This is a genomic window from Enterococcus sp. DIV1067f (assembly GCF_050543505.1).
In the GTDB taxonomy this organism is placed as follows: domain Bacteria; phylum Bacillota; class Bacilli; order Lactobacillales; family Enterococcaceae; genus Enterococcus_D; species Enterococcus_D entomosocium.
Genome location: NZ_CP172940.1, coordinates 940,858 through 998,528, shown reverse-complemented (window position 1 = coordinate 998,528; position 57,671 = coordinate 940,858). Strand labels below are relative to the sequence as shown.

Sequence of the window (57,671 nt, the reverse complement as noted above, 5' to 3'; positions counted from 1 at the left end):
TGATCATCAACCACCATGGGAACTACGATTTCAGACATCGCTGCTGAGTCACAAGAAATATAATTTTCATGTTCTTTGACATTGGGTACGATCAATGTGGTTTTTTTCTCTGCTGATTCCCCACAAACCCCTTTGCCTAATGTGATTCTGGTGCAAGAGACTCTTCCTTGGAATGGACCTAAAATCAGCTCGCCTTCTTCAAACAAATAATAGCCGGCAAACACTGTATCTTCCAATGTTTCATTCAGTAAAGCAGAAGAGTTGGCTAGGTTGGCGATCCAATTACTCTCCGCTTCTAGCAACCCTTTTAATTGCAGAAGCATCAATTCATACGCTTCGATTTTTTTATTCATTTTATCACCTCTGTCCTTGATTATAAGCAAAGACAGAGGATTTGTCTTGTCTAAATTATTGGGTATTGGAAACAAAAATTGTGAAAAAAGAAGTTGCCTGAAACAGTCTACTTGCCAACCTATGCAGCTATCGATTCTGATCGATTGGGTCAATCATTTGTTGAACCTACTCTGCATCAATCACAGTAAAACGAGTATTTTCATGTTGCACTGTTTCAATTTCATCAAGAATTGCTTTGGCTAACGTACCGCTGGAAGTTACTGATTTCTTTTGGTCGTTGAAAAGCAAGTGATCTTTGCCTAAAATCGCTGGTTTAGCTGGTCCCTCTTGAAATAGATTTCCTGGAGAAATCCCGACCCAATGAACATTTTTGACGGTTTCTAAAAAGAGATATTCATCTAACTGATTTTCTGGGATCGCGATCCAGCTTTCACTTCCTGGGGCTTTTTTCAATTCGGTAAGATTGCGTTCACCCGCTTCATTGAACAAGCTGCCAGCTCCTAAAATGAAGAACAAGCGCGTGTTCTTTTCTCGAAACAAATGAACCAATTTTGCTGCCAGATCCACATGCAAGTACGCTTGGTCAGGACTTGTCGCAAACGCATCGACCAACACATCAAATCCGTCGAGGTCTTCTTCTGTTAACGAAAAAGCATCTTTTGTAAGTGTTTTGACTGTATCACCAAATTGTTCTTTGGCTTTAACTTCATTTCTAACAATAGCAGTCACTTCATGTCCTCGCTGTACTGCTTCTTGATAAATAGCTGAACCTGCATTTCCTGTTGCGCCAATAACACCGATTTTCATGATAATCATCCTTCCTCATCTTTTGTTTGACTAAAACAGTTGTTACTAATCGAGTTACAACTAGAGTATAAAAGAAACTTTCTTTCCTGTCAAGAAATTGCTTAGCAGGTGAAAGTTCTTTTTACTGTGTTGTGTCCGTTCAATCTACTTGATCGGCCTCCCCTTGAATGCCTTCAATGATTGATTGCAGCGAGATGGCGCTCATCTCTTGCTCGATTTTCTTTTGCAGCACATCATAGGTTTCTTCTAATACCCCTTGGATATTCCCCCCAATCAAGCAGTTGGGATTGGTTTTTTTGTCTGCATGTAAAAGATGGTGGTCTTTTTCAACACTCGCATAAATGTCCAACAAAGAAATCTCGTTTGGTTCCTTCGTTAGTTTAGGGTTTGGTTTTCCTCTTTGGCTTTCGATCAACCCAGCAACCCGTAGATCACTCATAATCCGACGAACATAAGCCGGATTCGTTTCAACACTCTGGGCGATCCGATCACTTGATAAATCAGTTCCTTTAAAGAGGTGGATATAAGCGAGGATGTGAATGGCGTCGCTGTATTTGGTTGAGTATTTCACTTCGTCTCCACTCCTTTTTCTTGTATCATACCTCTTTTTTAGCATTTAGACAAAGGGGACTGACCAATCTTACAAAACTCGAGGATCCCGTCAAGAAAAAGCAGCCCTCAAAAAGTTAGTACAAAAGCCTAACTTCTTGAGGGAACTGCATCCTGAACCACTTTTTTACTTTTTATTTAAACAATCACTTTGCTAATAGCCATTCATCCATGCTGATTCAAGCTGATTGCCGTCGGGATCAACGATTTCATAGCCGACCATCATATCCTCTGGAATCCCCATATCAACTTGGAACGATTGGCCACCATTTGCTTCTGCAATCTTTGCAAAATTCTTCGCTTCTTCTGGCGTATCAAAGCTAAACGCGATCAATGCACTACTCGTGTTCTTCGTATCCCCAATACGTCTGCCATTCAGAAACTGTTGATAAAACTCATGTTCTAACAACATCACCCAAATCGATTCACTCCAAACCATTCCGCTGCTAGTCTCGTTTGAGAACTCTTCATTTTTGACAAATCCCAACGCTTCATAAAAGGAGGTTGCACGTTTGATATCAGTGACAGGCAAATTTATAAACACCATTTTATTCGCCATTTTCTTGCCTCTTTTCTTTGATAAGTTGTATTGATGAATCCGCTCTCATTATAGCATCTATCGTTGGATTCACAAAAACATCAGACCTTATCCTACGCCGTTGGTTTCTATCAGCTCATTCAAAACTCGTTTTTCCAAGCAAAAAAACCTTTTCATGAAAGGCCTTTTGCTTTTATCATCTATGGAAAAGTAACCAGATACGCATCACATAGAAGTCATTTTTTCGCTAATCAATTCAACTGCAAGCTGATCTGTTTTTTTCAATACTTAAAGCTCAAGTCTTGAATCGATCACGGTAGCTTTCCCACGATAAATTTTCCGATACTCTTTTGGCGTATAAGTAGTTGCTTTTTTTAATTTCTTACTAAAATAATTTGGATCATTGAATCCTGCTCTGACAGAGATTTCACTGATTGATCGATCACTTGTTGATAGTTCTTTTTTGGCAACTTCAATACGATAAATCATCAAGTACAATGAAAAGGTCATTCCTAATGTATTCTTGATCAAACGACTGGTGTGATACCGGCTTAAATGCAGGTGATCTGCTAAAGTATCTAACGTAATATGTTCTCTATAATTTTCATGAATATAGCGCAATATCTTATGTCTTAAAGAAAGCGAAGGAGAAGCCTCATTATTTTTCTCGATGTGTAGCAAGGAAATCTGATTGATGGATTGAATTCCCCGATCCAATGCATAAACAAAATCATTTGTGATCGGTTCGACCAAGTAATCAATCAAGCCGTAACGCAACGCTTTTTGAGCGATAGCAAAACTTTCTACAGCAGAATACAAAATTGCTTTTGCATTAGGGCAAAATGAAAGCAATACTTTATATAATTCAAAAGAGTCCTCTTCGCCATCCGCATTAATCACTGCAATTTCAACCGGCTGCTCAAGACAGGTACGCTGAAGCGCTTTTTTTGAACAAACCGTCGGAAGCAAGATGACATTCGGAAAATGACGATCGATCAAACGAATCATATCGTTAACTGCTCCATGCTCTTTGCTATCAATGATCAATAAGTTACACACGAAATCTTCTCCTTCGTTTAAAATTCACCCGTTGGTTTTTCTATTTATTTCTCTTGAAAATCAATGACCATTCGCCCTTTGATTTTTCCTGAAAGCATTTCATCAAAAATATCATTGATCTCTTCTAACTGACGCATGACAACTTTAGGAACGACTTTTCCTTCAGCTGCGAATTGGAAAGCTTCTGCTAAATCAGTCCGTGTTCCAACAAGGGAACCGACGATTTTAATACCGTCCAATACAAGTCGAGGAATGTTCAAGTCCATGCTTTCTGGTGGAAGACCAACCGCTACAATCGTACCGCCCGCACGAACGGCATCGACAGCAGAATTGAAGGCTGCTTTTGAAACAGCTGTTACTACAGCTGCATGTGCGCCGCCGGTTGCTTCTTGAATAATTTTTGCCGCATCTTCTTTCGCAGGATTGATCACAAGGTCAGCGCCATGATCTCTTGCAAAGTCCAATTGTTTCTCGTTGATATCAATCCCAATCACTTTTGCATTAAAGACATTTTTTGCATATTGCAAGGCTAGGTTTCCTAATCCTCCTAAACCATAAATCGCGATCCATTGACCTGGTTTAATGTCAGAAACTTTTACCGCTTTATATGTGGTTACACCTGCACAAGTAATGCTGCTGGCTTCAGCAGAACCTAAGCCCTCTGGTACCTTCACTGCATAGTCAGCTACAACGATACACTCTTCAGCCATACCGCCATCTACAGAATATCCGGCGTTTCTAACGGAACGGCATAATGATTCATTCCCGTTCACACAGTATTCGCATGATCCACAGCTTTCATATAACCAAGCGACACTTGCACGGTCACCGATTGCTAGAGAAGTAACATCATCACCGATCGCGACCACTCTACCGATTCCCTCGTGTCCAAGTACGATTCCAGATGCATCTCCGAAGTCACCATCTTTTACATGCAAGTCCGTATGGCAGACACCACAACACTCCATTTTCAATAATGCTTCATTCGGACGAAGCGCTCTCAATTCTTTTTCCTCAATTTTTACAACCTTATCGTTTGATACTACAGCTGCTTTCATAAAGACACCTCTTTCAATTCATTTAAATAAAGAACTTTCTTTTATTTGTGAAGTAATTAACTAACACGAAGAGGTCAGCAATAGCTAGATAAAAGAAAGTTCCCTATCGAGAAGGTTACCATAGAAACCATCAAAAAAAGGGGAATATATTGCTTTTTTTCTGTAATCATTTATGAGAAAAAAATAATGAAATAATTCAAGTTTTTTTCTTAGATTTCAAATTCCATAAACTACAAGGACTAAAAAAACGAAAAAAAATCATCATATAAATAACAAAAGTTTTAATAAAACCTATCAAGAGGAAATTACATAAACATGTAATCTTGGTCTTCCCCATTATTCTCTAATCCTTTTTTTATCAATTCGGTGATTTACGATTTATTTTCTTTCAGGCACTGAGTTTCATATTGGTATTTAACGTGATGTCCCTCATCAGTGTTTTCCTAACAATTTTCACTCCCTTTTTCTCCTTCTCTGCACATAAAAGCAAATAATGCTGAAAGGTGATCGATCAAACAATCTTCAACCTGCAATCTGTCACTATCGGATAGCCGATAAATGACCACAAAAAGTTTCAGTCGATGGCATTGTGTTTCACTCAGACGACTGTTCCCATCAAAATACAAGTTTACCCAGTGGTATGCAGTAATGATCCCCTCCTATTCTTATAGTCGTTTCATGATTTTATCACAACGAATAGAAAGTTTTTGTCACCTCAGACAAAAGAAAAAAGCCCTTGAAATCAAGGGCTTTTGCTTCATCTGATAATAAATGATTAACGACGAATTTCTTTGATACGAGCTGCTTTTCCGTGTAATGCACGTAAGTAGTACAATTTTGCACGACGTACTTTACCGTAACGAACAACTTCGATTTGTGCAACACGTGGTGTGTGCAATGGGAAGGTACGTTCAACACCTACACCGTTTGATACTTTACGAACTGTATAAGTTTCGCTGATACCAGCACCGCGGCGTTTGATGACAACACCTTCAAATAACTGGATACGTTCGCGAGTTCCTTCGACAACTTTCGCGTGAACGCGAACAGTGTCCCCAGGACGGAAAGCTGGGATGTCAGTACGTAATTGTTCTTGAGTTAGTTCTTGAATCAATGGATTCATGTTTATCATTCTCCTTATTCCCAAACATTCTTAAAGCATGAAAGCTCCAGCGGAACATCGTAATAGTTGAGTTTACACTCACTGAAACATCTTACCACAGTCGACCACAGGCTGTAAAGAGAATTTTCTTGTCATCGCGCAGAATATCAAAAAAACTGGCACTATTTTAGTTGCCAGCTTTCGCTTCTTCTTCAATTTCTTTTAAAAGCTTCTGCATTTCTTCCGTCAACGGATAATTTTCTAGCATATCAGGTCGGCGCTGAAAGGTGCGGCGCAATGATTCTTTTAATTGCCACTGCTCGATCAATTTATGATTGCCATTCATCAAAACTTCTGGTACTTTCATGCCTTTAAACTCTGCTGGGCGTGTATATTGCGGATGTTCTAATAAACCAGTGGAATGAGAATCGGTTTGTGCGGAGGTTTGATTGCCTAAAACTTCTGGTAATAGTCTGACCGTCGCATCGATCATGACCATTGCACCCAATTCGCCGCCAGTCAAGACGTAATCTCCCAGTGACACTTCATCAGTGACCAATGAACGGATTCGTTCATCGTATCCTTCATAATGACCACAAATGAAGACGAGGTGCTCTTCGGTAGAAAATTCTTCTGCCATCTTTTGATCAAAAGGTTTCCCCGCTGGGTCTAAAAGGATCACGCGTTTCTTCGTTTCTGGTGCTGCTTCTTCGATCGCTTTGATATTGTCATAGACAGGTTGGACTTTTAATAACATTCCTGCTCCGCCACCATAAGGATAGTCATCCACTGTTTGATGTTTGTTGTCGGAATAGTCACGGAAATTTGAGACGTTGATTTCTAACAGTCCCTTTTCCCTTGCTTTGCCAATGATCGATTCTCCTAGAGGACCTTCGAACATTCGCGGAAATAGTGTCAATACATCAATTCTCATCGTCTAACAACCCCTCTGGGATTTCCACAGTGACCTGACCATTTTCAAGATCGATCGTGTGGACAACCGACTCGATATAAGGAATCAAGGCATCCTTCTTCCCTTTTCGTTGAACGACCCAAACGTCATTGGCACCTGGTGAAAGGATCTCTTTGACTTTACCAATGATTGTGCCATCTTCTTCGACGACTTCCAGACCAATAATTTCATGGTAGTAAAACTCATTTTCTGCTAAATCCACCAAATCATCCTTGGTAACTTTTAAAATGCCGTTACGAAACGGTTCAACATCGTTAATATTGGGATAGCCCTCAAACGTCACTAAATCAAAGTTTTTGTGTTTGCGATGACCTGAAACAATCAATGTTATTGGCTCTTTATTTTCACGAAAAAGTGTCAATTCGGCCCCTTTACGGTAGCGTTCTTCTGGAAAATCCGTTTGTGATATCACACGTACTTCTCCACGGATTCCATGTGTATTGACGATTTTTCCTACGTTTAAATATTCTGTCACGTTCGTTCCCCATTTCTTCTAACTTCTGTTCTATTTTAGCATAGCAAAGTAGCGAATTCTAGCCGTTTCCTAGCGCCCCATGTTTTCCTCAAAATCATCGCGCGAAAAATGCCCCTTCGACGCTTGATCAAAGGGGCATTGTCCTAATATGAACCTTATTGATTCATAGAAACGGCCATTTTCAATGCTGAACGTGCATCTTGATGTTGCACCGTTCGAAGGGTCTTTTCTTGTTGCCAAACCACTGTAGTTGCTGTATGGTCATTTTTTCCCATATCGATAGTGATTTGACCGACCTCAGGCGCTGGGAGCATAGCTTCTTCCAGATACGCTACCACTTCTTTGGCAACCGGAACTGGATCTTGTTCCTCTTGATTGACTGCTCGAACAGTCAATGACCAATTTCCTTCTTGCCAGCTCAAATAACTGGAGCCAGCAGCTCCTTGCATATGCCCAGTAATGCCATATCCGAGATCAACGGCTTGTCCGCCATCATCAGCTGTTACATTGACCGCTGCAGCAGCTTCATCCGCTGATTGATAGTCTTTTGATTGAAAAGCAGCAATCGGTGTTTCCTCGTTCAAAGCCTTGTCATTGAGAGGCAGCTGCTTATCAAGTCCATAATAAAGAATCGAAGCATCGGACTGACTGCCAGCTGTGGCCGCATTCAACACTTTACCTGAAGCAAGTGGAATGTCCTTGGGCAAGACAAGATCAGGGAATGCCGCTTGTATTTGAGCGTAGATATCTGCAGTACTATTCGTGTTTGAAGAATCCCTAGAAGCCGCCTGACTAGAAGACGTACTTGATTGACTTGTTTCTGATTGACTACTTGCTTGCGTTTGGGTACTTTCCACCATACTCGTCGCTGTTGTTTCGGCACTACTGGCTTGACTGGTTTCTGGTTCCTGTTGATTATTGCAGCCAGCTAAGGCGCCCATCGTCAGCAGCGTAACGAATAATCCTAGTTCTTTTTTCATGATGTTCCCCTCCTTATACAAAGAATACCCCTCAATAAAAAAAATGACAAACAAGTCAGATTGTCTGTCATTTTTTTGTTGATTTTTTAAAGATTTGTCACCCAATTTTGCAGTGATTGAAAGCCATCCTTGATCCATTGCCAAACTTGATTGGCGATCGTCGATAGGTCGCCCCAACGAAAGTTTTGTGTCCATTGGTTCAATTGCGTCATGATCTCCTCACGATAGACCCAAATTAAAAAGAGCAACAACAAGATCCCTAGCGTTCGCCAAAGAAAAGAACCAATTTTATAAATAAAGACGAGGATCAAAAGAACGACGATCCATGCGATTAGTTGAGACATACAAGCACCTCCTCCTTTTGATTATCTCAAAACCACCTTTTTTTGTCCTCCATCTTAAGCATGAATTTTACAAAAAAAGCATTCCTCAAAGAGAAATGCTTTTCATTCTTGCTTATTTACCATCAATGATATTCAAACGAACTTTTTTTGGTCCATTTGTCCGTACACTGTAAACGATTGTTCGAATTGCTTTGGCAACCCGACCTTGTTTACCGATGATACGACCAATATCCTCTGGTGCCACAGTAAGATTATATTCCAAGAAATCATCTGACTCTACCAGCTCAAGCTTGATATCCTCAGGTTTGGTAACAAGTGGTGAAACGATCGTTAAGACTAATTCTTGCAAATCTTTCATCCAAAGTCACCTTATTTCTTAGTGAATTTTGCTTCGTGGTGTTTTTTCATAACGCCTTCTTTAGAAAGGATGTTACGAACTGTATCTGAAGGTTGCGCACCTTTAGATAACCAATCAAGAACTAAATCTTCTTTGATTGTCACTTCAGCTGGGTCTAGTAAAGGATTGTAAGTACCAACTGTTTCGATGAAACGTCCGTCACGAGGAGAACGTGAATCTGCTACGACGATACGGTAAAAAGGTTTCTTTTTAGAACCCATGCGTTTTAAACGAATTTTTACTGCCATTATTTACACCTCCATTGATTTAATCACAAGAGCTAGTTTAACAGGTTTTTCCGATGGTGTAAAGAGTTTTTTCTTTACAGCTAAAAAAAGTTTCTTCTTTCTTATTTTCTAAGCATGGTTATCTTTTGCCAGAATGAATCAGGACGCGTATCATTAGTAATAGAGAAACTTTTTAAAGTCAAATCGTTTTATTTGCACCATCCACTTACTTTTGGTAAGCTTAATGAGTAGAAAACAACAAGGAGGAAATTTACATGACAAAAAAAATTGGTTTTATCGTCGGCAGTTTACGGGAAGGATCATTTAATAAACTCGTAGCGAAAAAATTCGCATCATTATTACCAGAAGGTTTTGAAGCATCTTTCATCGAAATCGGCAACTTGCCTTTTTACAATGAAGATTTGGAAGTTGAAGGAAAAGTTCCTGCTGAATGGACAGCATTTCGGGAAGCATTAAGCGCCGTTGACGGGGTCTTCTTCTTTACACCAGAATACAATCGTTCTGTTCCTGCAGCATTGAAAAATGCATTAGATGTTGGTTCTCGTCCTTACGGTGCTAGCAGTTGGGGTGGCAAACCAGCTTTGGTTGTCAGCGTTTCTCCAGGAGCGATCGCTGGGTTTGGTGCAAACCATCACCTACGTCAATCATTAGTCTTTTTGGATATGCCTACTCTACAACAACCAGAAGCCTATATCGGTGGAATCACCAACTTGATTGATGAAAACAACGAAATCAACCCAGATACAGTAAGCTTCTTTGAAACGATCATTGCAAAATATATTGAACTCTTTCAACGATTCAACTAATTAAGAATCCAAACAAAAAGACCAAGAAACTCGGCACTGAGTTTCTTGGTCTTTTTACTGTGAAGAATAATCGTTTGCGCTTTTTACTCGCTGCCTGACACAGACTTTCGGACAAAATGAAGTTCTGTCAGTTCCCCCATCTGTTTTGTTTCAACAAACGTCAAGCGTCTCGCATAATCCCCCGGTTCAAACAGTCGCTTGCCCTCTCCTAAAAACACCGGCGCGATTTGAATAAACCATTCATCGATCAAATCAGCTTCCAGCAATGGTTTTAATAAGGAACCCCCACCTACTACCCATACGTTTTCCTCTTGTTTTAATGCTGAAACAAATGCAACTGGATCCGTTGACACTAGGGTTGCATCCGGCAGCGGCTCTTTTCGGGTACGAGAAAAAACATAGTTGGTCTTTTCAGGATATAGCAGTCCATCATCCATCAGTTTTTTTGCTTCTTGATAGGTCTTTCTTCCCATCACGGTCGCGTCGATGGTTGCAAAAAATGCTTCATAGGTCGTTGCAACACCGGTATCAGTTTGAAACAGCCAGTCCAGTTGATCCTCCATACCTGCTAAATAGCCATCGAGGCTGATTGCACCATAAAATACCACTTTTCCCAATTAGGCTCACTCCTTTATTTTTACGATTGCTTCTGACCTTCGACAAACACAAGTGACTAAGTGATCATTAACCATGCCGACCGCTTCCATAAACGCGTAAATAGTTGTCGTTCCGACAAATTTAAAGCCTCGCTTTTTCAAGTCTTTTGCTAGCTGATCGGAGATTTCCGAATGGGTCGGTACATCGGATTGCTGCTGAAATTCATTGATGACTGGCTCATGATTGACATATCGCCACAAGAATGCGGAGAAACTGCCGTATTCTTGCTGGATTTTTAAAACTTCTTGGGCATTGATGATCGCTGCTTCAATCTTTCGTCGATTGCGAATGATTCCTGGATTCATCATCAGTTCTTCCACTTTTTCTTCCGTATAGTTCGCTACTTTTATGATATTAAACTGATCGTATGCTGCATCGAAATTCGCCATCTTGTTTAAAATCGTTTGCCAGCTCAATCCTGCTTGATTCATATCTAACACCAGTTTTCGAAACAACTGCTGATCCTCATACTCAGGTTTTCCCCATACCGTATCATGATACTCCTGCATTGCTGGTGTACTGTTGGCCCATTCACATCGCTCCATTGTCCTCATCAGCTCCTTTTTGTTTATTTTATCATAAATGACTTTACTTCCACCAGTGTACTACGTATACTAGTACACATAAATGAAAGGAGCTGATTTTGTGGTTCGCATTAACAAAGCCAGCAGCAAACCTTACTATGAGCAATTGGTTTTAAGTATCAAAGAAGATATTCTGAACGGTGTTCTAACCGCCGGAGACCAAGTACCTTCGGTTCGTGAAATGGCCAAGCGCCTGTTGATGAATCCAAATACCGTCAGCAAAGCCTACAAAGTATTGGAAAATGAGCAAGTACTTGTCACCATCAAAGGAAAAGGCACCTTTGTGAAAGTTACTGAGGATCTGCCACGCGATGAGATTCGGATCTTACAAGTGAAAGAACGTTTGAAAGAATTGGTGATCGAAGCACGCCATTTACAGATCAGCATGCGTGAGCTGAGCGATTGGATGAATGGCTTTGAACAAGAGTTAGGAGGCGATCCACAGTGAAGATCGAGCATGTGACCAAGAAAATGGAACAAACAATTGTCTTAGAAAACGTGAACTTCTCTTTGGAAAAAGGAGAACTCGTAGGATTAATCGGCCGCAATGGTTCTGGGAAAACCACGTTGTTTCGGACGATTGCTGGGCATTATTTACTAGATGATGGGGAGATTTCCATCGATAACCAACGCCTGGATCAGCACCCGCAATTAAAAGAACAACTTTTTTATATTGATGAAAAAGAAAACTTTCTTTCGGCCTACTCTTTGAAAAAGCTCAATCAATTTTATCGGCTTGCTTATCCAAATTTCGATCAAAATCTTTACTTAGAATTGATGCAAAGTCACGGTCTTCCTCTGACGCTTTCCTACCGACGGATGTCAAAAGGTATGCAAGGTCTTTATAAAATGATTCTTGCGATTGCCTCAAATGCGACGTTCTTACTGTTAGACGAACCTTTTGATGGGCTTGATGTGATCGTCCGTAAAAAAGTGATTGGATTATTGCTGGAAAGCCTCAGCGAGTCGAATCGTACCGCCTTAATCGCTTCTCATAATCTAAATGAATTAGAACATATTATTGATCGTGCCTTGTTGATCAAAGGGAAAACGATTGAAGGAGACTACCGTTTGGAAACGATTCGCGAACAATCTCGCAAACTCCAACTCGTCTTTCGCAGCAAACAGATTCCTCCCCTTATCAAGCAGCACTCCAAGCTGATTCAAAAACAAGGTCGAGTCTTGACTGCTTTGTTTGACAATTACACAGAGGAGCTGGCGGCTGAGATCCAGCAACTTGATCCTTTGGTTTTCGAAGAATTACCTTTGACTTTGGAAGATCTGTTTGAAGCAAATTTACGACAAGAAGCATTGGTGGAAGGATAGAGGTGGAAAACGATGTTAAGCAATATATTTAAAGAACGCTACGGTAAGCTGTTGATCGGTTTTTGTTTTGTCGTGCTCTTCATGTATCTTAGTGCTGGCTGGCAATCACAAAATTCTTGGCACCAGCAAGAACGTTATTTGGCATCTGAGGAATTTATCAAAGATTTTAACGAAAATCGAGAATACTATGTCAAAAGCTACAACGGTGAAACCCCGGTTTACTTTGATTCGGCAGCAGAGTACCGCGATGCGGTATTGACAATCAACAAAGAGTACTCAGATGATTTTTATTACAATCGCCCGTATATGACCACCATGAATCAATTTGTGATTGTCTTCCTGTTTATTTGGGGCTTTTTGTCCTTTTTTGTCGATGGCCGCACCAATTTCAATCGCTTTTTATTTGCTTTACCCTTTAGCAGAAAGCACGTCTTTCGCAAGAAACTGCTTTTTATCGGCTTACCCTTGACCGCTTGTTTAGTGTTGGGCCTGTTAGGTCATATCCTGATCGAATACACAATGATCCCGGCTCGCTATCTCGCTGTGCCGCTTCAAGACGTGCTGCTTTCCGCCCTTAGTACTTTGGCAACGAATCTACTAGTATTTGCTGTCGGCATCTTGTTGGGCGTTTTACTGGGGAATCTGTTTACTGGCGTGCTGTCGGTGTTCTTCACTCTTTCTCTAGGAACAATGGGGTATAGCTTTTTCCAATGTACCCGCGAGTTTTTTAGTTTTGTATTTCTTGGTCATGGGGATTTTCTGCTTCCTTTTCAAACGTGGATCGATTGGCCGCAAGGATATGTCTATCCTTGGTGGCTACTGCTCCTTTACCTCGGTTTGAGCGGCTTGCTGATTCTTGCTGCCGAAAAAGTGTTCTCGAAAATTTCTTTAGAAAATGACGGTGATTATTTAACGATCCCTAAATTGCGCGCCCCGGTTTATTGGCTGCTTTCTTTAGGAACCTGGTTCTATCTATCCATGATTTCTTATTACCCGCTAGAAATTTTTTACCGTGATCTCTATGAGGGGTATGATGTCAGTCTTTGGAACATCATCCTTCGGCTTGGCTTGTTGCTGGTTGCTTGCTTATTCATCAGTTTATTGCTTGTCTATCCTAAAGCACTGATGAATTGGTGGTACAAACGAAAAAACAAACAGGTCAGCAATATTTAAAAAAGCGTCCCTACAACAAGAAATTGTTGCCGGGACGCTTTTATGTTTAATGTTTAGGTTTGTCGTCGTCTTTTTTGTCAAAGAAGTCATTTACTTTGCGAGAAACATCATCCGCAAAATCTTCAACCTTATCTTTGGCTTTCCCATATTTATTTTGGGTTTTCCCTTTTAACTCCTCGGAGTCATCTCCTGTAAGTTTCCCTTTTGTTTCGGTTACTTTTCCTTCAATGCGATCCTTGTTTGTCATCGTAAAAACTCCTTTCATACTTGCTATAAATTAATAGTAGCATCATTTGCCAGAAAGCACGAATGTTCTGCTTCTATCTTATCCTTTGAGTTGTCCGCAACGATAGTTCTTCGCTATTTTTGACTCTTGGACGATTTAGGATATTCAGTAGAAAGCTGGCTTTCTCTATAAAAAGGGATGTTCTTTAGATGTTCTTTAGATGTTCTATTTGATGTTCTTTGAAGGAGTTCATTTAAAGAGGACACTGTGAACATAAAAAAACCATGACCTGAAAGAAGGCAATCTGAGGAGCTGCAGCTGCTAGAATCAGGAGGTACAGCTTCTCGATTTGGTGTCTTTTCAGGTCATGTTTTTTTTAATTGTACCCTAAGAGAAGGTTCGGTTCTTAGTTCCTATCAGTGCTAAACGATTATTTGCGTTTTTTCTTTTTCTTCTTTTGTTTTTTGACCATACGATTCATGGCCATTTTTCCAAGTTTCCCTTTGACACCGCCGCCAAACATTTGATCCATGCCAGGAATGTTCATATTCCCTTTGCTCATTTGCTGCATCATTTTGCGGGATTCTTTAAATTGTTTGATCATGCGGTTGACTTCGACGACACTGTTGCCAGAACCGGCGGCAATCCGGCGACGACGGCTTGGATTTAACAAATCAGGATTTTCACGTTCTGCTGGTGTCATGGAATAAACCATGGCTTTTTGACGGGCAATTTGTTTTGGATCAACTTTGACGTTCTCGATGCCAGGCATTTGGCTCATTCCCGGAATCATTTTCAAAAGATCTTCAATTGGGCCCATGCCCATGACTTGATCGATCTGTTCAACAAAGTCATTGAAGTCGAAGGAGTTTTCCTTCATTTTTTGAGCAAGTTCTTCTGCTTTTTTCTCGTCGTAATCTTGCTGTGCTTTTTCGATCAAAGTCAGCATATCACCCATACCGAGAATCCGACTAGACATCCGATCTGGATGGAATACTTCAAGGTCGGTCAATTTTTCACCGGTACCAGTGAACTTGATTGGAGCGCCAGTAACTTGACGAATTGACAATGCCGCACCGCCACGAGTATCGCCATCTAGTTTGGTGATGACTACCCCTGTGATCCCCAGTTGTTGATTGAAGCTTTCCGCCACGTTGACAGCATCTTGTCCTGTCATCGCATCCACTACCAGTAAAATTTCATTTGGCTGTGCCAAGTCCTTGATTTGTTTTAGCTCTTCCATCAAGTTTTCATCGATATGCAAACGACCTGCTGTATCGATCAAGACATAGTCATTTTTCTTTTCCCGAGCCAAAGCCAATCCTTGGCGTACGATTTCAACTGGACTGACATCAGTTCCCATATCGAAAACAGGTACATCCAATTGCTGACCTAATACTTTCAATTGGTCGATCGCGGCTGGACGGTACACGTCACCGGCAATCATTAATGGACGTGCGTTTTCGGTTTTGATCAAGTGATTGGCTAATTTCCCAGCAAAGGTGGTTTTCCCTGCCCCTTGCAGACCAGCCATCATGATAATCGTTGGGATCTTTGGTGATTTTTCAATCCCAACTGTTTCTGATCCTAACGTTTTGGTTAATTCTTCGTCAACGATTTTAACGATCTGTTGCGCTGGAGATAAGCTTTCTAATACTTCTACCCCAACTGCCCGTTCACGTACATTTTTGGTAAACTCTTTCACAACTTGCAGATTGACGTCGGCTTCTAATAAAGCTAGACGAATCTCACGCATCATTTCTTTTACATCTGCTTCAGATACTTTTCCTTTTCTGCGCAGTTTGCTCATTGCCTGCTGGAGGCGTTCAGTTAAACTTTCAAATGCCATTTTTTTTCATTCCTTTATTCTTCAATTTCTTGGAGCTGTTGAATAAACCCCTGTAAGGTTTCGTCTTTTGGATAGTGGGTTTTCGTATACTCGCTTAGCTGATCCAGCAAGTCTTCCCGCATGATATAATCCGAAAACATATGTAGTTTTTTTTCATAGTCTTCTAAAATACGTTCGGTGCGTTTGATGTTGTCATAGACTGCTTGACGGCTAACTTGATACTCTTCAGCGATTTCTCCTAGAGAAAAATCATCTGCGTAATACAATTCCATGTAATTCATCTGTTTTTCCGTCAATAACGTGGAATAAAACTCAAACAACGCATTCATGCGATTGGTCTTTTCAATTTCCATTTGCTTCCTCCTGTTTTGCAAGCCATTCGACATCGGACAAAACAGTCATGCCTTGTTGTCGAAAATACGCACAAGCGACACCGATCCCTCTTCTTTTGATTCCAGAAAAATTGCCATCATAAATCATCTGACTGCCACAAGAGGGACTTTTCTCTTTTAGGATCAGTTGGGTGATGCCTTGCTCTTGTAATTTTTGATAAGCAATTTTCGCGCCGGTAGTAAACTGTTCGGTCACGTCTTCCCCTGAGATGGTGACGACCTTCGCTCGTTGCGCCCAAACGTCCACCCCATCGCCACCAACGATTTCTGCCGGTTCCCGTGGGATCGGCAAGCCGCCAAGAACTTCTGGACAAACCATCATTGCTTGACCTGCTCTTACCAGTTCGATCAATGGTGGCACTGCTTGGTGTTTTCCATCATAACGGCAAAGTACACCGCCTAGACACGCACTGATTCCGATCATATAGCACCCTCAGCTTTCCTATGAAATCGTCCTTTATTATAGCATTTATTTAGTGGTTGCAATAGTACCAATTGTCTATTCATGCTAAAATAGGACTTGTTCGTTGAAATTTAATCGTTTCTTGAAAAAAAGAAGCTAAAGGAGTTTGCCATGAAAAAAATACTCGTTGTCGATGATGAACCTTCCATCGTCACACTTTTAACCTTTAATCTAGAAAAAGAGGGCTATCAAGTCGTTTCCGCCTCAGATGGTCAAAAAGCCTACGAATTAGCCTTGTCTAAGCCTTTTGACTTTATCATCTTAGATGTCATGCTGCCGAATATGGACGGCATCGAGATCACGAAGAAATTGCGTCAAGAAAAAATCGAGACCCCGATCCTCGTCTTGACCGCAAAAGATGATCCAATCGATCGGATCTTAGGCTTAGAGATCGGCGCCGATGACTATTTGACGAAGCCTTTCAGTCCTAGAGAGGTATTAGCTAGAATGAAAGCCATCTTCCGTCGTTTAGAACCCCGTCAACAAACACGAGAAGAAGATCAACCTGCAGAGATTCTGCAAGTCGGTGGGATCCAAGCAGACCTGACGAATTTCCAAGTCAGTGTGGATGGTGAGAAAATCTTCCTAACGCCAAAAGAATTCGAGCTGCTAGTTTACTTTATGAAACGAAAAGGCCGCGTAATCGATCGCGATACCTTGCTCAATCGCATTTGGAACTTCGACTTTGATGGACAAAGTCGAATCGTGGATGTTCACATCAGTCATTTAAGAGAAAAATTGGAAGCTGATCCAAAACGGCCGGAATACTTAGTAACGGTTCGGGGATTCGGGTATAAATTTCAGGAGCCAGTCTAATGAAAAAACGCTATGGCTATGGTTTATGGTCGATCGGTCTATTGCTGATTTTTTTCCTGTGCTGGCAAGTTCTAAGCAGTTTTTACCGTCAGCAAGTCATTGCCCAGCAAGTGGCTTTTCTCCAAGAGAAAGCCACCGTATTTTTGAATCTATCAGATAATCAAACCGCCGCCTTAGAACAGTTTGCGGATACCTATGTTGAAGATAGCAATAGTCGCATCACTTTGTTAGATGACCAAGGTCAGATCATTTTCGATACCTATGATCATACACTGCATGAAAACCGCTCCAATCGTCCAGAAGTCCAAGCCGTTTTGCGCGGAAGCTCCGTCGGTCAATCGCTGCGGGAAAGCGACACCTTGCATGAAGAATTGCTTTACGTGGCGATTCCTGTCAAAGAGGATGGAAACTTGACTCAAATCTTGCGAATCGCCGAACCGACCGCGGCTTTTTTTGCAAAAAATGAAGGAATCAAGCAGTCGATCTTGATTGTCTATCTTGTTTTTTGCTTTTTGATCAGCCTATTGATTTTCCATACCTTGCGCCAGCGAAATCGGCCGATCCAAACGATTCTGCCCGTCGTAAAAAAAATGATCACCTCGCCCGATCAACAAGCAATCATTATGCAAGAAACCCCTGAACATGATGAGTTGTATCAACTGATCAATCAGCTGAGCGAGCAAATGAGCCAGACCTATCGTGCCTATGCGGCTTCTGAACAGCAACTGTACGGCTTGCTCAGTGAACTGATGATCGGTGTCTTTATCATCAATGAAGAAAATCAACTGCTGCTGTTGAATCCGACGATGCAAGAACAGCTAGGGATGGAAACCGCACCGATCTTACCGCAACCTTTTACTGAAGTGATCCATGACACACAATTGATCCAGTTGATCTATCAATTTAATGACGAGACCCCTATTTTCCATGCGGAAACCACCCTTAGCGGGGAACGTTCAAAAGTCTTAGATGTTACCTTGCGAAGCTTCCAAGAAAACCAGTTGATTGGTATTTCTTATGACTTGACACGCATCCGACAATTAGAAAAGATGCAAAAAGATTTTGTCGGCAATGTTTCCCATGAATTAAAAACGCCGGTAACTTCCTTGATTGGGTTTACTGAAACACTGCTGGATGGCGCCAAAGAAGACCCTGAAACGTTGCAGACCTTCTTAGAGATCATTCAAAAAGATGCTTATCGCTTGAAAAATCTAATACAAGATATCATCCAATTGTCTCAAGACAGTGATTCTTTCCAGTATGTCGACCAACCGATCAACTTTTCTGAGCTGCTGCAACAAGTCGTTCAAACCTATGGTCCCGCAGCTGTTAAGAAGCAATTGACCTTTCAATTTGAAGGACCCGAACAATTCATTTTATCTACCAAAAAAGAGCTGCTGCAGCCCATCGTAAAAAATCTAGTTGAAAATGCGGTCACCTATTCAAAACCTGGAGGTGTCATCACATTATCCTATTCCGAGCAAGATGACCAGCTGCTTTTTCAAGTGCAGGATCAAGGCATCGGCATCGATGAAGAAGATCAAGAACGGATTTTTGAGCGGTTTTATCGGGTGGACAAAGCCCGTGCTCGCAATTCTGGCGGCACTGGACTTGGGCTGGCTATCGTCAAAGACTATACCAAATTATTAGGCGGCAGCATCAAGGTTGACAGTTTCCCTAAAATTGGTTCTACCTTTACGGTGACTTTGCCGCTTCATGAAAAAGATGATTATTGATAAAAAACAGCCGATAACAGGTGAATAAAGGTTATCGGCTGTTTTTGTAATCATTTTTAGTTGGTATTCCCCACTAGATGAAGTGCCATCCGATAGTATCTTCTTGATTGTTTAAACAAAAAAAGAAGGAGATTCCTCCTTCTTCGTCCATTCATTTCACTATTCAACATTCGTTACTTCGCCGTCTACACTGCGTTCTACTTTCATATCAGTGATTGGCAAGTATCCTAATTCGATAACGATTCCTTGTTGGACATCGTCTGTCATGATGTAATCAAGAAAGGCTTTGACGTTAGCATCTGGTTCACCATTCGTGTACATATGCTCGTAAGACCAGATTGGCCATTTGTTATCTGCAATATTTTCAGGGGTCGCTTCTACCCCATCAAGAGATAGCGCTTGGATTGAATCATCTAAATAAGATAAAGCAAGGTAGCTGATTGCTCCTGGTGTTTCAGCAACGATTTTACGGACTGTTCCAGAAGAATCTTGCTCTTGTGTTTGGATCGTCTCTGCACCATCTAAGCCCCATTTTTCAAAGGTCGCTCTCGTACCGCTGCCTGACGCACGGTTGATTACAGAGATTTCTTGATCTGCTCCACCGAGTTCAGACCAATTCTTCACTTTGCCTGTAAAGATATCGATTAAATCTTGTTGGCTAAGATCCGTAACGCCTGCGTCTTTATTCACTACTGGTGCCATACCAACTACGGCTACTTTATGGTCAACTAATTTGCTGGCGTCCACACCATCTTTTTCATCCGCAAAAACATCGGAATTGCCGATCGTCACAGCGCCTGTTTCTACTTGACTTAAGCCAGTTCCGCTACCGCCACCTTGAACAGTAATTGTATAATTGGGATTGTCCGCTGAGAAGCTTTCACCTGCTGCTTCAACCAAGGGTTGCAAAGCAGTTGAGCCTACCGCTAAAATTTCTACATTTTCATTTGATGCGGCACCTGATGAAGATCCGCCTGATGCTTGACTGCTATCAGTGCTTGTACCACCGCTCCCACAGCCAGCTAATAATAATCCAGTTGCAAAAAATAAAAGTCCCAATTTTTTCATTTAGTAAATCTCCTTTCGTTATATGCTTAGTTTAGCAAGGCGGTGTAAACCCTTGATGGATTTCATGTAAAGAATCGATAAAGCGATGTAAATCTTTTGTAAAGTTTGTCGATTGCCCAAAAAGCCCCCGCTGAATCCATCAGAGGGGGCTTGCTTTATCTAAAAACGAAAGAAATGTCTGTAGAATCAATTGCTTTGCATATAGCGTGTCAAGCGATCCATCGCTTCCACCAAGTTTTCCATACTTGCCGCATAGCTTAAACGAACATAGCCTTCTGCTTCGGGACCAAAGGCGATACCCGGGATGATTGCTAATTGATTCTTTTCCGCTAAGTCGACACAAAAAGCCATGGAATCTTGGTTGAAACCTGCTGGTATTTTGGCAAAAATGTAGAATGCACCAGAGGGCTTCGCCATGTCAAAACCAAGGGCAGTCATCTTTTCAAACAAGTAATCTCGACGTTCACGGTAATCGGCTTTCATGACTTCTGCATCATTGATGCCTTCGATCAATGCCCGCACAGCTGCTTTTTGAGAAATCGTTGATGCCGCAGTCACTAAGTATTGGTGGACCTTAATGATCTGAGCAGTCAACGCTTTTGGTGCAAAAATGAAGCCGACGCGCCACCCAGTCATCGCGTGAGATTTCGACAAGCCATTGATCACGATCGTTTGATCCCGCAAGTATTCGGCAATGGACACATGGGTTTCATCATAAGTCAACTCACTATAAATTTCATCGCTAATAACAAAAACGGGGTATTTTTCTAAAACCTCCGCCAATGCTTTGACTTGTTCTCGGGTATAAACGACCCCTGTTGGATTGCTAGGATAATTCAAAATGACTGCCTTGACTTGCTCCCCATGCTCTTTTAAGGCTGCTTCCAAAACTTCTGGCGCTAAAACAAAGTCATTGTCCGTCGTATCAAGATAGATCGGTTGGGCATGGGCTAAATGGATGACTGGTTCATAGCCTGGATAAATTGGTGCCGGTAGGAGAACTTTATCGCCAGGTTCCAACGTGGCTAATAAAGAAGCTGAGATTGCTTCCGTTGCACCGATCGTCACTAATACTTCTGATTGAAAGTCGTAATCAAGCTGATATTTATTTTTCAAAAAGAGGCTGGCTGCTTGCCGAACATCTGCTAAGCCGGCCATTCCAGAATAGTGGCTAAAATTTTGTTCGATTGCTTGGACACCCGATTTTTTCACGTGCTCTGGTGTGTTAAAATCCGGCTCGCCTAACGTTAACTTTAAAATATCAGGAATTGAAGAAACCCGTTCATCAAATTTACGAATCAATGAAACAGCTATATTGTACACTTCGTGATTGAAGCGTTGGCTTACGTCTGCCATAGTATCACTCCTTTGAATTAAGCAAATTCATTCGCTATTGTTGTTAATCCTAACACAAAAAGGCGACAATTTTAAGCAACGGATGAAATTAATCTAATAACCACAATTCCGTTTGCTTATTTACAAACAAAAACATTTTATGTTAGTATATAATCAAACAAAAAAGGAGAACCCAAAATGAAACCTTATCAAGAGTTTACCATTTCTGATTATCAGCAAGGATATGTCGAAACAACAACGGATTATTGTTGCGTATTTTGTCAGGAGACCTTCGACAAAGAAGAAATCTATCCCGTTGATGGCGCCTTTTTTACGGCAAAAAAACGAATGATACAACATATCACTGAGCATCACGGAACCGTTTTATCCGCATTATTGGCTTTACCCAAAGAACAAACAGGCTTATCAGAAAGCCAGCAGGAGATTTTACAACTGTTTGCCCAAGATGTTAGCGATACTGTGATTGCCCAGCGCTTAGGTATCTCTTCTTCGACTGTCAGGAATCATCGCTTTAAGCTAAAAGAAAAGCAGCGACAAGCGACTGTTTTTATAAGTATCATGTCCTTGTTGCAAGAAACCCCGTTGCTGCCGCCTCACAAAGGGGCGACGATGCTTGATGATCGCTATGCCATTACGGCTAGTGAAAGAGAAAAGATCATTGCTACTTATTTTGATGAAGCGGGGTTTATCAAACAGTTTCCGAGCAAAGAAAAGCGCAAGATCGTTGTCTTAAGTGTGCTGGCACAAAAATTTGATCCGAAGAAAAATTATTCAGAAGCTGCCGTAAACGATGTATTAAAACAAGCGATCACCGATTATGTCACTGTCCGACGATATTTGATCGAGTATGGATTTATGCAACGGACGAAAGACGGAAAAACTTACTGGCTGACTTAAAACCCAGTCTGTAGTTGGATGGAATTTTTGTTGGTTGGATGGACAGTATCTTTCACAGTTTTGAAAAGTTAACAAGCTCCAGTTTTTTACAAAAAAAGACAAAGTACGAAAACACCCGTACTTTGTCTACTGTCTGAAACGCTGGGACAAGTTCCAGCGTTTATTTTTCTTTTAGAAAGATTTTTTTGATGATCAATTTATCAAATAATTGCGTTTGATTGTCTTGTTCCCCAATGACTTCAGCAGTCACTGATTTGCCGTCTTGTTTTTTGCGCAACTGATAAACAATCTTACCTGTTTCTTTCAATTCGTTCACCATGTCGACGACACCGCCAAAACCTGTTTTACGAGTGATGAAGCCTAACGCCACCATCCGCTCATCTAAATTTTTTGCCGAGATGCTGGCACCGGTGATCAGTGCTTGCCGCATGATTTGTAAGAATTCTTCTAGCCCTGCCACTGGCGGCTGTTCAGGCTCTTCTTCCATCAGCGGTCGCTGACGCAAATAATCTAATTCCTGCAATAACGTTTCGTACTGCTCTTGTGTCAACATGACCCCCGCCACTTTTTCACGATTGAATACATATACTGCTGTTCCTGCTTCTCGCGCTTGATTAAATACATCCATCGGAGATTTTTTTACTTCAGTAATTGAAGTAGTGGGAACATCCAACTTCTTCAGTTCCATAATCAACGTCCTCCTTGTCTCAACGAACACATTATAGCATAAATCCAGAAGCAGATTATAGAGGTATTTCACTGCTCCTAGGAAAAGAAACAAAAAAGCGGCTAATCGCCGCTTTTTTCGATTGATAAGGTCATTGCATTGATGGCAACGATGATCGTACTCATAGACATCAAGACAGCTCCGACTGCTGGGTTCAAAATGATCCCGATTGGTGCGAGCACGCCAGCTGCCAAAGGAATAGCAAAAATATTGTATCCTGCGCCCCACCAGAGATTTTGAATCATCTTGCGCCTTGTTTTTTTCGCCAAAGTCAAGAAGTGCAAGATGTCTTGAGGTTCGCTATTCGTCAAAACGACATCGGCTGAATCGATCGCTACATCGGTTCCAGCTCCGATCGCAATCCCGATCGTCGCTCTTGCAAGACTTGGGGCGTCATTGATCCCATCGCCTACCATTACGACGCGCTTGCCCTCTTTGACATAGTCACTGACTAGACGTTCTTTATCGTCTGGTAACATTGCCGCATGGAAGTCTTCGATTCCTAGGTAATCGGCTACGGCTTGCGCCGCTTCTTGGTTGTCCCCAGTAGCCATAACTGGCGTGATGCCTAAGTCTTTCACTTTTTGAATAAATTGACTCGCTTCTGGTTTCACCTTATCCCCTAATGCGACGATTCCTTCCACTTTGCCGTCATGAACCAAATAGCTAATGGTATTGCCCTGCTCTTGATAATTTTCCAAGGATTTCCCTTGATACTGGATGGTTAATTGCTCCAATCCTTTTTGATTGACGATCAACCACTTTTGTCCATCGATTACGCCTTCCAGACCAATACCCGTCCTTGTTTGAACATCATTCGCCTTTTTGGCTATGATGTTTTCCTTTTCTGCTTGGGCTAAAATACCTTCTGCGATCGGATGATTGGCGGTTTTCTCAAGACCTGCTAGGTAAGCTAGTACTTCTGATGCAGAAAGGCTGCCTGTCGCCTCGATGCCAGTTACGGTAAACGTTCCTTCTGTTAACGTACCGGTCTTATCAAGGATCAGATAATCAACATGATGCGCATTCTCCAATGCGTTGCGATTTTTTAAGAGCAAGCCGTTTTTGGCAGCGATCGATGTTGAACGAGCCACAACGAGGGGAATCGCTAGGCCTAACGCATGGGGACAGGCAATGACGAATACCGTGACCATTCGATCAAGAGCAGTCGGTAGGTCAGCAACAAACAGCCATACAGCAAAGGCCAAAACACCAGCAACTAAGGCGATATAGAACAACCATTTCGCCACTTTGTCCGAAAGTGCTTCTAAGCGGGATTTATCAGCTTGGGCTTTTCGTACCATTTCCATGACTTTTGCCAAATAGCTGTCTTCGCCAGTCCCTGTGACTTCCATCGTAATGGAACCATTGCCGTTGACAGATCCTCCAATGACAGTACTGCCGATGGTTTTAGGTACCCGTCTGGATTCACCGGTAACTGCCGACTCATCGATCGTTGTTTCCCCTTCAAGAATCGTTCCGTCTGTAGGAATCTTATCTCCTGAGCGAACGATCAGCTGTGTTTTGTTGGTCACTTCTTCTAATGGAATCTGTTCTTCTGATCCATCTGCATTTTTCCGAATCACTTCTTTTGGCAACAGTTCTGCTAATTTCTGTAATGCATTGCCGGCATTAGAAACGGCATTCATCTCGATCCAATGCCCCAACAACATGATCACGATCAGAGTCGCTAGTTCCCAGAAGAAATCCATTACATGAGGAACAGCAAGAAAATGATTAGCGATAAACGCGTAAAGACTATAAAAATAAGAAACCGTAATCCCCATAGCAATCAAAGTCATCATGGCTGGGCTTTTTTGTTTCAATTCCATTTTTGCACCACTTAAAAACGGTTGCCCCCCATAGAAAAACAGGATCGTTCCTAAAATCAATACAACCCAATCTGAGCCGGGAAACGTGAACTGAAAGGGCAATTCGATACCCATCATTGGTGATAAAATGACGATTGGAATCGCCAAAACCAAGGATAGCCAAAACTTTTGCTTAAAATTTCCCATATGCATACTATGATCCATACCAGACATCTCATGATCCATATGACTGTGATCCATGCCAGACATCTCATGATCCATGTGGCTATGATCCATGCCAGACATCTCATGATCCATGTGGCTATGGTCCATACTGGAAACCTCATGATCCATGTGAGCATGGTTACTATCGGCGCTTTCATGCTCCTGCAGTTTTGATGTCGCCCATTGATGATCCACCCCATTCATCTCATGGCTTCGGGGCTCAGGGACTTCCTCCGCCTGTGGGTGTGTGAGTCCTTCTTGCCCTTTATTATCCTGCTCATTCCTAGGTTCATGCCTATGATGGCTTGACGTCTGACGATTGTCTGCAGGTGACGTTTTTTTCTGATTCATCCTAGTATTCCCCTTCCTATTTCACTGAATATCCGTACAGTCTTGCGCCTTCATACAAAAGCTTCAAGCGGCTGGACTTTCTAGATTTTTCTCCTTATCACTTTAGCGTTTGCATCGCTTATTCAAAAACACCTTGATAACCAGCTTCAGTTATTGCACTGATTAAGGCTGTTTCTGTCACTTGCGACTCGTCAAATTTGACCGTCCCACGAGCTTTTTTCAAGTCGACTTTAGCTTTTTTCACACCCGGTACTTCATTTAAGGCTTTTTCAACTTTTGCGGCACAATGGGCGCAATTCATTCCGCTGATTTGCATATTTTTTTTCATTACTATTCCTCATTTCTTTTAACAGTTTGTTGGCTACTTATTTTGTTGCATGGGTTTTGCATTGGCACTGACCAGGAATACAATTACACGAAATCGCTGCTACTGGCACTTTTTGGTCGACTGCTGCTTGGAGCATCGCCAAATCTTCTGCCGTCAATGCTGCTTCTTGGATCATTTCTGCTAATGTTTGTCCGACTTTTTTGGCACAAATATGAGAAAAAAGATTCTCAGCTGCACTGCGAACAGTGGCTTCTTCTGAAACAAGTGGCGAGTAAACAAACTTTTTCCCTTGGCTTTCTGTTTTCAATACGCCTTTTTTAACAAGTCGTCCTAAAAGCGTTTTGACTGTCGCTGCTTTCCAATTTTTATTTTCGCTTAACAAAGCGGTGATCTCTTTCGCATCGGATTGTCCCAATGTCCAAATCACACGCATGACTTCCCATTCAGAATCGCTGATTTTGATTGGTTCGACCACTGATTGCATTTGTCCACTTCCTTTCATAACTGATTCACATTTTTAAGTTTACATCTGTAATCGTATTTTGTCAAAAAAAAGCATCGCCAAACTTTCTGCATTTTGGCAATGCTTTTTTCTATTTCGTTAAAAATGGTTTGGTTCCAACGTTTAAAAGTGGACCTGATACGTCGTCACAGAGTGGAAGGGTTCTTCTGGGCGCAGCACGATCTCACCAAAGTGGGTGAATTTCTCAGAGCCAGGAACACCTTGTGTTTCGATCGCCATCCCGCCATGTTTGGCAAAAGGACCGGTCTTCATTGGGGCCCCAGCTTCTCCCTCACCTGTTGTGTAAATAACAACAGCAGGACGGTCAGTAGTTACAGTCAGCTGCACTTTTTGATCGGGACTGGTTACTTTCAGATCCCACTCTTGCTCATGATCCAATAAGAATGGATCATCCAACATGGTCGTTCCCATTGGGCGTTCTTGTCTAAAATCAAACTTTGTGCCTGCGACAGGCGTTTTTTCACCGGTGGTCGTCACGTCATCGTTCGTTTCAGCCACATGTTCGGCATTGATTTGAACCAAGTGGTCATCGATCGGCTGTTGGGTATCACCTGTCAAATTGAAATAACCGTGGTTCGTTGGGTTAAATAAAGTCGCTTTGTCTGTGTTAGCGTCATATGCAAGCAATAGTTCATTGTCATTAGTCAACGTATAGGTGACTTGATAACGAACATTTCCTGGAAAGCCGCCGTCGCCATCTTGTCGTGAGGTAGTAAAAATCACGCCGGCTCTGTCTGCTTCCTCAAAAGTTTCAGCGATCCAGATATCCGTGTCAAGCCCCTTTGAACCACCATGAAGCGTATTGCCGCCATCATTGTCCTCCGTTTGGTATTCTTGCCCCTCAACCTCAAAGCGGGTACCTGCGATCCTTCCCGCTACTGGACCGATCGTTGCACCATAATAGCGTGCTTGGCGATGTCCTTCGATCGTATCATAACCGACCACAATGTCGCGGCCTTCTTCTACTGGAACGACCCAATCCAATAAGCGTGCGCCTTCGGGACTCAGCCTTACGATGGTACCGCTATCATTGGAAAGCTCATAAATCGTTCCCATTTTTTCTGAGGTCGTTTGTTTCACATTTGGCATTCGTTCATATCCTTCTTTCTTTGTTTAGTCTACTACTCTTTTTAAGTATAGCCGTTAAGGGCTAGATCCGTCAATTCAAGACGGACGGATTCAGTAGGCATTCATTTTATGCCGGGCCGTTTTCACACAAATAAAAAGCGGCAAGAATGCCCAACTGGTTGATTGAATCATGGTCAGCTGATCGTGAGAGAAAGTACTAGGAGAAGCGCTGGCTGCTCCTGTCTTTTCTTCAATAATCAATCACATTCGCTTCGCCTGTTGGGCTCCTATGCCGCAATTGTATCGTTTATTTTTTGTGTTTTGCTTGGTAATGTTTTCTCTTTCGTCGCTTTTCTTTGATTTGAGAAGCACTGGAAGCCAAATCCAAATCCTCGCTTTCCTCTTCTTGCTTGTCTTGTCTTTTTTCCGCACGTGCCATGAGGACTTTTTGCCTGAATCGACGGTTTCCAAGGAATTTCAGTGCGCACATCAATGGTTGACGATTTTCTCCAACCAAACCAATCAATTCGATAAACAATTCAATGCCGAAGCCTGTACTGATGATCAGTAAAATGATTGCTGTGTTGCTGGCATAATTCATCAATAATGCAATAAATGAAAATACCATTGCCAAGGCATAGATCGTCAAAACTGTTCCTCGATGGGTAAACCCTAAGGAAAGTAAGCGGTGATGCAAGTGCATTTTATCCGCTGATGAGATCTTTTGCTTATTGAATTTTCTACGAATCATGGCATAGACGGTATCAGTGATCGGTACCCCTAAAATCAACATCGGGGTGATCACTGTAATGAAGGTCGCATTTTTTAACCCTTGCAACGATAAGACGGAGATCATAAAACCTAGAAAAAGTGCCCCAGTATCCCCTAAAAAAATCGTAGCTGGATAAAAATTGTAAGGAAAAAAACCAACGATTGCGGCAATTAATGTAAAGATCACCATTGGTACTTCAACTGAATTTGGTAAAAAGAAATAACTGATGATCCCAATGGTCGTCAGACTGATAATGGAGACCCCACTCGCTAGACCGTCCAAACCATCAATCAAGTTGACCGCATTTGTGATCGCCAAAATCCACAAGATCGTCATAGGCAATCCAAGCCAGCCCAAATCAAAAACCCCCAGATAAGGGATCGAAACCGTACTGATTTTGATGCCGGCAACAAAATAGATCTCCAAAGCCGCTAACGTCAAGCCTAGCGTTTTTTGCATAGGAGTCAACTCGAAGATATCATCCAATAATCCAGTAACTACGACGATAGCTGCCCCTAAAAGCATTGGCCAGACGTAGTCAAAGGGAATCATTGCGCGAAATTCCCAAAGCAATGCAAAAGAGAAGGAGAGGAAGATGCTTAATCCCCCTGCGGTCGGCATTGTTTTGGTATTGATTCGGCGATCTCCTGGTCGATCGACTGCGCCGATCTTAAAAGAGATCAATTTAATGATCGGTGTTAGGATTAAAGACACGATCATTGTTATAAATAAGCGCATTACAAATTTGAATGCAAAATCCATCGTTTATTCTCGCTTTCCGTTATTTCTCTTTATTGGTAAATGTATCTTCGATTTTCGAAGAAATCCGCTGAACAGGATCTGTTCGTTCTTTGATCTCTTGTCCTGATACATACTCTTCTACCACTGCGTTGATGATTCCACCCAAGATAATAATCGTCGCAGCAAGATTCAACCAGATCATTAAAACAATAAAACTTCCAATAATTTGATAGCCAATGATTTTCGCAGCAAAGTAACGGGCGTATAAGCCAAACACTTGTGACAGCAACATCCAGCCAATCGTTGCAAAGATCGCCCCCGGCAAAGTCGAACGCAACTTGACCTTTGCATTAGGCACTAACCAATAGATCAGCATCATGATAAACAGCAAAGCAACGATCGTGACTGGCCATTTGACTGTTTGGAACGTATCGATCAGATTGTCTTGAAACTTAAAAATCGGCTGCAAAAAATCAAGAATGATTTTTCCAAGCCCAAATACCATCGTAACCCCAACGATCGCAATCATAAAGAGCAGGATGATCACAAATGATACTGCGCGCACCACGATAAAATTGGAACGCTGGTCCACACCGAAGGCTTTGTTCATCGCAATTTGCAAGGCATTGATACTTTGACTCGCGGACCACAACGCCGCTAAAGCGGAGATCGACAACAATCCACCAGAGCTTGTGGTGAGGAGATTTTCGATCGCTGGGCCGATAAAATCATAGATTTGATTCGGGATCAATTCCTGTACATAAGATAAAACCGTGTTCGGATCAATTGATAAATAAGGCAAAAGATTCCCCAGCGCAATCATTAACGGGAAAAGTGAAAGCAATAAATAGTAGGCCACGACGACCGAAGTGGTCCCCATTTCTGAATCAGTTATTCTATTTTGCGTCGTTTCGATGAAACGCATCAGCTTTTGATTGCTTTTTACTTTATCAACGATTTTCATGTTTCTTCCTCCGCCAGCGAATCATCTGCCTTTTTTTTCTTTGTCATACATAACAATCAGAAGTCTCCTACCACCAAAATTTAGTAGGTTCCTTCTTCTCCTTGAGAAGTTAAAATTCTCGGACCATCTTTGGTGATCGCCAAACTATGTTCATATTGGCAGCTTAAGCCGCCATCTAATGTATAGGCGGTCCAGCCATTAGAATCCATTTTCATTTTCCACGTCCCTGTATTGATCATAGGTTCGATGGTAATAACCATTCCTTCTTTTAAACGTAACCCTTTGCCGGCTTCTCCGTAGTGAGGGATCATCGGACTTTCATGGATCGTTGGGCCAATGCCGTGTCCTACGAAATCACGCACAACCCCGTACCCTTCTTTTTCCGCATAGGTTTGAATGGCATGACCGATGTCACCGATTCGGTTGCCCACTTGCGCTTGTTCGATTCCTAGATACAACGCTTTTTTGGTTACTTCCATTAATCGATCAATCTCAGGCGTCGAGTTCCCTACGACATAACTCCAGCAAGAATCAGAAATGGCACCTTTTAAATCAATACACATATCGACTTTGATCAGATCGCCGTCTTTCAATGGTTTTTTTCGAGGAAATCCGTGACAAATCTCATCATTGATACTGCAGCAAGTGGCATATTTGTAATCTTCAAAACCAATTTGGGCAGCGATGCCGCCGTGGCTTTCAATATAATCTCTGACAAACACTTCGATATCCCAACTCGTGATACCTGGTTTGATGAAACTGCGTAATTGTTTGTGGACATCTGCTAACAGCGCGCCGGATTCGGCCATGCGGTCAATTTCTCTGGCAGATTTTAATGTAATCATGTTCTCGTCTCCCTTAATTAAATTCCTCTTATTTTACCATAGAAATCCCTTATTTTACAAAATTCACAGACATTGTAAAGAGTTTTTCAAGTTTTGTTTTCAAACTTTCGTGCATTTGCTATAATCTGTAAGAGAGTTTTCCTTGAGAATAGGAATGAGATTGGAGGAAAAAGCCCATGGCTTTAGCAAAAATCGTCTATGCAAGCATGACGGGGAATACGGAAGAAATTGCGGATATCGTTTCTGAAGCCCTTGAAAATCTTGACATGGAAGTAGAAATGAATGAGTGTACCCAAGTGGATGCAGATGACTTTGAAGATGCCGATATCTGTATCGTCGCAACGTATACATATGGAGACGGGGAGCTACCGGATGAGATCGTCGATTTTTATGAAGATTTGCAAGAACTTGATTTAAGCGGCAAAATCTTTGGAGTCTGCGGCTCCGGTGATACTTTTTATGATGACTTTTGTAAATCGGTTGACGACTTTGAAGCCGCCTTTAGCAAAACTGGTGCGACAAAAGGAGCTGACAGCGTCAAAGTTGACTTGGCTGCAGAAGAAGACGATATTCAAAACTTAGAAGCCTTTGCCAAAAAACTAGCAGAAGCATTCGCTGAATAAAACAAGAAAACCTCTGACAAAATCACTTGATTCTGCCGGAGGTTTATTGTTTGCTTAATGATAACTGATATCGATGGGTGTTTCTCTTGCTAAAATATTATCGGTGGTTTCCGTCATCAGCTTAGCAATCTGATCTTCTGTCGGATGAATGATTCCCGAAGACATCAATGCCGCTAAGCCAGTAGCGACGATCCAGACACCGGTGTGCAAAGATTGTAATTTTACATCAGATAGATCTTGATATTTTGGTTCTTTTTTCACTGATTTCACAAAAAGGTCAAATGAAAACTGTTGCATGGAATCCCCACCACCATGCTCTTCTAAGTATAGCGCTCGGTATAATCGTTTTTCTTTATTTGCAAAGCCAATATAATTTAGCGTTAAGTCAACGATGACATCTCCCCGTCTTTCAACTGGAAAAACTTCTGTCGCTAAGTAGTCGTAAATCTGATTGATCAATGCATTTTTTAAGTCATCCATATTTTTAAATTCTAAGTAGATCGGTTGCGTTGAACATTTCATCTTCGCTGCGATATTGCGTGCGGTAAAACGTGTAAATCCTTCGGTTGCGACAACTTCATAGGCAGCTTTTAAAATCTGGTCTCTAGTAATAGTTTTCTTTCTTGCCATAATTTTTTAATCTCCTTAATTCTGCTATACATCGCTTTCAGAAATACCTTTTACTTATTGTATCATGTTTTTTTAAGTTTGCAAAAAAACTTTTAAAATTATTGCCCTTAGTGTTTCCAGTTTTTCAATTTGAAGACCACTGTTTTTTTGCTCACTTTTTCGTTTGTTTTCAAAAATACTTAGTGCTATCATGAAGACAGTTATAAATTTAGAATAAATGGAGGAATTTTAATGGTTTTACCAAACTTTAATCAGAACCTTGAAAAATATGCCCAACTGATCACTGAAGTTGGCGTAAATGTCCAAAAAGGGCACACGATCGTCATCCAAATCGCCGTGGACCAAGCACCTTTAGCTCGTCTATTAACGAAAAAAGCGTATGAATTAGGTGCAGACGAAGTAATCGTCCAATGGACCGACGATGAGATCCAAAAAGAATTTCTTACTCATGCGGCCGAAGATCGTTTGTCTACGATTCCTCAGCACAAAATTGATCAAACGGAAGACTGGGTTGAAAAAGGTGCCAGCCGTATCAGTGTCGTTTCCGCGAATCCAGATGCGTTAGCGGGCGTCGACTCAGACCGAGTGGCAACCTTCCAAGCAGCTTCTGGTAAAGCGATGATGAAATTGCGTCAAGCAACACAAGCCAACAAAGTCAGCTGGACTGTGGTTGCGGCGGCTGGTCAAGATTGGGCCCAAAAAGTATTCCCTGATGCTTCCCCTGAAGAAGCACAAGACAAGCTTTGGGATCAAATTTTCAAAACGACGCGTATCTATGAAGAAGATCCTGTCGCAGCTTGGAAAAAACACGATGAAACCTTGCAAGTTAAAGCCGAAGAATTAAACAAAGAACAATTCAGTGCTCTGCACTATACGGCACCTGGTACCGATTTGATCATCGGTTTGCCTAAAAACCACTTGTGGGAAGGTGCTGGCAGTTACAATACCCGCAATGAAAAATTCATGGCGAACATGCCAACAGAAGAAGTCTTTACTGCCCCAGATAATCGTCGCATCGATGGCTATATTTCAAGTACGAAACCATTGAGCTACGCAGGCACCATCATCTCTGGGATGAAGTTCACCTTCAAAGACGGCAAAGTCGTGGACTTTTCTGCGGAACAGGGCGAAGAAGTGTTAGGCAAACTGCTAGCAATCGATGAAGGAGCAAAATCTTTAGGTGAAGTCGCATTAGTTCCTGATCCTTCCCCTATCTCACAATCCGGCATCATCTTCTTCAATACGTTGTTCGATGAAAATGCCTCAAACCACTTGGCTTTAGGATCCGCTTATGCCTTCAGCTTGCAAGGCGGCACTGAGATGAGTGAAGAAGAACTGGCAGCTGCTGGTTTGAACCGCAGCCAAACCCACGTAGATTTCATGGTTGGCTCTGACCAAATGTCCATCGATGGCATCAGAGAAGATGGCACCACGATTCCTGTCTTTCGCAATGGTGACTGGGCTTAATAAAAAAAGGCTGAGGTGGAGTTGCTCCCCTCGGCCTTCTTTTACATAGAATATTGGAAACCGGCGGGTTTTTTCGTAGTAATCAGCCGGCTTTTTTGATAAAATCTACTTTGATAGTCTTTGATAAGAGAGGATGGATCCGATGACACCAAATCGTGAAGATTATTTAAAGCTCATCTTGGAGCTTGGTGGTGACCAAAAGAAAATCAATAACAAACAAATCGTGTCAGGTCTGGACGTCTCAGCAGCTTCAGTAAGTGAAATGATTTCAAAATTATTAAAAGAAGGCTTAGTGGAACATTCACCTTATCAAGGGGTACAGTTGACTGAAACTGGTTTAGCTTCTGCAAGTGCTCTGATCCGCAAGCATCGTTTATGGGAAGTCTTTCTTGTGGAGCACCTGCATTACTCATGGAATGAAGTTCATGATGACGCAGAAGTTTTAGAACACGTCACCTCGGAAACACTGGCGAGCCGCTTAGAAGCCTACCTTGATCATCCTCGGTATTGCCCACATGGCGGCATGATCCCCGAACAAGGAGAACTCATTCACGAAGGCGAAAAAAACACCATGAGTTCCTACCCGGTAGGAACCAAGATTCGTATCGCCCGTGTCCTTGATGAACGAGAACTGCTGGATTACCTTGTTTCGATCCAATTGAATATTCATGAAGAATACGAGATCATCGATGCGGCAGCATACGAGGGTCCGATTACGATCAAAAATGACACAAAAGAAATTGCTGTCAGCTACAAAGCCGCCAGCACGATTTTTGTTGATAAACTGTAAGGAGTGAAGATGATGGAAAAAAAGGTCCTTTTTACGATTTTTGGCGGTACGGGCGACCTTGCCCAACGCAAACTATACCCTTCTTTGTTTCGGTTGTACAAAAAAGGCGATTTGAAAGAAGATTTTGCAGTCATCGGTACTGCTCGCCGTCCTTGGTCGGATGAACACTATCGTGAAGTAGTGATAGGTACGATCAAAGAATTGAGCGACTCACAAGAGCAAGCAGAGACATTCGCTTCTCATTTCTACTACCAATCACATGATGTAACAGATACGAGTCATTATGATTCATTAAAGGATTTGGCGGAAACCTTAGATCAGAAATACCATTTAGAAGGCAATCAGATTTTTTACTTAGCAATGTCCCCTAATTTCTTTGGGACGATCGTTTCTCACTTGAAATCCCAAGGAATGCTGGATACTGACGGCTACCATCGGGTGATCATCGAAAAACCATTTGGAAGCGACTACGACTCAGCAAAAGAATTGAATGAAGAGATCAATCAAGTCTTTACAGAGCAAGAAATCTACCGGATCGATCATTATTTAGGAAAAGAAATGATCCAAAACATTTCTGCGATTCGTTTTGCCAATAACATTTTTGAGTCGATGTGGAACAATCGGTACATTGACAATGTTCAGATCAATATCGCAGAAAACTTAGGTGTTGAAGAACGCGGTGGGTATTATGATAAGAGCGGTGCCTTGAAAGATATGGTCCAAAACCATATTCTGCAGATCCTTTCCTTATTAGCCATGGAACCGCCAGTGGCTTTTTCTGAAAAAGAATTACGGACGGAAAAAATCAAAGCCTTAAATGCGATCCGTATTTACTCCGAAGAAGAAGTGAAACAACACTTCGTTCGTGGTCAATACGCCAAAGGACAATTAGAAGATAAGGAATTTGCTGGCTACCGAGAAGAAGCCAATGTCGATGAAGAATCGGCAACTGAAACCTTCGTTGCTGGAAAATTCTTGATCGACAACTTCCGCTGGTCCGGCGTACCTTTCTATGTACGAACCGGGAAACGCTTGACGGAAAAAGGCACTCGCATCAACATTGTCTTTAAACAAGTCCCTGTCAATGTCTTTAAGCAAGACCTGAATGAACAAAAGCAAAACGAGAGTTTGGCACCGAATGTGCTGACAATCTACATTCAACCGACAGAAGGCTTCTCTCTTTCCTTGAATGGAAAAGAAATTGGCCAAGGGTTTGAGACATTGCCAGTGAAGCTCGATTATCGGAATAGTACTGAAATCGTCGAAAACACCCCTGAAGCCTACGAAAAATTGATTTTAGATGCTTTGAACGGGGATGGCACTAACTTTACCCATTGGGATGAAGTTGCCCAATCTTGGCGCATCGTTGATGTGATCCGTCACGCTTGGGACCAAGAAACGCCTGATTTTCCAAACTATGCCGCAGGAACGATGGGACCCCAAGCTGCCTATGATCTCTTAGCTGCCGATGGTTTTGAATGGATCTGGCGCCCCGATGAATGGTATCGTGAGCGAGATTTACTAAATGAAAAATAAGCAATTGGTCAATTGGATGAGGAAAAAACATCCAATTGGCCGTTTTTCTTTTTTACCAACTGTTTATAATAGAAAGAAATGAGAAACGAAAGGAGCAGCATAGATGAAACAAGTCTTATCGATCGCCGGTCTTGACAGTTTGGCAGGCGGCGGCATGACGGCGGATTTGAAAACATTTGAGGAATTCGGGGTGTTTGGTCATGCCTTATTGACCTGTGTTGTCGCCATTAACGATAATCTTTTGTTCCATGATCTTCCTGAGCCTGTGATCCGAGCACAATTGGATTCGCTGCGTTCGACCGTATCCCTAGATGCAATCAAAATCGGGCTGCTTCATCAAACGGCCATCATTGAATTGCTGCGGGATTTTTTACAAACATTTACCGGACCGATCGTGCTCGATCCAGTTCTTGCCTTTAAAGAAGGAGATACTGCCTTTAACCACTCCTATCAAGCAGGATTGATCTCATTGTTTCCTTACACAGCATTAGTAACACCTAATCTACTCGAAGCTCAGCACCTCTCTGGTCAAACCATTACGACGTTGGCGGAAATGAAAACCGCGGCGAAAAAAATCCATGCATTGGGTGCCCCAAATATCCTGATCAAAGGTGGCAGTCGACTAACTGGAGAAAGAGCCTACGACCTTTTATACCACTCTGGGCAATATACTGTTTTCGAAGCAGAAAAAAGTACCCGAACGACTACCAACGGTGCTGGGTGTACCCTTTCATCGGCGATTGCCGCTTTACTTGCCAAAGGCACTTCATTGGAAACAGCTGTTCAAACTGCAAAAGCATTTGTTTGGGCAGGGATCGAAGACGGTCTGCCTTTAGGAACCTCTGGCAACGTCAATCAGCTCGCCTATTTTAAAAAGGAGGAACACCTATGAAAGTAAGAAACCTAACCATGATCGCTATGCTGACGGCGCTTACCTGTGCACTTTCTTTGACCTTTATCATTCCTGTTCCACAAACGAAGGGCTTTGTGACCTTATGTGAAGCAGGGATCTATATCTCGGCCCTTTTGTTCGGACCTAGCGCCGGGGCCTTCGTCGGTGGAATGAGCGGCGGCATCATTGATTTTCTATCAGGTTACCCTGAATGGGCCTTCTTTTCCATCGTGATTCATGGTGTACAAGGCTGGATCGTAGGCAGAATGAGCCACCGGCCACTAGCAGCCGTCATTGTCGGCAGCTTGATCATGATCGCCGGCTACGCAGCAGCAACAGTTTTACTATTCGGTTTAGGCGCTGGGATCGCCTCGATTCCAAGTAATTTGATCCAAACGGTCTTTGGCAGCATCGTTGCTTTACCGCTGACGCATGCCTTGCGCCGCACGAAAAAGTTTTCTTTAAATGAAAGGTGATTCTTATGACAGATATCAATCAATTAAAAACGGATTTAACTACGATCGTTGAAGAAGTCATTACGACAGCGAACGTTGGTGAAAACGATCTTTTTGTCCTTGGCTGTTCAACAAGTGAAGTCGTGGGCGGCTTGATTGGCAAAAATTCCAGTCAAGAAGTAGGCATGATCATCGTCGAAACACTGCGAGCGATCTTGCGTCCTAAAAATATTCATTTAGCCGTTCAAGGCTGTGAACACCTCAATCGGGCTTTAGCCGTTGAGCGTGAAACGGCTCAGCTCTATCACTTAGAAGAAGTCGCTGTAGTGCCCCAGCTGCATGCAGGCGGGGCTTGCTCAGTTGCGGCTTTCCAGCTGTTCGATGAGCCTATTGAAGTGGAGCACATAGTGGCAAAAGCTGGCATCGATATTGGTGACACAGCGATCGGCATGCATGTCAAACATGTTCAAATCCCGATCCGTCCCTCTATCAAGACCCTTGGCGCTGCCCATGTCACAGCTCTGGGATCACGGCCCAAATATATCGGTGGTCCTCGTGCTCATTACGCATAATAAGCGAATCGTATAATGAGCGAAAAACCATCTTCAAAAGGAAAAAGCATGCTTCGGCGTACTTTTTTTGTGTCAACGTTCCTGCTATTGCCTCTCCTTTCCTTCCTTAAATGTGCTCTCCTTTCACTATTTTCTCCGCTCCATCTTATGGCAGCTTTTTCTACTTCAAATTCTGTTTCCTTTCTTGCGTAAAAAGAGCGACAGCTGTCGCCTTCCTTTTGTCATAAATTCGTCACAATTTCATCACAAAAAGAAAAGAAAGATACCAGTAAGCCCGTAAATTTCTTTTTTCTTTCCTTGATAGACTGAATGTAGCAAGAATCGAAAAGTGGAAGGAAGAAAAATATGAAAAAAATCGCCATTATTTTTGGAGGCAATTCATCGGAATACACCGTTTCTTTAGCCTCAGCAACTAGCGCAATCGAAGCACTCCAATCATCTCCCTATGATTACGACCTCTCTTTGATCGGGATCGCCCCAGATGCTATGGATTGGTATTTGTACACAGGAGAACTGGAAAACATCCGACAAGACACGTGGCTGTTGGATACGAAACATAAACAGAAAATCCAGCCGCTTTTTGAAGGAAACGGCTTTTGGCTAAGTGAAGAGCAACAAACGTTGGTACCTGATGTTTTATTTCCCATTATGCATGGCAAATACGGGGAAGATGGCAGTATCCAAGGATTGTTTGAATTGATGAAACTACCTTATGTAGGCTGCGGTGTGGCGGCCTCCGCATTATGTATGAACAAATGGTTATTGCATCAAGCAGCAGAAGCGATTGGCGTACAAAGCGCTCCTACGATTCTCTTGACAAATCAAGACAACCAGCAAAGACAAATCGAAGCCTTTATCCAGACCCATGACTTTCCGGTTTTCTTTAAGCCTAATGAAGCTGGCTCCTCAAAAGGGATCACAAAAGTGACTTGTGTCGAAGAAATTGCTCCTGCCTTGAAGGAAGCCTTCGCTTATTGTTCAGCAGTGCTCTTACAAAAAAATATAGCTGGCGTTGAGATTGGTTGCGGTATCTTAGGCAACGACTCTTTGACTGTCGGTGCTTGTGACGCTATTTCATTAGTAGAAGGCTTTTTCGATTTTGAAGAAAAGTACCAGTTGATTAGCGCCAAGATCACCGTTCCTGCACCATTGGCTGAAACGATTGAAACCAAAGTCAAAGAACAAGCTCAGCTGCTCTATCACAGTCTTGGTCTTAAAGGACTTGCTCGCATCGACTTTTTTGTCACGGATCAAGGAGAACTATACTTGAATGAAATCAATACTATGCCGGGCTTTACGAGTCACTCCCGCTATCCTGCCATGATGGCAGCAATCGGCTTATCCTATCAAGAACTACTACAAAAACTGCTTGTCTTAGCAAAGGAGGAAGGCAAATGAATCCCTATCTACAGTTAGTTAGCAAAGAGTTTCCATTAGAAAAAAACCAAGAGCCGCCCCACCTCGTCCTTTCTGCTTTTAGTGAAGAAGAAGTTTACTTGCAGCCTGAAGCAGCCAAACAATGGGAACGCCTCGTCAAAGCCTTAAAACTTGAAAACGAGATCTGCTTATTAGACGGCTATCGAACCGAAAAGCAGCAACGGCATTTATGGGAATATTCCTTAAAAGAAAATGGATTAGCCTATACGAAACAATTTGTGGCGTTGCCCGGCTGCAGCGAGCATCAGTTAGGCTTAGCGATCGATGTTGGTTTAAAAGGCCAGCAAGGTGATTTGATCTGCCCACGGTTTCGTGACAGCGCAGCGGCGGATTTATTTACACAGGAAATGATGAACTACGGATTTATTTTACGCTATCCCGCAGACAAACAGGAGATTACAGGGATTGGCTATGAACCATGGCATTTTCGTTATGTCGGTCTACCTCATAGTCAAATCATCGCCAGTCAACAGTGGACATTGGAAGAATACTATCAATATCTTGAACAAACCGCGAGGCAGTTCGCATGAAGAAGAATCAAGAAATCGAGCAGTTTCGGGTGATTTTAGCGATGATGGTGGTCGCAATCCACTGTCTGCCCCTTCATCGATTGTGGCCCGATGGTGATATCCTGATCACATTGACTCTTTTCAGAATCGCCGTCCCCTTCTTTTTTATGATCAGCGGGTATTATGTGTTCAGTGATTTAGCCACCCAAAACAGCTATCCTGCCAGACAACGTATCTGGTTATTTATCAAAAAACAGCTGCAAGTCTATCTCATTGCCACACTGCTCTTTTTGCCGCTTGCTTGGTACAGCGGCATACTAGGATTGAACATGCCACTAGACACTTTTATTCAAACTTTGCTAGTCAACGGCATTCTTTACCATCTTTGGTATTTTCCTGCGATCATTACCGGCGGTCTACTAGTGATGGGCCTCTTGACACGTCTTTCTTTCAAGCAGGTGTTTTTCATTGCTGTCGGTTTGTATGTGGTTGGTTTAGGTGGGGACAGTTGGTCTGGACTGGCTGCACAAACACCCATCACGCCACTCTATTCACTGATTTTCCAACTATTGGATGGAACTCGCAACGGCATTTTTTTTGCTCCCTTATTTTTGATCTTAGGGGTACTAGCCAGAAGATTTGCCAAAAAACCTGCTTCTCCCCATCGCTATAGTTATCTGATGATTAGTCTTATTTGCTTGCTTCTGGAAAGTTATCTCTTGCATCACTTTACTACACCTAAACATGACAGCATGTATGTCTTTTTGCCCTTCGTTCTCTTGTTTTTATTTCCGATCATTCAGCAATGGCAAGCACCCGTGATCTGGAAACAAGCGGGTCGTCTGTCCCTTTGGCTCTATTTGCTCCATCCTTATACCATTGCAGTAACCCATTTTCTTAGTCAGAAACTGCCCTTGCTTCAAAACAATCTAATCAATTACTTCGTGGTCTTAGGATTGACCATCGGGTTGATTTATGGTCTCTTTGCTTTGCAAAAGCTGTTCCCGTTTCCAAAAAAAACGCCGCTCCACTTGCAGCGGGCAGCCAAAGAATTTTCCGCCCCCGCCCTGTTGCACAACTTGCAGGAAATCAAGCGATTGATCCCCGCAAAAACAAAAGTGATGGCGGTGGTTAAAGCAGATGCCTATGGTTGCGATGCACAATTGGTCGCTCGTACCTTAGAAAGAGTAGGCGTCGATTTTTTTGCTGTTGCCACCATAGAAGAAGCCATCGAATTAAGGCGAGCTGGCATTAAAAGTCGCTTACTGATTTTAGGGTACACTTCTGCCCAACGTGCCAAAGAGCTGAACCGATATTCCTTAATTCAAACTATCGTCAGTGAAGCGCATGGACAAGCGTTAGCCCGAACAGGCATTCCAATCGAATGCCATTTAGCGGTAGATACTGGTATGCACCGCTTAGGCGTTGCACCTGATGTTGAGACAGTTACTGGACTTTACGCCTTGCCATCTCTCAAGATCACGGGCATTTTTTCCCATCTAGGCTCTTCAGATCAGCTGGATACGGCAAGTATCTTGCGGACACAAGCCCAAATCACTTGTTTTGATGATCTGTTGGCTGGCTTATCCGCTAGAAATATCGCCTATGGACTGACACATCTGCAAAGCAGTTACGGCATTTTGAATTATCCAGAGAAACACTATGATTATGTGCGCCCGGGTATTCTTTTAACTGGTTCCCTGAGTGTCCCGAATGAACCAACAAAACAGAAGATAAACGTACAGCCGATTCTGACCCTAAAAGCCTTACTAGTGGACAAAAAAACAGTCGCCGCTGGTGAAGCGATCGGCTATGGACTAGCCACTGTTTTTGATCGACCTACCACGATTGGGATCGTTAGTATCGGCTACTGTGACGGAGTCCCCCGTGCCCTATCAAATCAAGGATTCCAATTGTCTTATCAAGGGGTTTTACTCCCGCAGGTTGGGTTGATTTGTATGGATATGCTCTTGATCGATTTAACGGACTATCCAGAACTGGCGGTCGAAAGTTGGTTAGAAGTAATCAGCGATTGGACGAATACAGCTGATCAAGCACAAACCATTCCCAATGAATTGATCAGTCGACTAGGTTCCCGCGTCCCTTCAATGTCAAAGTAGAAAACGAATGCATTCGCTTACCGATTACGGTATGATGTGGGTAGAGTAAATGGTAGTTTAAATGAAAAAAGATCGTAGATAGTTGGAGTGAATCAAGGATGGCAGAAAAAATAATTGTTGTTGATGATGAAAAAGAAATCGCCGAGTTAGTCACGACGTTTCTAAGGAATGAAGGCTTTCAAGTAGAACCTTTTTATGATGGAACGAGTGCTTTGGCTTATCTCGAAAAAGAAACAGTCGATGTGGCAGTTTTAGATGTGATGCTGCCGGATATCGACGGCTTTCAGCTGTTACAGACCATTCGCAAAACCCACTTTTTTCCAGTACTGATGCTCACTGCCAAAGGAGAAGATCTGGATAAAATTACCGGTCTAAGTCTAGGTGCAGATGATTATGTGACGAAACCCTTCAATCCATTAGAAGTTGTTGCTCGGGTCAAAACGCAACTACGGCGATACCAACGATACAATCAGTCAGCTGTTCCGCAGAAGATTGAAGAATACGAAAAGGAAGGCTTACTGTTGAAAATCAACAGCCACCAATGTTTTCTTTATGGCAAAGAGGTTTTCTTGACCCCCATCGAATTTAAAATCTTGCTTTACTTATTTGAACACCAAGGATCGGTCGTTGCCTCGGAAACCCTTTTTGAAGCAGTTTGGAAAGAAAAGTATTTAGACAACAATAACACAGTGATGGCACATATCGCCCGTTTGCGGGAAAAACTGAACGAACAACCCCGCAAACCGAAATTAATCAAAACCGTATGGGGGGTCGGCTATATCATTGAAAAATAGAAGTCCATTGATCCGGAAACTTTTGACTCAATACTTTATCACCACAGGTGTTTTAATGCTCCTTTTGATTCTGATCCCTTTAACTGTTCGCTTTGTAGCAGGATTGAGGGTTTGGTACGGCTATGAGCCCATTTATCAAATATTACGGCTTTTTGCTGATTATTGGCTCGTCTGTCTAGCGATCGGTGCCTTGCTGATTTGGGTGAGCACAACGATTTATTATATGAGTAAAGCTATCAGTTATTTGAATGAAACGATCCAAGCCACAAACCAACTGATTGCCGAACCCACGAAGCGAATCGTTCTTTCCAGCAATATGATTGATGTGCAAGAAGAAATGAACCAGTTGCGAGAGAAAAACTTACAGGATCAACGAGCCGCCAAAGAAGCGGAACAACGAAAAAATGATTTGATCGTCTATCTCGCACATGATTTACGAACGCCTTTGACCAGTGTGATCGGCTATTTGACGCTTTTAGAAGAGGAACCGCAGCTTTCTACCGAACTACGCGCACGCTATACGAAGATCGCCTTGCAAAAAGCCCAACGGCTGGAACTATTGATCAGCGAATTTTTCGAAATCACCCGCTTTAATCTTACAACGATCGCCTTGCAAACGGAAACCACGGATCTGAGCTTGATGCTGGAACAGTTGACGTTTGAATTTTTGCCGCTGTTAGAAGAAAAAAACCTCCATTGGCAACTTCAGCTACAGAAGAAAGTCTTTGCAACCGTTGATACGGAGAAAATGGAACGCGTTTTTGATAACTTGATCCGCAATGCCATCAATTATAGCTATCCTAACTCCCCTTTGCGATTAGCCATCAGCGAGTCTGATGATATCCTGATTCGTTTGACCAATCAAGGAAAAACGATCCCAGCTGAAAAGATCGATTTGATTTTTGAGCCTTTCTACCGAATGGATGCTTCCCGAGCAACAGCGACGGGTGGGACGGGTCTTGGTTTGCCGATCGCCAAAGAAATCGTTGAAGCATTAGGTGGAAAGATCTGGGCGGAAAGCCGTGATGAAACCATCGTCTTTTCGATTCGCCTACCGAAGGCAGCAATGGAAAAAAATGAACAGCGGTCAAAGCCCCATCCATCTGAACCAACCGCTTAACAGGCAAACAACCTGAGCATTTCGCTGCTCCCCTTCTAATTCAGAAGGAGGAATAGCTGCTCAGGTTGTTTTTTATTGATTGCTTATTGATACACCAAAGATCGTAATGCTTGATCGACTTTTTCTGCCGCTAAGCGTCCTTCACGAATCGCCCAGATGACTAAACTCGGTCCTCTTTTGGCATCTCCTGCGACTAACACTCGTTCATTGTTCGTCGTGTAATCATCGTACACTTCTCGCACACCAAAGGCATCGAAGAGTTGGGTCTCTGCACCAACAAAGCCCATTGCCAGCAAGACCAAATCCGCCTTGATCACTTGCTCTGTGCCAGGGATCGGCTGAAACTGTTGATCTACTGAGACCGTTTCGATGGCGATCAACTGGCCGCGTTCGGCGCCGATAAAGGCCGTTGTGGACACTCCATGATACGTCACTTGTGTTTGTAGCACTTCAGCCGCTTCTTCTTGCCCATATCCTGTGCGAGCTGTCATTGGGTATTCTGGCCAAGGATTGCTGTTGGTCCGTGTCAATGGCAGTTGGGGCGTGATCTCCAATTGACGCACAGAAGCGGCTCCTTGCCGAATCGCTGAACCAATACAGTCATTTCCAGTGTCGCCGCCACCAATCACGATAACATGCTTGCCAGCAAGTTTTTTACTTGTTGCCGCTTTGCCATGCTTTAACACATCTTTGGTTGCTTCCGTCAGATAATCGACTGCAAATTGCACCCCAGTCAATTCACGACCTGGAATCTTCAAGTCACGAGGAACACTAGCTCCTGTTGCCAAGATGACCCGATCATACTGAGCGGCCAATTCTTCTGCTGACAAGTCACGACCGATCTCCGTATTAGCGACAAAGGTCACGCCTAGCTCTGCCATCAAGTCAATCCGTCGCTGAACGACGTCTTTATCTAATTTCATATTTGGAATACCGTACATCAGTAAACCGCCAAAGCGATCACTGCGTTCATAGACCGTCACTTGATGCCCTAGTTGATTCAAGCGCCATGCAGCGGATAAACCAGCTGGTCCGCTGCCGACGATGGCAACTTTGAACCCAGTCGCTTCTTGAGGCAATCCCGAGGCTTTGACCCAATCATTTTCAAAAGCAGTATCGATAATAAAGCGTTCATTGTCGTGGATCGTGACACCTGAGCCATTCAGTGCTTCGGTACAGCCTTTTTCACAAGGAGCTGGACAAACACGACCAGTCATTTCAGGTAATGGGTTGGTTTTGGCAAGACGCTCAAAAGCGGCTTGGAAACGCCCTTGATAAACCAAGTCATTCCATTCAGGAATCAGGTTGTCATTGGGACAACCTGAAACCGCTCGTTGCCCCCCGTAAAAAGAACCGGTATGACAAAAAGGAATCCCGCAGTTCATACAGCGTGCTGCTTGCTCTTGACGCTCATTTTCAGGCAATGGCGTCTGTAATTCTTGCCAGTCTTCGATTCGTTCTGCCACTGGTCGGGTAGGATTTTCTACTCTTGGGTACTTTAAAAAACCAAATGGATCTGCCATATTAGTCACGCTCCTTTCCTGGGATGGTCAATTGTGGACCGACGACAGCTTCGAAGGCTTTCGTCACAAGTTCATCTCCGACAAACCCTTGGTCCGCCAAGGTCTCCGTCGCTTGGATCATCTGATGGTATTCTGTCGGATAGACTTTGATGAAATGGTGCTGCTGATTTTCCCAATCTTCTAGGATCTCAGCCGCCTTCAATGAATCTGTATAGGCGAAATGCTGCTGGATCATCTCTTTTAGTTGGTGGTCATCGCCGCTTTCGCCAATCCGATATAAATCGACCATTTCCCGATTGCATTTATCGGCAAAGGTTTGATCGGGGTCGTAAACATACGCCACGCCACCGGACATTCCAGCACCGAAGTTGCGGCCGGTTTTTCCTAATATCACCACAACACCGCCAGTCATGTACTCACAGCCATGATCGCCAACACCTTCGACAACGACATTGGCTCCACTGTTACGAACACAAAAGCGTTCGCCAGCAATGCCTCGGAAATAGCCTTCGCCTCGATTTGCCCCGAAGCACGCTACATTACCAACAATTGGTGAATGCTCTGCGTCATAAGCGGCATCTTCAGGTGGCACAATGATCAAGCGGGCACCGCTCAACCCTTTGGCTACATAATCGTTGGCCTCACCGATCAGTTTCAACTGGATGCCCTGGGTGGCAAAAGCCCCAAAGCTTTGTCCAGCAATACCTCGATACGTAAACTGTAACAGACCTGGCGTAACTTCATAATTGCCAAAACGTTCCGCGATCCAGCCTCCTAAACGCGCGCCGACTGAGCGTTGAACATTATTGATCGTATGATTCGTCACGATTTCTTGATTGTTGTCGATAGCAGCTTGTGCAAAAGCATCTAATTCTGGCCATTGACGTTTCTCAAGGAATGGATCGGTCACTTTGCGTTCGATTGGGATCGTCGTCCCAATCATTTTCGAAAAGTCTAATGACTTTGCTTTGCCTTTAGCAACGAAGCGTGGTGTCAACAATTCCGCGTGTCCTACCATCTCATCAATCGTGCGAAACCCTAGCTCGGCCATCGTTTCCCGTAAATCTTCTGCTAAAAAGTACATCGTATTGATGATGTGCTCAGGTTTCCCTGCGAAAAATTTGCGCAACGCTGGGTTCTGTGTAGCAATGCCGACAGGACATGTATTGATACTGCAAACTCGCATCATGACACAACCAATCGCAACTAGCGCTAAAGAGGCAAAGCTATATTCTTCTGCTCCTAAAAGAGCAGCAATGGCGATGTCACGCCCCGTCATTAATTTTCCATCTGTCTCTAAGGTCATTCGCTGCCGCAAATGATTCATAGCTAACGTTTGATGGGCTTCTGCAAGCCCCATCTCCCAAGGCAAGCCAGCATCCCGAATCGAATTTCTCGGAGAAGCACCGGTCCCACCGTCATAGCCTGAGATCACGACTACGTCTGCACCGGCTTTGACGACACCGGTAGCGATCGTACCCACACCTGTACTAGAAACCAATTTGACATTGATGCGGGCATACGGGTTGATTGCCTTTAAGTCATAGATCAGCTGGGCTAGATCTTCAATCGAATAAATGTCGTGATGTGGTGGCGGCGAAATCAGTCGGACACCAGGTGTTGAGCCACGAATCTCCGCTACCCATGGGAAGACTTTGTTGCCTGGCAATTGACCACCTTCACCAGGTTTTGCCCCTTGGGCCATTTTGATTTGGAGTTCGTCCGCACTCATTAAATATTCGGCATTGACACCAAAACGGCCAGAAGCTACTTGTTTGATACGACTGTTATAGTTAATGCCCTTCACTGGTTTGAAACGATTCCGATTTTCTCCACCTTCTCCACTGTTGGATTTTGCACCGATCGCATTCATCCCTTCAGCAATACAGCGATGCGCCTCTTCACTTAGAGAGCCGTAAGACATCGCGCCGACTTTAAACCGTTTGACGATCGTTTCAACAGGTTCCACCTCAGCTAAAGGAATACTGCGTCTCGTGTTCCCAAAAGTCCACATAGAACGGAGGGTCGTTGGATTCTCTAACGCGTCTTGGTTCATCTCCGCCGCATATTCTTTATAAAGCGCATAGCTGCCTGTACGAACAGCTTTTTGAAACCCATAGATCGTTTTTGGATTGAACAGATGATGTTCCCCGTCGGCTTTGTATTGGAAACTACCGCCCGAATCAAGATAATCCACGCGTTTCTCGCCATACGCCGCTTCATAACGCATTAAGTATTCTTGCTCGATTTGCGCTAATGAAAGTCCACCGATACGAGTAACCGTGCCGGTAAAGTATTCGGAGATGACTTTCTCAGAGATACCAACAGCTTCAAACAATTGCGCCCCATGGTAACCGGCGATCGTTGAAATCCCCATTCGTGACATGATTTTGACAATGCCCTTTTCACATGCTTTACGGTAACTTTCGATCTTCTCTGAAAGCTCAAAATGCGCCAATGTCTGGTAAGCCCCATAAGGGTGGACCCCACTTACTCCGTAGCCGACTAACATGGCATAATGATGGACCTCACAGACTTCCGCAGTATCCGCAACGATTGATGCCAAGGAACGTTTGCCTTTTCGCACCAAGTAATTGTGCAGACCTGATACCGCCAAGAGAATCGGAATCGCCACTTTTCCTTCTTGCGCTTGGATGACTTCCCGATCACTTAAAATGACGATCGTTGCCCCAGAATCGATTTTTTGCTCCGTCTCTTTAAAAAGCGCTTCTAACGCTTGTTGCAAAGCTGCCCCGTTTTCTGGTACATAATCATAAAGAATCGACTGTAAAGCCGCTTTTTGACCATTTTGATCTAACTGTTTGATTTTTTCATATTCACTCGTTTTTAACACCGGACTAGCAATCTTCAGCTTATTACAATTGATTCGAATGTCCTTTGAAACATCCCCATCTCGACCTAAAAACAGCTCGGTACCGATCACCAATTTTTCGCGAATCGCATCGATTGGCGGATTGGTCACTTGGGCGAATTGTTGCTTGAAGTACGTAAACAAGGATTGGGGACGTTCGCTCAAAATAGCTAAGGGTGAATCAAACCCCATGGAGATCACTGGTTCTTCTCCCGTTTGAGCCATTGGTAAAATCAACGTGCGAATGATCTCATCCGTGTAACCATTTCGTTTCCAAAGGGTCTGGATCGCATCATCTGCTGTTTCCTCCTGCTTCTCAGTCTCAGGAAGCAGCTCTGGTATCAATAAGTGATCCGCTAGCCACTCCTGGTAAGGATGGGCATTCGCATAATGAGCTTTGATTTCTTGATTGCGTAAGATCACTCCTTTTTTGGTATCCACCAAAAACATATTTGCTGGTCCAAGCACCCCTTTTTCAATCACTTCCGATGCTGGCAAATCGACAACACCTGACTCAGAGGCCACGACCACAAAACCAGTTTTCGTGATCGAGTAGCGAGATGGCCGTAACCCATTTCGATCGAGTGCAGCCCCTACCAAATCCCCATCTGTAAAACATAAAGCTGCCGGTCCATCCCAAGGAGCCATAAAGCTTGCGTTGTACTCATTAAAAGCCGTCAGCTCCGGCGACAATCCAGCTTCTTTTGACCACGCTTCTGGCACCATCATCAACAGTGCTTGAGGAATATCTCGCCCTTGACGGTACAAATATTCCATACAATTTTCTAGTTTCGCCGAATCAGAATTTTCATCATCATAGACTTCGATCTGATGTCCATGCATCCAATTTTCTGCCCCGCGTAACGTGTTGATTTCGCCATTATGGGCTAAGAAACGAAAAGGTTGCGCCCGACTCCAGCTTGGAAAGGTATTTGTCGAAAAACGAGAATGGGTCAATGCGATACAAGAGGTCATTTCTGGGCTTTGAAGATCTTTGAAAAATAAGCCAACTTGATAGGCATGCAGCATTCCTTTATAAACAACTGTCTTACTGGACAAGCTGCAGATAGACAACTCATCAGTATGATACGTTTTTTCCAGTTTACGTCGTAGCCGGTAAAGCTGATCTTCAAAGGGACGGCCAGCAGCTACATCGACAGGTTTTTCAATAAAGACTTGCACAAATGAGGGCATGACTTTTTGCGCCCCCGGTCCACACTGATAATAATCATAAGGCACATCCCGTTGCCATAAAACGGTAAAACCCATTTGTTGAATGTCTTTAGTTACTTCTTCTTGGACCTGTGCTGCTCGGAGCTTTTCTTTCGGTAAAAAAAACATCCCAACAGCATAGGCACCTTTTTCAGGCAATGGGATTTCGGCCTCTTTTGCTCGCTGTTGAAAAAATGGGTCAGGCATTGCCATCAAAATTCCAGCTCCGTCACCTGTGTCAGGTTCAGCGCCAGTTCCCCCTCGGTGGTTCATCCGTTCTAACATTGTTAAGGCATTTTGCACAAGTTCTCGGGAATAGCGACCATCTTTTTGTGCAATAAACCCCATCCCACAAGCATCTTTTTCAAAAGCGGCATCGTACATCGTTTGGTTCGTTTTCCTCATCATCTCTAAATCACTCATGGAATCACACTTTCTTTCAATATTCTGAATATTCCGATTTTTAACAGTTTACAACCTGTTTTTCTATCTGGCAAGTTTTTTTTACTTGATCCGAGCTCGTTGGTTTCTTCTGTTGACAGTGAAATACTCCATCTCGAACAAACAATTGCCTACAGACCTTAAGGAAGAAACTTCGTCTAGTAAGGTTTTTTTATTATACAATAAACTGTCGAAAAATTATTGCAAACAAATGAGAATCGTTATCAATTGCCACCTATTTTCTCATATTCATGTCAGAAACGTGCGTTTTTCTCCCATTCTCAAGGAATAAGAATGAGCAAGCGCAAAAAAGATGACCCGCAATGGGTCATCTTTTTTCGTTCTATTATTTTTCAAAGCCTTCTGCAACTGCTTCGGGATAGTTTTCTTTGACGATGGTTGCACAATGCCCACAAAGTGTTGGCAGTTGCTCTTCTACACCAACATCTACCCGGATTTGGCGACAACGTTCACATACTTCCCCTTCGGCTTTTTCAACTAAGATCGCCACATCCTCAAATTGATATGCCGCTTCAGGAGCTGCTTCACCGACTTCTTTGATCGTTAAGAAGTCTGGTGAAATGATCAGCAGTTGTGCAATATCTGAATCGATAGCTTTTAGCAATGCCGCAACTGGCTCAGTTGGATAAACAGTGACTTTCGCTTCAAAGGACTTTCCGATCAATTTTGCATTACGCGCTTCTTCTAATGCTTTTAAGACATTGTCACGGAAACCAAGGAAGGCCCGCCAAAGATCGAGCAGTTCTTCTTGGTTAGCAAATGTATCATAGCCAGGGAACTCCGCTAACTGTACGTATTCCTCTTCTTCTTTCAAGTGTGACCAGATTTCTTCTGCGGTATGCGGAATGATCGGTGTCAATAATTTCGTCAATGCAACCGCTGTTTGATAGAAGACGGTTTGCATGGCGCGACGTTGGAAATCATTTTCAGCTTCGATATAAACGACATCTTTCGCAAAATCCAAATAGAAGGACGACATATCGACTGTCAAGAAGTTGATGACTGTCCGGTAAATATGCAAGAAGTTATATTTTTCATAGCCATCTTCCCGAATCGTTTTGATGGTTTGATTCAAACGAACCATCATGTATTTATCGACAGAACGCAAGTTTTCAAAAGGTACGCTGTCTTTTGCTGGATCAAAATCACTCGTGTTCGCTAATAAGAAACGCATGGTATTGCGAATCTTCCGATAGACTTCTGACACTTGATTCAAGATATCCATAGACACTCGGACATCCGCTTCGTAGTCAACACTGCTGACCCAAAGACGCAAAATATCCGCACCCATTTGATTGATCACTTTTTCTGGTGCAATGGTATTACCAAGAGATTTACTCATCTTGCGACCTTCGCCATCTAAGGTGAAGCCTTGAGACAAGACGGCTTTATATGGTGCGACTTCATTGATCGCAACACTAGTCGTGATACTTGAGTTGAACCACCCACGATATTGGTCAGAACCTTCCAAGTACATGTCAGCTGGGAACGTCAATTCTGGACGTTGACGTAACACGGCTTCGTGAGAAGAACCTGAATCAAACCAAACATCCATGATGTCAGTCTCTTTCGAGAATTTGCCATTTGGTGAGCCCGGATGCGTGAAGCCAGCTGGCAGTAATTCTTCTGCTTCTTTTTCAAACCAAATCGTTGAACCATGTTCAGCAAACAAGTTTGCCACATGCTCGATCGTTTCAGGCGTAATGATGGCTTCGCCGTTTTCTGCATAAAAGATTGGCAACGGAACGCCCCACGCACGTTGACGAGAGATCACCCAGTCGCCGCGGTCGCGAATCATATTGTATAAACGAGTTTTGCCCCATGGAATGATCCAATCTACTTTTTCGATTTCATCCAAAATATTTTGGCGGAACTTATCAATAGACGCAAACCATTGTGGTGTTGCCCGATAGATGACTGGTTTTTTCGTCCGCCAATCATGTGGATAGCTGTGAGTAAAGAAGTTTAGTTTTAGTAGGGCTCCTTTTTCTTCTAAAAGCTCAGTGATCATTGGATTGGCTTTGTCATAAAAGACCCCTTCAAATCCTGGTGCTTCTTCTGTGAAGACCCCACGGCTATCGACTGGTGATAAGACATCTAGACCATATTTTTTGCTGACGATGTAGTCATCTTCCCCGTGTCCTGGTGCAGTGTGGACCAAACCAGTACCGGCATCCAATGTCACATGGTCCCCTAACATCAATAGAGACGTACGATCATAAAAAGGATGTTGTGCCGTCATTTTTTCCAATTGATCGCCAGCCAATTCTTGTAATACTTCGACAGATTCCCAACCGATCTCATTCGTCACGGTTTCTAATAAATCTTTTGCCACGACGAATTTGCGGCCATCGGCCAAGATTTGAACATAGGCAAAGGTTGGATTCACAGAGATTCCTAGATTCGCTGGTAAGGTCCATGGCGTCGTCGTCCAGATAACAAAAGATGTATCTGAATCAAGCAAATCTTTGCCATCTGCTACTGGGAAAGCCACATAGATCGATGGTGATTTCACATCTTTGTATTCGATCTCAGCTTCTGCTAATGATGATTCACTAGATGGTGACCAGTAAATTGGTTTCAATCCTTTGTAGATGTAGCCTTTTTCTGCCATTTTTCCGAACACGCGGATTTCTGCTGCTTCATAATCTGGTGTCAATGTGATATATGGATGATCCCAGTCACCAGAAACGCCTAAACGTTTGAAATCAGCTCTTTGTGTATCCACTTGTGTCAAAGCATATTCTTCACATTTTTTGCGATATTCTGCCAAGCTCATTTCTTTGCGCTTGATCCCTTTATTGGTCAGTACTTGTTCGATCGGTAAACCATGAGTATCCCAACCAGGTACATAAGGGGAACGGAAACCTGACATCGATTTGGAACGTACGATGATGTCTTTACTGATTTTGTTTAATGAATGTCCGATATGGATATTTCCATTTGCGTAGGGAGGGCCATCGTGTAAGACAAAGGTTGGCTTGCCTTCATTTAATTCTTGACGACGTTGATACAATTGATTTTCTTCCCATTCTTTTTGCCAATCCACTTCGCGGTTCGGCAAGTTGCCTCGCATTGGAAAAGCGGTTTTTCCAAGATGCAGTGTTTCTTTCATTTTCATTCTTGTTTCGCTCCTTTTCGTCTCTCAACGTTTTGGTATAGTTTCAAAATCCATCGACTCGATCAACCGATTGCTTCTATTGACGTATCAAAATGGATAGGTTGCCATGACTTCCTTGTGTTTAGGTCTCACTGATTTTTAAAAATCAATCCTAGTGATTCCTCGTTTGGTTACTACGATCCCGGCAGTCGCCTAGTACTGTTCATCATCTGCTCTGTTCCGCTTTGCGGACCAATCCTAGTGATTCCTAGTACGGTTACTACGCTCCCTATGGTCGCCTAGTACTGTTCATCATCTATTCTGTCTTCCTTCGCAAGCCAATCATAGTGATTCCTAGTACGGTTACTACGCTCCCTGCGGTCGCCTAGTACTGTTCATCATCTGCTCTGTTCCGCTTTGCGGACCAATCGCAGTGATTCACAGCAAAAAACACGTCCGTCCCTGGTAAGGGACGAACGTGTTCGTGGTACCACCCAAATTTTATTGTCGGTTGACAATTCTTTGATGATCGGTAACGGGATCAGGCGTCGTTCTCTACTCGAGTCTTTGAAAAGTCAGCTCTTTCAAGAACGCAACTCACAGATGATCTGATTTCTTACAGGGTTTTATTTGGCTTCCACTCTCCCAAACTCGCTTGAAAAATATAAGAAATTTTTCTGTTCTGTGTCTTAGTTATTATCTGTCTTGTTCAATTCGTCTAATAAGTTTCTCGCATCATCTAATGTTTTCACTTCAGGGCTTTCACTTACATCAACGATTTTTTCATCTGATTCAACAATGTCCACATCAAATGTTTCCACTGCTTCTGAGTTTACTCCAGAACCATTTTCACTGTCAAGTTCTTTTGACAAAACTTCTCTGATCACTTGGTGGGAATCTTGTACATAGCTTGAAAATGGCGCCAAAATTTCTTCCCACTCAGGACTCTTCACTTGTTCTAATTGCGTTTGCAACATAACTAATAAGTTGTTATGGAAGACTCTGGTTTTCTTCTTCAAGTCATTTGTTTCTGTCGCCAATTGACGGGCATTGTCGGTTGCATCCGTCAAAATCTCTTTGGCTTTTTCTTCCGCTGAGGTCATCAAGGCATGCGCATGTTTTTCTGCAGTAGCAACCATTTCATCCGCACGGTTTTGAGCAGAAGTAACGATTACTTCTGATTCTTTGCTTGCGCTTGTTTTTACTTTATCCGCCGTATCTTGAGCCACGATAATGGATTGATTCAAGGCATCTTTCAATTCATTGAAATATTCAAGTTTTTCTTCTGCGTGTTTCAACGATTTTTCTAACTCACGATTGCGTTGAACGGCTTCTTCATAATCACGAACGATCATATCCAAGAAGTCATCGACTTCATCTTGGTTGTAGCCTCTCATTTTTACTGAAAAGTTTTTATTTTGAATGTCTAATGGAGTTAATGCCATATTCTATACACCTCTTTGATTTATTTACGTAATACACCTAATAACAATCTAACTTTTTCTTTTTTCGTGGTTCCTTCTAACCCCTGTATTTGAATCCGACCAAATCCTCTTACTGAAACGATATCCAGTAAATCCAGAACAAAATCTGGTCGTAATGCTTCTGTCCAGTTTACTTTTACTTTTCCTGATTCGATCAACTGTTTCGAACGCTGACGAGAGATGTTGTACACGGCAGAGATCACTGTATCAAGACGCAATGAGCTAACCGTTTCTCTTTCCTCGGTCCAACCATCTTTAGGCACGATCAAATCGGTATATTTTGTTTCTTCCAATCGAACGGATACGTTACCGATTTTATCCACTTGGAGTTGAATAAAATGACTGACTTCAGTGGCAACGAATACTTGCCATATTTCACCATCGGAAAGAATGTCTCCAAAGTATTCCCTCTTGACTCCAGTCCCCATTAATGTGCCTAAAACTTTTCCATGACTCAACACCGTAAATTTTTTCGGGTATTGAATCGTAAATAAAGTCATGTCAAACTCATCGGTGGTGGGCTCATAGTAATCGGGATAAATCAAACAACGTCGTCTCTCAGCAGCTTCATATCCACCAAAAAAGCGGAAACTTAAATCCGTTGATTGACGAATCAAGCTTTCTAAGATATACGCTTGTCTCGGATCTAAAAAATCAGTCAAGTAAGGCGCATACTGCATTTGCACTTGTTCGATCCATCCTTGAGCGGAATCAATAAAAGGGCGTTCATCGTTTCGAAAATGTTGATAGACATTTGCGTTCACCGATAACCACCCCTTACGTTAAAATAAAATTGATTGTAGGATCAATATCAATGCTTGTGATGCTAGCTGTAAGACAATAATTGCAAATGCAATCGTAAAATCGATACCAGCAAAACTTAATTTCAATCGATCAAATAAACTCAAATACGGTTCACACACTTTTGCTAAGAAACGGCCAAAAGCGGACTGATACCCTCCTGGAAACCAAGACAAAAGTGCATAGATCACTAATAAAATGGTATACAGATAAACAGCATCACTCAGTAATTTAACGAATCTCAAGAATAAAATTGGCGTTCCTCCTCACTTTAGATATCAAAAAAATTGGTATCTGCTAATGTTTGGGCAGTGCCTTCAATTTCCATACCCTTAGGCGTGCAAAGAAAAATTTCATCGCCAACACGCTTGATATCACCATCTTCAGCGTACACTGTTCCTGTTAAAAAATCAACTATTCGACGAGCTTGGTACTCTTCAATTAAATGAAAATTAACAAGTACAGCATCTCCATTGATGACTTGCTTCGCAATCCCCATAGCTTCTGAATAAACGCGTGGTTCTACGATCGTTATTTTTCCAGCCATTTGTGGAGAAGTTTCTTTAGCTTTTGTGTCTTTGACTCTCGTATTAGTTCTTTGTTGCGCCATTGGAACGACTTTTTCTTCCGTCTTAGGCACCGATCTTACTCGTTCAGCCGCCGCTGAGGATTGTTGATAGGCAGCAGTTTGAGGCTGCTGTCTGTATTGATAGGCTTGATTTTGTGGTTGACTTGTTGTATAAGAAGCCGCTTGGCTAGAAGCACGCGTACTCGCTGTTGTTCTAGGGGCGGTAAAAGCTCCTCCTTGGTTCACAGCTGGTTTCGCTGCCGTGCGTGCCGATTCTTCAGTGGCAAATGTTTCTTCATAATAATCTTCTTCGTCAGTCAATCCAAAAAAATTGGTCAGTTTCTCTTTGAGCGACATCGGTCAACCTCCTTTTTTATTGAAATAATGCTGTTCCTACACGAATAAATGTTGCGCCTTCTTGAATCGCAATGGGAAAGTCATTACTCATTCCCATACTCGTTTCTAAGCAAGGGGCATGTGTAAGATGCAGGTCAGCGATCTGTTGTTGAATCCTTTTTAATTCTTTGAAAATCTGATGCTGCTCGTCTTTGGAAGCAGTGAGCGGGGCCATCGTCATCAATCCAACAACACGAATTTTGTCGAACGAAGCGAGTGCTTCAATAAAAGCCACCACCTCTTCTACGAAAATCCCTTGTTTCGTTGCTTCCTGCGAAACATTCACTTCCACAAAGCAGTTGATCGGATGCTCTGCTCGTTTTTGAATTTCTTGTGCCAGTTTGATTGAATCCAACGCATGGAAAAAATCAATCTCATTTATAACTGATTTTACCTTTCTGCGCTGTAAATTACCAATAAAATGCCAACGGACATCTGGGTAATCAGTTAATGCTGCCTTTTTTTCAAGTAGCTTTTCTACTCGATTTTCTGCACAATCACGCACACCATTTTCTAGAAGTTCTCTTGTCGTTTCTGTATCGACGGATTTTGTCACAGCTGTCAAACAGACCTCACTGGCATTTCTAGAAACAAGAGCACAGGAGTCCTGTATCTCTTGCTGGATCTTGTGCAAGTTCTCAGAAATCATGTGCTCTGCCCCCTAGCGTTTACGACGGAAAAATGGTGGTGTGCTTAATTCGTCGTCATCATTCGAGCGTACTTCATCACGGCTGAAGGTGTCGAATTCTTTCTTTTCTACATTTTCAAATGTGTTTTCTTCTACTTTAGGTCGTACATTTTGTTCTTTACGGATATCCCAATCACCAAAACCATTGCTTTCTTCTGCTTGTGCAGGACGCGCTTGGTCCATATCTAAGGTTGGTTTTTGTGGGATAGAATGAATTTGGCTTTGACTTTGTCTGCTAGAGCGAGACCCACGTTCTTTTTTAGAAGGGTCAATGCCAGTTGCAATGACAGTCACACGGATTTCATCGCCTAAGTCTTCATTGATTGATGTACCTAAAATAATATTTACATCACCTGTTGCCGCATGAGCGACGATATCAGAAGCATCTTGTGCTTCAAATAAAGTCATGTCCAATCCGCCAGTGATGTTCAATAGCACTTGTTCAGCACCATCGATCGATGTTTCTAGCAATGGTGAAGAGATTGCTTTTTTCGTTGCTTCGATCACGCGTTCTTCGCCGCTAGCAACACCGATTCCCATCAAAGCGGTGCCTTGATTTTCCATCACTGTTTTCACATCAGCGAAGTCTAAGTTGACATAGCCAGGTGCAGTGATCAAGTCTGAGATCCCTTGAACCCCTTGACGCAAGACATTGTCTGCTTCACGGAATGCTTCAAGCATTGGCGTTTTCTTATCAACAACTTCTAACAAACGGTTGTTTGAGATGATCAATAAGGTATCGACATTCTCTTTTAATTTAGCGATTCCTTCAGCAGCAAAACGGCCGCGTTTTGGTCCTTCAAATGTAAACGGACGAGTAACGACGCCGACTGTCAATGCGCCGATTTCTTTGGCAATTTTAGCTACGATCGGTGCAGCACCGGTCCCGGTTCCGCCACCCATACCAGCGGTAATGAAAATCATATCCGCGCCTTCTAATGATTCACGAATAGAATCTTCACTTTCTTCTGC

58 protein-coding genes (2 of these 58 only partly in view) are annotated in these 57,671 nt (G+C 42.8%); 19 read left to right on the top strand and 39 right to left on the bottom strand.

The genetic code is table 11. The annotated features are described in order from the left end of the window. The 13 genes from IGJ42_RS04670 to rpsP all read right to left on the bottom strand — a co-directional run. Positions 1–353 carry the 5' portion of a GAF domain-containing protein gene (locus tag IGJ42_RS04670; RefSeq protein WP_086332131.1) on the bottom strand. 109 nt of this gene lie to the left of the window's left edge, so the window shows 353 of its 462 coding nt (coding positions 1–353); it begins with the start codon at positions 351–353; the stop codon falls past the left edge of the window. A 166-nt stretch (positions 354–519) separates the two neighbouring features. Further along, a complete protein-coding gene (locus IGJ42_RS04665; protein ID WP_016613898.1) occupies positions 520–1,170 on the bottom strand; it encodes an NAD(P)H-binding protein in 651 nt (216 codons plus the stop codon). Positions 1,171–1,300: 130 nt separating this feature from the next. Continuing rightward, positions 1,301–1,732 carry an Rrf2 family transcriptional regulator gene (locus tag IGJ42_RS04660; protein WP_061053880.1) on the bottom strand — a complete coding sequence of 144 codons (432 nt, stop codon included), beginning with the start codon at positions 1,730–1,732 and terminating at the stop codon, positions 1,301–1,303. A gap of 192 nt (positions 1,733–1,924) precedes the next feature. Continuing rightward, on the bottom strand, positions 1,925–2,329 hold the full coding sequence (locus IGJ42_RS04655) for a VOC family protein (RefSeq protein WP_086332129.1): 405 nt from the start codon (positions 2,327–2,329) through the stop codon (positions 1,925–1,927). A 267-nt stretch (positions 2,330–2,596) separates the two neighbouring features. Beyond that, the gene (locus IGJ42_RS04650) at positions 2,597–3,316 is read right to left on the bottom strand and encodes a helix-turn-helix domain-containing protein (protein WP_430616135.1); all 720 of its coding nucleotides are present in this window, start codon (positions 3,314–3,316) and stop codon (positions 2,597–2,599) included. A 95-nt stretch (positions 3,317–3,411) separates the two neighbouring features. Beyond that, on the bottom strand, positions 3,412–4,425 hold the full coding sequence (gene adhP / locus IGJ42_RS04645) for an alcohol dehydrogenase AdhP (protein ID WP_008377614.1): 1,014 nt from the start codon (positions 4,423–4,425) through the stop codon (positions 3,412–3,414). A 775-nt stretch (positions 4,426–5,200) separates the two neighbouring features. Next, positions 5,201–5,548 (bottom strand): 50S ribosomal protein L19, encoded by a 348-nt coding sequence (gene rplS, locus IGJ42_RS04640; protein ID WP_002357176.1) that lies wholly within the window; start codon positions 5,546–5,548, stop codon positions 5,201–5,203. Between the two features lie 166 nt (positions 5,549–5,714). Next, positions 5,715–6,461 carry a tRNA (guanosine(37)-N1)-methyltransferase TrmD gene (gene trmD / locus IGJ42_RS04635; RefSeq protein ID WP_005237230.1) on the bottom strand — a complete coding sequence of 249 codons (747 nt, stop codon included), beginning with the start codon at positions 6,459–6,461 and terminating at the stop codon, positions 5,715–5,717. After that, positions 6,451–6,975, bottom strand: coding sequence for a ribosome maturation factor RimM (rimM, locus tag IGJ42_RS04630; protein ID WP_005237231.1), 525 nt, complete (start codon positions 6,973–6,975; stop codon positions 6,451–6,453). The genes trmD and rimM overlap by 11 nt, the downstream gene beginning before the upstream one ends. A gap of 155 nt (positions 6,976–7,130) precedes the next feature. Then, positions 7,131–7,955, bottom strand: a complete 825-nt coding sequence (locus IGJ42_RS04625; protein WP_034878719.1) for a hypothetical protein — start codon at positions 7,953–7,955, stop codon at positions 7,131–7,133. An 86-nt stretch (positions 7,956–8,041) separates the two neighbouring features. Beyond that, complete coding sequence (locus IGJ42_RS04620) at positions 8,042–8,299, bottom strand: hypothetical protein (RefSeq protein WP_005228919.1); 258 nt, start codon at positions 8,297–8,299, stop codon at positions 8,042–8,044. A 112-nt stretch (positions 8,300–8,411) separates the two neighbouring features. Beyond that, a complete protein-coding gene (locus IGJ42_RS04615) occupies positions 8,412–8,657 on the bottom strand; it encodes a KH domain-containing protein (protein WP_005228918.1) in 246 nt (81 codons plus the stop codon). Between the two features lie 11 nt (positions 8,658–8,668). Then, positions 8,669–8,944: a 30S ribosomal protein S16 gene (gene rpsP / locus IGJ42_RS04610; RefSeq protein WP_005228917.1), complete on the bottom strand. Its 276-nt coding sequence runs from the start codon at positions 8,942–8,944 to the stop codon at positions 8,669–8,671. A 254-nt stretch (positions 8,945–9,198) separates the two neighbouring features. On the opposite strand from rpsP, the gene IGJ42_RS04605 reads away from it, so the two are divergent. Next, positions 9,199–9,750, top strand: a complete 552-nt coding sequence (locus IGJ42_RS04605; RefSeq protein ID WP_016613846.1) for an NADPH-dependent FMN reductase — start codon at positions 9,199–9,201, stop codon at positions 9,748–9,750. An 83-nt stretch (positions 9,751–9,833) separates the two neighbouring features. Here IGJ42_RS04605 and IGJ42_RS04600 read toward each other — a convergent pair whose 3' ends face one another. Both IGJ42_RS04600 and IGJ42_RS04595 read right to left on the bottom strand, forming a co-directional pair. Further along, positions 9,834–10,367, bottom strand: a complete 534-nt coding sequence (locus IGJ42_RS04600) for a dihydrofolate reductase family protein (protein WP_005237235.1) — start codon at positions 10,365–10,367, stop codon at positions 9,834–9,836. Positions 10,368–10,373: 6 nt separating this feature from the next. Beyond that, entirely contained in the window at positions 10,374–10,952 is a 579-nt protein-coding gene (locus IGJ42_RS04595; protein ID WP_016619836.1) for a DNA-3-methyladenine glycosylase I, read from the bottom strand. A 100-nt stretch (positions 10,953–11,052) separates the two neighbouring features. Here IGJ42_RS04595 and IGJ42_RS04590 point away from each other — a divergent pair, with 100 nt between their 5' ends. Genes IGJ42_RS04590 through IGJ42_RS04580 form a run of 3 tightly spaced genes read left to right on the top strand, consistent with a single transcriptional unit; the run spans position 11,053 to position 13,490 of the window. Beyond that, a complete protein-coding gene (locus tag IGJ42_RS04590; RefSeq protein ID WP_008377404.1) occupies positions 11,053–11,439 on the top strand; it encodes a GntR family transcriptional regulator in 387 nt (128 codons plus the stop codon). Beyond that, positions 11,436–12,317 (top strand): ABC transporter ATP-binding protein, encoded by an 882-nt coding sequence (locus IGJ42_RS04585; RefSeq protein ID WP_005237238.1) that lies wholly within the window; start codon positions 11,436–11,438, stop codon positions 12,315–12,317. The genes IGJ42_RS04590 and IGJ42_RS04585 overlap by 4 nt, the downstream gene beginning before the upstream one ends. A gap of 12 nt (positions 12,318–12,329) precedes the next feature. Next, entirely contained in the window at positions 12,330–13,490 is a 1,161-nt protein-coding gene (locus IGJ42_RS04580) for an ABC transporter permease (RefSeq protein WP_005237239.1), read from the top strand. A gap of 46 nt (positions 13,491–13,536) precedes the next feature. On the opposite strand, the gene IGJ42_RS04575 is transcribed toward IGJ42_RS04580, so the two are convergent. From IGJ42_RS04575 to IGJ42_RS04560, 4 genes are all read right to left on the bottom strand, one after another. Next, positions 13,537–13,737 carry a CsbD family protein gene (locus tag IGJ42_RS04575; protein ID WP_008377398.1) on the bottom strand — a complete coding sequence of 67 codons (201 nt, stop codon included), beginning with the start codon at positions 13,735–13,737 and terminating at the stop codon, positions 13,537–13,539. A 409-nt stretch (positions 13,738–14,146) separates the two neighbouring features. Continuing rightward, positions 14,147–15,565, bottom strand: a complete 1,419-nt coding sequence (ffh, locus tag IGJ42_RS04570; RefSeq protein WP_005228902.1) for a signal recognition particle protein — start codon at positions 15,563–15,565, stop codon at positions 14,147–14,149. Between the two features lie 14 nt (positions 15,566–15,579). Next, complete coding sequence (locus IGJ42_RS04565) at positions 15,580–15,918, bottom strand: putative DNA-binding protein (RefSeq protein WP_005228897.1); 339 nt, start codon at positions 15,916–15,918, stop codon at positions 15,580–15,582. Next, positions 15,908–16,381 carry a DUF523 domain-containing protein gene (locus IGJ42_RS04560; RefSeq protein WP_005237241.1) on the bottom strand — a complete coding sequence of 158 codons (474 nt, stop codon included), beginning with the start codon at positions 16,379–16,381 and terminating at the stop codon, positions 15,908–15,910. Before IGJ42_RS04560 ends, IGJ42_RS04565 begins: the two co-directional genes overlap by 11 nt. 150 nt (positions 16,382–16,531) lie before the next feature. Between IGJ42_RS04560 and IGJ42_RS04555 the strand changes: the two genes are divergently transcribed. Together IGJ42_RS04555 and pnpS are read left to right on the top strand one after the other, a co-directional pair. Next, positions 16,532–17,236, top strand: coding sequence for a response regulator transcription factor (locus IGJ42_RS04555; RefSeq protein WP_005237242.1), 705 nt, complete (start codon positions 16,532–16,534; stop codon positions 17,234–17,236). Further along, a complete protein-coding gene (gene pnpS / locus IGJ42_RS04550; protein ID WP_430615983.1) occupies positions 17,236–18,972 on the top strand; it encodes a two-component system histidine kinase PnpS in 1,737 nt (578 codons plus the stop codon). Before IGJ42_RS04555 ends, pnpS begins: the two co-directional genes overlap by 1 nt. A gap of 159 nt (positions 18,973–19,131) precedes the next feature. Here the strand turns inward: pnpS and IGJ42_RS04545 are convergent, their stop codons facing one another. After that, a complete protein-coding gene (locus IGJ42_RS04545) occupies positions 19,132–20,040 on the bottom strand; it encodes a phosphate ABC transporter substrate-binding protein PstS family protein (RefSeq protein WP_086332128.1) in 909 nt (302 codons plus the stop codon). Between the two features lie 186 nt (positions 20,041–20,226). Further along, positions 20,227–21,396, bottom strand: a complete 1,170-nt coding sequence (locus IGJ42_RS04540; RefSeq protein WP_008377389.1) for a pyridoxal phosphate-dependent aminotransferase — start codon at positions 21,394–21,396, stop codon at positions 20,227–20,229. A 177-nt stretch (positions 21,397–21,573) separates the two neighbouring features. Between IGJ42_RS04540 and IGJ42_RS04535 the strand changes: the two genes are divergently transcribed. Then, positions 21,574–22,293: a DUF2087 domain-containing protein gene (locus IGJ42_RS04535; protein ID WP_061053872.1), complete on the top strand. Its 720-nt coding sequence runs from the start codon at positions 21,574–21,576 to the stop codon at positions 22,291–22,293. A gap of 160 nt (positions 22,294–22,453) precedes the next feature. Here the strand turns inward: IGJ42_RS04535 and IGJ42_RS04530 are convergent, their stop codons facing one another. From IGJ42_RS04530 to map, 8 genes are all read right to left on the bottom strand, one after another. After that, the gene (locus tag IGJ42_RS04530; protein WP_005237249.1) at positions 22,454–22,981 is read right to left on the bottom strand and encodes a type II toxin-antitoxin system Phd/YefM family antitoxin; all 528 of its coding nucleotides are present in this window, start codon (positions 22,979–22,981) and stop codon (positions 22,454–22,456) included. 101 nt (positions 22,982–23,082) lie between these two features. Continuing rightward, entirely contained in the window at positions 23,083–25,407 is a 2,325-nt protein-coding gene (locus IGJ42_RS04525; protein WP_086332127.1) for a heavy metal translocating P-type ATPase, read from the bottom strand. A gap of 118 nt (positions 25,408–25,525) precedes the next feature. Continuing rightward, complete coding sequence (copZ, locus tag IGJ42_RS04520; protein WP_005237251.1) at positions 25,526–25,735, bottom strand: copper chaperone CopZ; 210 nt, start codon at positions 25,733–25,735, stop codon at positions 25,526–25,528. Positions 25,736–25,772: 37 nt separating this feature from the next. Beyond that, positions 25,773–26,219 carry a CopY/TcrY family copper transport repressor gene (locus IGJ42_RS04515; protein WP_008377382.1) on the bottom strand — a complete coding sequence of 149 codons (447 nt, stop codon included), beginning with the start codon at positions 26,217–26,219 and terminating at the stop codon, positions 25,773–25,775. A gap of 141 nt (positions 26,220–26,360) precedes the next feature. Further along, positions 26,361–27,347, bottom strand: coding sequence for an aldose epimerase family protein (locus IGJ42_RS04510; RefSeq protein WP_061053870.1), 987 nt, complete (start codon positions 27,345–27,347; stop codon positions 26,361–26,363). Between the two features lie 286 nt (positions 27,348–27,633). Further along, on the bottom strand, positions 27,634–28,860 hold the full coding sequence (locus IGJ42_RS04505) for a glycosyltransferase family 4 protein (protein ID WP_086332126.1): 1,227 nt from the start codon (positions 28,858–28,860) through the stop codon (positions 27,634–27,636). 19 nt (positions 28,861–28,879) lie between these two features. After that, positions 28,880–29,803, bottom strand: coding sequence for a YihY/virulence factor BrkB family protein (locus tag IGJ42_RS04500; protein ID WP_005237256.1), 924 nt, complete (start codon positions 29,801–29,803; stop codon positions 28,880–28,882). Between the two features lie 80 nt (positions 29,804–29,883). After that, positions 29,884–30,648, bottom strand: coding sequence for a type I methionyl aminopeptidase (gene map, locus IGJ42_RS04495; RefSeq protein WP_086332125.1), 765 nt, complete (start codon positions 30,646–30,648; stop codon positions 29,884–29,886). Positions 30,649–30,824: 176 nt separating this feature from the next. Between map and IGJ42_RS04490 the strand changes: the two genes are divergently transcribed. Then, complete coding sequence (locus tag IGJ42_RS04490) at positions 30,825–31,271, top strand: flavodoxin (protein ID WP_005237258.1); 447 nt, start codon at positions 30,825–30,827, stop codon at positions 31,269–31,271. A gap of 54 nt (positions 31,272–31,325) precedes the next feature. Here the strand turns inward: IGJ42_RS04490 and IGJ42_RS04485 are convergent, their stop codons facing one another. Continuing rightward, positions 31,326–31,901 (bottom strand): TetR/AcrR family transcriptional regulator, encoded by a 576-nt coding sequence (locus tag IGJ42_RS04485; protein ID WP_005228861.1) that lies wholly within the window; start codon positions 31,899–31,901, stop codon positions 31,326–31,328. A gap of 231 nt (positions 31,902–32,132) precedes the next feature. On the opposite strand from IGJ42_RS04485, the gene IGJ42_RS04480 reads away from it, so the two are divergent. The 11 genes from IGJ42_RS04480 to vanS all read left to right on the top strand — a co-directional run bounded on the left by IGJ42_RS04480 (position 32,133) and on the right by vanS (position 43,593). Continuing rightward, positions 32,133–33,368: an aminopeptidase gene (locus tag IGJ42_RS04480; protein ID WP_005237260.1), complete on the top strand. Its 1,236-nt coding sequence runs from the start codon at positions 32,133–32,135 to the stop codon at positions 33,366–33,368. 142 nt (positions 33,369–33,510) lie between these two features. Continuing rightward, positions 33,511–34,158, top strand: a complete 648-nt coding sequence (locus tag IGJ42_RS04475) for a metal-dependent transcriptional regulator (protein ID WP_008377371.1) — start codon at positions 33,511–33,513, stop codon at positions 34,156–34,158. Between the two features lie 9 nt (positions 34,159–34,167). After that, positions 34,168–35,694: a glucose-6-phosphate dehydrogenase gene (gene zwf, locus IGJ42_RS04470; RefSeq protein ID WP_008377369.1), complete on the top strand. Its 1,527-nt coding sequence runs from the start codon at positions 34,168–34,170 to the stop codon at positions 35,692–35,694. A 103-nt stretch (positions 35,695–35,797) separates the two neighbouring features. Beyond that, entirely contained in the window at positions 35,798–36,586 is a 789-nt protein-coding gene (gene thiD / locus IGJ42_RS04465) for a bifunctional hydroxymethylpyrimidine kinase/phosphomethylpyrimidine kinase (RefSeq protein WP_086299203.1), read from the top strand. Then, positions 36,583–37,062: an ECF transporter S component gene (locus IGJ42_RS04460; RefSeq protein ID WP_086332124.1), complete on the top strand. Its 480-nt coding sequence runs from the start codon at positions 36,583–36,585 to the stop codon at positions 37,060–37,062. The genes thiD and IGJ42_RS04460 overlap by 4 nt, the downstream gene beginning before the upstream one ends. Before the next feature lie 5 nt (positions 37,063–37,067). Next, entirely contained in the window at positions 37,068–37,613 is a 546-nt protein-coding gene (locus tag IGJ42_RS04455; RefSeq protein WP_176256979.1) for a TIGR01440 family protein, read from the top strand. 345 nt (positions 37,614–37,958) lie between these two features. Next, entirely contained in the window at positions 37,959–39,011 is a 1,053-nt protein-coding gene (gene vanC / locus IGJ42_RS04450) for a D-alanine--D-serine ligase VanC (RefSeq protein ID WP_086332122.1), read from the top strand. After that, positions 39,008–39,580 (top strand): D,D-carboxypeptidase/D,D-dipeptidase VanXY, encoded by a 573-nt coding sequence (gene vanXY, locus IGJ42_RS04445; RefSeq protein WP_086332121.1) that lies wholly within the window; start codon positions 39,008–39,010, stop codon positions 39,578–39,580. Before vanC ends, vanXY begins: the two co-directional genes overlap by 4 nt. Next, entirely contained in the window at positions 39,577–41,679 is a 2,103-nt protein-coding gene (gene vanT, locus IGJ42_RS04440; protein WP_086332120.1) for a membrane-bound serine racemase VanT, read from the top strand. Before vanXY ends, vanT begins: the two co-directional genes overlap by 4 nt. Before the next feature lie 98 nt (positions 41,680–41,777). After that, positions 41,778–42,473: a vancomycin resistance response regulator transcription factor VanR-C gene (gene vanR-C, locus IGJ42_RS04435; RefSeq protein WP_034872470.1), complete on the top strand. Its 696-nt coding sequence runs from the start codon at positions 41,778–41,780 to the stop codon at positions 42,471–42,473. After that, positions 42,463–43,593 carry a vancomycin resistance histidine kinase VanS gene (gene vanS / locus IGJ42_RS04430; RefSeq protein ID WP_422705364.1) on the top strand — a complete coding sequence of 377 codons (1,131 nt, stop codon included), beginning with the start codon at positions 42,463–42,465 and terminating at the stop codon, positions 43,591–43,593. The genes vanR-C and vanS overlap by 11 nt, the downstream gene beginning before the upstream one ends. A gap of 83 nt (positions 43,594–43,676) precedes the next feature. On the opposite strand, the gene IGJ42_RS04425 is transcribed toward vanS, so the two are convergent. The 9 genes from IGJ42_RS04425 to ftsZ form a co-directional block, all read right to left on the bottom strand. Beyond that, complete coding sequence (locus IGJ42_RS04425) at positions 43,677–45,116, bottom strand: glutamate synthase subunit beta (protein ID WP_086332119.1); 1,440 nt, start codon at positions 45,114–45,116, stop codon at positions 43,677–43,679. 1 nt (position 45,117) lies between these two features. After that, the gene (gltB, locus tag IGJ42_RS04420; protein ID WP_086332118.1) at positions 45,118–49,623 is read right to left on the bottom strand and encodes a glutamate synthase large subunit; all 4,506 of its coding nucleotides are present in this window, start codon (positions 49,621–49,623) and stop codon (positions 45,118–45,120) included. 364 nt (positions 49,624–49,987) lie between these two features. Beyond that, complete coding sequence (ileS, locus tag IGJ42_RS04415) at positions 49,988–52,783, bottom strand: isoleucine--tRNA ligase (protein ID WP_086332117.1); 2,796 nt, start codon at positions 52,781–52,783, stop codon at positions 49,988–49,990. Positions 52,784–53,451: 668 nt separating this feature from the next. Then, positions 53,452–54,207, bottom strand: a complete 756-nt coding sequence (locus tag IGJ42_RS04410) for a DivIVA domain-containing protein (RefSeq protein ID WP_005237274.1) — start codon at positions 54,205–54,207, stop codon at positions 53,452–53,454. Positions 54,208–54,227: 20 nt separating this feature from the next. Next, entirely contained in the window at positions 54,228–55,010 is a 783-nt protein-coding gene (locus IGJ42_RS04405) for an RNA-binding protein (RefSeq protein WP_016613826.1), read from the bottom strand. A gap of 18 nt (positions 55,011–55,028) precedes the next feature. Further along, positions 55,029–55,292, bottom strand: a complete 264-nt coding sequence (locus IGJ42_RS04400; protein ID WP_005228822.1) for a YggT family protein — start codon at positions 55,290–55,292, stop codon at positions 55,029–55,031. A gap of 26 nt (positions 55,293–55,318) precedes the next feature. After that, positions 55,319–55,972 (bottom strand): cell division protein SepF, encoded by a 654-nt coding sequence (locus IGJ42_RS04395; RefSeq protein WP_016613825.1) that lies wholly within the window; start codon positions 55,970–55,972, stop codon positions 55,319–55,321. Positions 55,973–55,988: 16 nt separating this feature from the next. Continuing rightward, positions 55,989–56,660: a YggS family pyridoxal phosphate-dependent enzyme gene (locus tag IGJ42_RS04390; protein WP_008377340.1), complete on the bottom strand. Its 672-nt coding sequence runs from the start codon at positions 56,658–56,660 to the stop codon at positions 55,989–55,991. A gap of 12 nt (positions 56,661–56,672) precedes the next feature. Then, on the bottom strand, positions 56,673–57,671 hold the 3' portion of the coding sequence (ftsZ, locus tag IGJ42_RS04385) for a cell division protein FtsZ (RefSeq protein ID WP_005237278.1). 246 nt of this gene lie beyond the right edge of the window; 999 of the gene's 1,245 nt are visible here — the last part of the coding sequence; the start codon falls outside the window, past its right edge; its stop codon occupies positions 56,673–56,675.

Coding starts and splice junctions, on each gene's coding strand:
- IGJ42_RS04665 (WP_016613898.1), bottom strand. CDS start 1,170: ATGATTATCATGAAAATCGGTGTTATTGGCGCAACAGGAAATGCAGGT.
- IGJ42_RS04655 (WP_086332129.1), bottom strand. CDS start 2,329: ATGGCGAATAAAATGGTGTTTATAAATTTGCCTGTCACTGATATCAAA.
- IGJ42_RS04650 (WP_430616135.1), bottom strand. CDS start 3,316: ATGATTCGTTTGATCGATCGTCATTTTCCGAATGTCATCTTGCTTCCG.
- adhP (WP_008377614.1), bottom strand. CDS start 4,425: ATGAAAGCAGCTGTAGTATCAAACGATAAGGTTGTAAAAATTGAGGAA.
- rplS (WP_002357176.1), bottom strand. CDS start 5,548: ATGAATCCATTGATTCAAGAACTAACTCAAGAACAATTACGTACTGAC.
- trmD (WP_005237230.1), bottom strand. CDS start 6,461: ATGAGAATTGATGTATTGACACTATTTCCGCGAATGTTCGAAGGTCCT.
- IGJ42_RS04625 (WP_034878719.1), bottom strand. CDS start 7,955: ATGAAAAAAGAACTAGGATTATTCGTTACGCTGCTGACGATGGGCGCC.
- IGJ42_RS04620 (WP_005228919.1), bottom strand. CDS start 8,299: ATGTCTCAACTAATCGCATGGATCGTCGTTCTTTTGATCCTCGTCTTT.
- IGJ42_RS04615 (WP_005228918.1), bottom strand. CDS start 8,657: ATGAAAGATTTGCAAGAATTAGTCTTAACGATCGTTTCACCACTTGTT.
- rpsP (WP_005228917.1), bottom strand. CDS start 8,944: ATGGCAGTAAAAATTCGTTTAAAACGCATGGGTTCTAAAAAGAAACCT.
- IGJ42_RS04605 (WP_016613846.1), top strand. CDS start 9,199: ATGACAAAAAAAATTGGTTTTATCGTCGGCAGTTTACGGGAAGGATCA.
- IGJ42_RS04595 (WP_016619836.1), bottom strand. CDS start 10,952: ATGGAGCGATGTGAATGGGCCAACAGTACACCAGCAATGCAGGAGTAT.
- IGJ42_RS04580 (WP_005237239.1), top strand. CDS start 12,330: ATGTTAAGCAATATATTTAAAGAACGCTACGGTAAGCTGTTGATCGGT.
- IGJ42_RS04575 (WP_008377398.1), bottom strand. CDS start 13,737: ATGACAAACAAGGATCGCATTGAAGGAAAAGTAACCGAAACAAAAGGG.
- ffh (WP_005228902.1), bottom strand. CDS start 15,565: ATGGCATTTGAAAGTTTAACTGAACGCCTCCAGCAGGCAATGAGCAAA.
- IGJ42_RS04565 (WP_005228897.1), bottom strand. CDS start 15,918: ATGGAAATTGAAAAGACCAATCGCATGAATGCGTTGTTTGAGTTTTAT.
- IGJ42_RS04560 (WP_005237241.1), bottom strand. CDS start 16,381: ATGATCGGAATCAGTGCGTGTCTAGGCGGTGTACTTTGCCGTTATGAT.
- IGJ42_RS04555 (WP_005237242.1), top strand. CDS start 16,532: ATGAAAAAAATACTCGTTGTCGATGATGAACCTTCCATCGTCACACTT.
- pnpS (WP_430615983.1), top strand. CDS start 17,236: ATGAAAAAACGCTATGGCTATGGTTTATGGTCGATCGGTCTATTGCTG.
- IGJ42_RS04545 (WP_086332128.1), bottom strand. CDS start 20,040: ATGAAAAAATTGGGACTTTTATTTTTTGCAACTGGATTATTATTAGCT.
- IGJ42_RS04540 (WP_008377389.1), bottom strand. CDS start 21,396: ATGGCAGACGTAAGCCAACGCTTCAATCACGAAGTGTACAATATAGCT.
- IGJ42_RS04535 (WP_061053872.1), top strand. CDS start 21,574: ATGAAACCTTATCAAGAGTTTACCATTTCTGATTATCAGCAAGGATAT.
- IGJ42_RS04530 (WP_005237249.1), bottom strand. CDS start 22,981: ATGGAACTGAAGAAGTTGGATGTTCCCACTACTTCAATTACTGAAGTA.
- IGJ42_RS04525 (WP_086332127.1), bottom strand. CDS start 25,407: ATGAATCAGAAAAAAACGTCACCTGCAGACAATCGTCAGACGTCAAGC.
- copZ (WP_005237251.1), bottom strand. CDS start 25,735: ATGAAAAAAAATATGCAAATCAGCGGAATGAATTGCGCCCATTGTGCC.
- IGJ42_RS04515 (WP_008377382.1), bottom strand. CDS start 26,219: ATGCAATCAGTGGTCGAACCAATCAAAATCAGCGATTCTGAATGGGAA.
- IGJ42_RS04510 (WP_061053870.1), bottom strand. CDS start 27,347: ATGCCAAATGTGAAACAAACGACCTCAGAAAAAATGGGAACGATTTAT.
- IGJ42_RS04505 (WP_086332126.1), bottom strand. CDS start 28,860: ATGGATTTTGCATTCAAATTTGTAATGCGCTTATTTATAACAATGATC.
- IGJ42_RS04500 (WP_005237256.1), bottom strand. CDS start 29,803: ATGAAAATCGTTGATAAAGTAAAAAGCAATCAAAAGCTGATGCGTTTC.
- map (WP_086332125.1), bottom strand. CDS start 30,648: ATGATTACATTAAAATCTGCCAGAGAAATTGACCGCATGGCCGAATCC.
- IGJ42_RS04490 (WP_005237258.1), top strand. CDS start 30,825: ATGGCTTTAGCAAAAATCGTCTATGCAAGCATGACGGGGAATACGGAA.
- IGJ42_RS04485 (WP_005228861.1), bottom strand. CDS start 31,901: ATGGCAAGAAAGAAAACTATTACTAGAGACCAGATTTTAAAAGCTGCC.
- IGJ42_RS04480 (WP_005237260.1), top strand. CDS start 32,133: ATGGTTTTACCAAACTTTAATCAGAACCTTGAAAAATATGCCCAACTG.
- IGJ42_RS04475 (WP_008377371.1), top strand. CDS start 33,511: ATGACACCAAATCGTGAAGATTATTTAAAGCTCATCTTGGAGCTTGGT.
- zwf (WP_008377369.1), top strand. CDS start 34,168: ATGATGGAAAAAAAGGTCCTTTTTACGATTTTTGGCGGTACGGGCGAC.
- thiD (WP_086299203.1), top strand. CDS start 35,798: ATGAAACAAGTCTTATCGATCGCCGGTCTTGACAGTTTGGCAGGCGGC.
- IGJ42_RS04460 (WP_086332124.1), top strand. CDS start 36,583: ATGAAAGTAAGAAACCTAACCATGATCGCTATGCTGACGGCGCTTACC.
- IGJ42_RS04455 (WP_176256979.1), top strand. CDS start 37,068: ATGACAGATATCAATCAATTAAAAACGGATTTAACTACGATCGTTGAA.
- vanC (WP_086332122.1), top strand. CDS start 37,959: ATGAAAAAAATCGCCATTATTTTTGGAGGCAATTCATCGGAATACACC.
- vanXY (WP_086332121.1), top strand. CDS start 39,008: ATGAATCCCTATCTACAGTTAGTTAGCAAAGAGTTTCCATTAGAAAAA.
- vanT (WP_086332120.1), top strand. CDS start 39,577: ATGAAGAAGAATCAAGAAATCGAGCAGTTTCGGGTGATTTTAGCGATG.
- vanR-C (WP_034872470.1), top strand. CDS start 41,778: ATGGCAGAAAAAATAATTGTTGTTGATGATGAAAAAGAAATCGCCGAG.
- IGJ42_RS04425 (WP_086332119.1), bottom strand. CDS start 45,116: ATGGCAGATCCATTTGGTTTTTTAAAGTACCCAAGAGTAGAAAATCCT.
- gltB (WP_086332118.1), bottom strand. CDS start 49,623: ATGAGTGATTTAGAGATGATGAGGAAAACGAACCAAACGATGTACGAT.
- ileS (WP_086332117.1), bottom strand. CDS start 52,783: ATGAAAATGAAAGAAACACTGCATCTTGGAAAAACCGCTTTTCCAATG.
- IGJ42_RS04410 (WP_005237274.1), bottom strand. CDS start 54,207: ATGGCATTAACTCCATTAGACATTCAAAATAAAAACTTTTCAGTAAAA.
- IGJ42_RS04395 (WP_016613825.1), bottom strand. CDS start 55,972: ATGTCGCTCAAAGAGAAACTGACCAATTTTTTTGGATTGACTGACGAA.
- IGJ42_RS04390 (WP_008377340.1), bottom strand. CDS start 56,660: ATGATTTCTGAGAACTTGCACAAGATCCAGCAAGAGATACAGGACTCC.